The following is a 57,671-nucleotide window of genomic DNA, read 5'->3' on the forward strand; positions in this document are numbered from 1 at the left end:
CGGGCCTTTCGGTGGGAGCCCCTTATACTCTGCTTTCTAAACGGCCTTCTCCGCTCTCTCCTGCTCCGCTCTCTCTTTACTTTCCCCTCAACTCCTGCTAAACTTCAAGCATATTAACAGCCGCTTTCAGGAAATAGTACGGTGTTCCCCCACCAGTAACAGAGAGCGTCACCCTTGCTGCAAGTGACGCCTGGTAGCCCACCAGAATGAATCCCCATCAATAACGGTCGGTGACACACTCCTTACGTGTAAGAGGTTCCGTTTATACGGAACAAGGTAGGTGGTACCACGACTTTGGCCGCCCTATCATGATTGATTTCATGATGGGGCGGTTTTTGTTTGATCAGGATTCTTCCACTAACAACGTACGTCTCCTCTAGTAGCCCGCAATTATTTTTACTTCCATAATCAGCAGTTCGCATACACCCCAAGGAGGATTCAACATATGCAAAATCACAAACAGCACGGCCTCAGCATTCGCACCGTCGTCGCCATCGGTATCGGCGCGGCCATCGTCTTTCTGCTTAAACGGTTTGGGTCCGTTCCAACCGGTATCCCGAACACTAATATCGATACCTCGTACGGCTTCCTGGCATTCTTTGCCAGCCTGTTCGGGCCAGTAGCCGGCTTCATCATTGGCTTCCTCGGCCACATGCTCAACGACCTCACTTACGGCACCCCGTGGTGGACTTGGGTCATTACCACCGGTATTCTGGGTGGCATCATCGGCCTCTTCTGGAAGCGGTTCGACGTCGAGGGTGGTAACTTCGGCACCAAGAAGATTATTAGCTTCAACGTCCTCCAAATTATCGCCAACCTGGGTTGCTGGGTGCTGCTGGCCCCGACCCTCGACATCCTCGTCTACTCCGAGCCTGCGAACAAGGTGTACCTGCAGGGGATTGTTTCCGGCATTAGTAACGCCGTTTCTACCGGGGTGATCGGCACCATTCTGCTGGTTATCTACGCCGCATCACGGACCAAGCGCGGTTCGCTGAAGCAAGAATAAATTGTTGACTGGGAGGTTATCATCAGCGTATCTGGGTGATAGCCTCCTCGTCCGTCGTTCGCACCAATCACTACTTATTGGAAGGTAATCATGCCAGCAATTATATTTGAGCACGTTAATTTTCAGTACGAAAGCCAGGCTGAGCCCACCCTGCACGATATTAACCTCACCATTAATGCGGGTGAAAAAGTGCTTATTGCTGGGCCTTCCGGGTCCGGTAAGTCCACGCTGGGTAACCTCATCAACGGCTCCATCCCCCACTCAATCAAAGGTCAGGTCACCGGCCACATCCGTGTGGGCAAGCTAGACACCCAGGAGGCCAGCCTCTTCGACCTCTCACTGCTGGTCGGGACCGTGCTCCAAGACCCCGACAGCCAGTTTATCGGTCTGACCACGGCCGAAGACATCGCCTTTGGCCTGGAGAACGACCGCGTGGCGCGTCCGGAGATGCACCAGCGAGTTGAACAGTGGGCCACCCGGCTCGGCATCGCCGCACAACTACACCAATCACCCCAAGAACTATCAGGCGGGCAAAAGCAACGCGACGCATGGCGGGTGTGCTCATCGATGACGGCGACATTCTCCTCTTCGATGAACCACTAGCCGCGCTCGACCCAGCGAGTGGTCACCAGTCCATCGCCCTCATCGACGAACTGCACCAGCAACTGCACAACACCGTGATCATTATTGAGCACCGGATTGAGGACGTACTCACCCGGCCAGTTGACCGCGTGATCCTGATGGCCAAAGGCAAGATTGTGGCCGACCTGAAACCGGACGCGCTCCTCCGCAGCAACGAGTTGCAACAAATCGGCCTCCGCGAACCGCTCTACATTGAGGCACTCCGCTACGCTGGCTGCGACCTGAACCACATCGACCACATCGACAACGTGAACGCGTTAAACGCGGAAGTACTCGCGCCGGCTTTGCAAAGCTGGCAGGCCAACGCAACCGTCCCCGTCACCATTCAATCTGGGGAGCCCTTACTGGATGTCCGTCAGCTCAGTTTCTGCTATGAGAACGGGCCGCAGATCTTCCACGACTTTGACCTCACCATCAACCGCGGCGACATGCTGGCCCTCGTCGGCCGCAACGGCGTCGGCAAGTCCACTCTGAGCCAAATTATTACCGGCTTCCTGACCCCCTCGGCGGGTACATTGACCTACCACGACGGGCACACCGATATCGACCTCGCCAAGCTGTCCGTCAAGGAACGCGCCGATAAAATTGGCTACATTATGCAGGACCCCAACCAGATGATTAGCCAGGTGATGATTCGGGACGAAGTAGCGTTAGGCCTACGGTTACGTGGGGTGGACGAAGCCGCCATCAAGCAAAGGGTGGATGACACCCTCAAGATTTGCGGGCTATACCCGTTCCGTAACTGGCCCATCAACGCGTTGAGTTTCGGGCAGCGCAAGCGGGTCACCATTGCTAGTATTCTGGTATTACAACCCGAGTTGCTCATTCTGGACGAGCCCACTGCTGGGCAGGATTGGCGGCACTATACCGACATGATGACCTTTCTGGAACAACTGAACCAACAAGGTATCACCATGATGTTCATCACGCACGACATGCACCTCATGCTGGAGTACGCCAACCGGACGGTGGTCCTCGGTGATCAGGGCGTCATGCTGGACGCAAAGCCCTCAACGGTGCTATCTAACCCGACCGTCGTGAGCGCGGCGGCTTTGGCCCCCACCAGCCTCTACCAACTGGCCGAACGGGTGCACATTGACCCCGATGCGTTCACCCAACACGTCATCGCCACGGAAAGGAAGGTGCGCCGCTGATGAGTATGCAACTATTCGGTTATGCCGAGCAAAATACCTGGATTCACCGACTGAGCGGGGCCACCAAGCTCCTCGCCTTTCTGGGACTATCCATCATCGCAATGGTGTCGTACGACGCGCGCTTTCTGGCCGCTATCACCGTGATGTCGCTCATCCTGTTTAAGCAGGCACGCATTACGTGGCCGCAGATCCGCCTGGTCACCAAGTTCATCCTCTTCTTTTCCGTCCTTAATTTGCTGGCCGTTTACGTATTCAGTCCCGAGTACGGCGTCCAATTGTACGGCACGCGCCACCTCATTTTGGGGAGTGATGGGTACTTCACGCTAACTCAGGAACAGTTATTTTATGAATTAAATTTGATCCTAAAGTACATCGTCACGGTACCCCTAGCCCTCATCTTTTTGATGACCACCAATCCGAGTGAATTTGCGTCCAGTTTGAACAAAGTCGGCCTCTCATACCGGGTCAGCTACTCGGTAGCACTGGCGTTACGATACATTCCGGACATCCAGGGTGAGTACCATCAAATCAGCCTGGCCCAGCAGGCGCGCGGATACGAGCTCTCGCGGAAGGCCAACTTGTGGCAACGACTACGGGGCGCGGGTAAGATTCTGATTCCGCTGGTGTTCGCCAGCCTCGACCGGATTGACACGGTCAGCCGGGCAATGGAACTACGCCGCTTTGGCCGGTACCGCAAACGGACGTGGTACATGGGACGCGATTTCCGCACTAGCGACTGGTTGACGCTGGGCGGGACGGTCCTCATCATCGTCGTCGGTATTGGCTTATTCAGCGTCAACGGCGGGCGGTTTTGGAATCCGTTCCGTTGATAAGAAGCCCGCGTGTGACGTCAACACGCGGGCTGTTTTTGGCGGTTCTGGCCGGTGGGGGTGCCCGTAGGGTACTGCGACTTTGTGGACCGCTCCACGGTGACCGCTGCTAGGGCGAAACCTCCAACCGGCAAAATGCGCCGGTTTCCGGTGAGACTTAGAGCCTGCCTGCCAAATGCGGGCAGACAGTCTCTAAGTTCGTCGCGCTGTACGTCGCCTGCGTCTCCTACAGCGGTGCCCCCTTGCAGCGGTCACCGTTCCGGGTCCAGTCGTCTCCGTACCCCACGGGCACCCCCACCGGCCAGAACCACATTTGCGAACGTATTTACGAATGATTATGGTCAACTGCCTCCCTCATAGCAGCACGACCAATGATCGAATTTAACGATTGTGTTTACTGGATATTTCGTAACCCAAAACACAGACGAATTGATTCAAAGGTTTGTGACCAGACTGACTGCTATTACAGACCAAGAACTGTGAGGGGGGTGTTGTCTTGTCGTGAGATGTGACTGCTACAGTAGCGTAAGGCCGCGTCGGTCGGACCGGTAAGCGGAGGCGTGTGGGGTCGGAATGGCAACCACTGCCGGGGTGTAACGTTCTTACGGCTTTAGCCGTTAGAACGCGACGAATTTCGAGACTGACCGGTGGTTTTCCGGGCAGGCTTGAAATCGCGGCGGAAACACGCCCGCACTTGGCGGGTTGGAGCCTTCGCCCTAGCAGTGGATTACCATGGAGCACCCCACGAAAGCCGCAGCTCACCGGGCCGGCCAACGCCGCCGTTCACCACACTGCTATGGGCTTCAACTGATCAACCAACATTGCATGGTGCAATACTAGCAGGTTGGCGGTCTGATCGTAGTGGATATCATGTTATTTTATGCATTTACAGTTGACAGAGTCCGATGGTGGTTGTAAATTAGCCTTAAATTAAAAGCAAGTTAAAGGTTTTGACCGGACCAGTAACCGTATCCTAATCTCAGCGAGTCGCCGTTTGGTGTAAGGGCGATGTTAGGGAGCGGTGAATCACACCCGGAATATACTGACCGGCTGAGCGGTGCACACCGTTAGCTGATACGCTCGGAGCGTTACCACGGTTGCCTTCACCTGTTCTCGTGCAAACGACGACTAGCGTGTTGGCAACATGAGGTTGACGCTGTGAGGCGTTGACGAACCGGGGTGGGACCGCGAATTGAATCGTCCCCGAGTAAGCATCGATTGTGATGTTTGCTCGGGGGCGATTCTTTTTTTTACGCAGAGAGTTAGCGCTTTAGCGCTTACTCTCTGCTACTCGGAGGCTTCGCGCAGCTAAGCCGAGAGACTGTAGTCCAATACCACACGGAGGTCAGAACGAGAACAGTGAAAGATATCCACTACCTCGCTTTAGCGCTTACTCTCTGCTACTCGGAGGCTTCGCGCGGCTAAGCCGAGAGACTGTAGTCCGATACCACAAGGAGGTCAGAGCGAGGATGGTCACAGATACCATCTTCTCCCACTAACTTTCAGAGGGATCACTCCCAATGCCTCACAGCAACCATCCGCCTCATCCGCTCAAAACCCAACTACTTGCACACACAAACATACAGGAGGAACCACCATGAAAATCATCCAAACTACTATCCCCGCAACCATCGACTACGTCACGAAGCGCAGCGCCAGCGCTGCCAGCAACCCAGAAGTCGACGCGGCCGTCGCCAAGATTATCGCCAACGTCCGCGCAAACGGCGACCAAGCAGTCCGTGACTACGAAAAGCAGTTCGACAACATCGAACTCTCCGACCTCCGCGTACCCCAGTCCGAGCTCGATGATGCCTACGCCGCAGCCGACCCGCAGCTCATCGACGCCCTTGAGTTGGCCAAGCGGAACATCACCAGCTACCACACCAAGGAAAAGCAGTTCGGCTTTGTCGACGCCGAGCAGCCCGGCGTCATGCGTGGTGAGCGAATCACGCCACTTGCCGCGGTCGGCGTCTACGTGCCCGGTGGTACCGCCGCCTACCCGTCCTCCATCCTGATGAACGTGCTACCGGCCAAAATCGCTGGTGTTAAGCGCATCGTCCTGGTCACCCCACCACACCATGATGGCCTCAACTCCGCGGTGCTCACCGCCGCCAAGATTGCCGGCGTCGACGAGGTGTACCAAGTTGGCGGGTCTCAAGCAATTGCCGCGCTGGCTTACGGCACGGAAACCATCCCCCAGGTCGACAAAATTACTGGTCCCGGCAACATCTTTGTCGCCACCGCCAAGAAAATGGTGTTTGGCCAGGTCAGCATAGACATGATTGCGGGCCCATCCGAGATTGGCGTCATCGCGGATGATAACGCAGATCCCGAGAACGTCGCCGCAGATCTACTGTCGCAGGCGGAACACGACCGGCTGTCGCGGCCAATGCTGGTCACCCCCAGCGCCGACTTTGCTCAAGCGGTCTCCGACGCCGTTGACCGCCAGCTCACCACGCTGCCGCGCGCCGAAATTGCCAGCGCGGCCGTGAACAACCAAGGCTTCATCGCCGTGGTTCCCGACATCCCGTCCGCCTTCACCGTGATGAACGCCATTGCCCCCGAACACCTGGAGGTCCAGTTGCCCGACGCCGCACAGTACCTCAGCCTCATCCAAAACGCGGGTTCAGTATTCCTCGCTTCGCCGCCTCGGAGCCAGTCGGCGATTACGTGGCCGGGCCAAACCACATTCTGCCCACCGGCGGCACGTCCCGGTTCTTCTCCGCGCTGGGCGTGGCCGACTTCATGAAGCGCACCCAGTTCATTACGTATTCCAAAGACGCCCTGGCCCGCGAAGCCAAGGCCATCACGACCCTCGCCCGTACGGAGGGTCTCGAGGCCCACGCCCGCGCGGTTGAATCGCGCTTCCGTAACGACCAGTAAGCAACCACCCACAGGAGGGCCGTGCCCATGAGTAAAACTAAAACCGTTTCCTTCATCGCCGTCATGTTGATGATCTTCACCTCCGCCTTTGCGTTCGATAATACCTCCATCGCCTACTACACCATGGGCTTCTCGGGGATTATCTGGTACGTGCTGGCCGCGCTGCTGTTCTTCGTCCCGTCGTCACTGATGTTCGCGGAGTACGGCGCCACGCTCCACAACGACCAGGGTGGCGTGTATAGCTGGCTCAAAGCCGGACTGGGCGCCAAGTGGGCATTCATCGGCGGCTTTGTCTGGCTGGCCTCGTGGGTCATCCTCATCGTGTCCACCGTCTCCAAAATTTGGATCATGCTTGCCACCACGCTCACGGGACGCGATACCACCAACACGTGGTCCATTTTCGGGCTGAACTCCACGGCCACCATCGGCATCATGAGCATCATCTTCTTCCTAGTGGTCACGTTCATCGCAACGCGTGGACTGGGCAAAGTCGCGAAGCTAGCCGGAATCGGTGGCCTGGCCGCCCTGGCGTTAACCGCCGTCTTTGCCATCGTCAGCCTCATCCTCCTAGCCAAAAACGGCTTCCAGTTTGCGGAACCCGTCACTGCACAGAGTATGTTGCACTCACCGCGCTCCGGTTACCAAAGCCCCGCGCAGATGCTGTCGTTCATCATCTTTGCCGTCTACGCCTTTGCCGGCATTGAGGCACTGGGTAGCGTCTCTGACCGGATGCGTAACGCCCGGCGTAACTTCCCGCGCGCCATGGTGGCCGGTGCTGTGGCCATCACTTTGATTTACGCCGTCCTCATCCTGTTGTGGGGCGCGTCCAGCAACTGGCAATCCATGTTCAAGGGCACCAGCGCCAACCTGGGTAACACGACGTACGTACTGATGAGCAACCTCGGCCTGGTCTTCGGCAAGGCGTTCGGCCTGGGCGCAGCCGCTAGTCAGGGACTGAGTTTCTGGTTCGCCCGGCTGTCCGCATTCGCTATGTTGCTGAGCTACTTTGGCTCCTTCTTCGTGATTGTGTACATGCCGATCAAATCGTTCGTGCTGGGCACCCCACGGCGACTGTGGCCCGGCAAGATGGCGTCGCTCAACGCTAACGACATGCCCGCCAACGCCATGTGGTTTCAGGCGATTGTGGTCTGCGTACTGATTGCGCTCACTTCGTTTGGCGGCCGGACGGCGGAGGGATTTTATAACGTCCTCACCCTGATGGACAACATTAGCTCCACGGTGCCGTACTTGTTCCTCGTCACCGCCTTTCCGTTCTTCAAGGGCCGAACGGATCTGGAGCGGCCGTTCGTCATTTTCAAACGACCAACCACCTACTGGCTAGTGACGGCTGCCGTTGACATACTGCTATTGGCCGGAGTGATTTCGACGGTCATCGACAGCCTGAGTAGTGGCGCCTACTGGGACCTGTTCCTCGAAATTGTGGGCCCCATCCTCTTCGGCCTGATTGGCCTCACGCTCTACAAGATCTACACCCGCATCGTCACCCGCGAAACGGCAACCACAACCGACGTCAGCCAGGTTTAACGCAGGGCTGGCAACGGTACACAAAAGGGCACCAACCAAGTGAAGGTTGGTGCCCTCTTTGTGTTGCGGTTAACTAATTTTCAGCCTAGTTCGAAGTCCTACTACTTCATCATCAGTCAAAAAAAATGGTCCAGATATGACAGTTCATGGTGTAGAACCGTCGTCGCATCAATCAGTTTGCATGTAAACAATGACCGGTACAAGCTTTCCAGACCATCAGTGACATTCCCGGTACAGTACAAGACCAATCCCCGCAAATTAAGTAGCTTCATCCGTTCATAAAATTGTCGTGGGTGATCGATCAGTTTCTCAAACATTTCTAGCATTGGCACTGCCTCATCCGCACGTCGCTGCTCACAACAATAGCAGATTGCATTATTGAGTACACGAGTGTAGCTAGAAATGTTATCGGTGTTCAGATAGTTATATTCCTCCCCCTTTTGGAACATCAGTTTAGACAGGGAAACCACATTATCGATTGGTAGCATCATCAGCGTATTACCAAATAAATATAGCTCAAAGGACGTCCAATTCGCGACAGACGAGAGGTAGTGGATCACCGTATTAATCTCCGCTTTTGATAAAGGGATTCCAGTAAGGCTACCAATCAGTGCCTTCATCATAATGCTATACAGCTTGTGGTAAGTCGGCGTTAAGTCTTGATTCGTCTCAATTTCCTGCTGGATTTTCTCAAGGCCACCAATGTCCTCATGTAGATAGCACTGACTAATCCGGTTAGAAATGTTCTTCTTGTAGGCGTTGTTGATGTAGACAAACTCTGACCAGGTAACGTTGATGCGCTCAAGCAACTGATTTAAGTTTTGAACTGAGATGTCGTATTGTCCACGTTCAAATCGGGATAGAAACGACGTTGTCACAATCCCCTTGCCGACCGCGTCAAGCGACAAATGCTTGCTTTTTCTGAGCAGTCTAAAGGTTCCACCGATATTTTCCATTTTAATCAGCCTTTTTTTGTTGTATACGTAAATTTATGTTTTCACGCTAATTTTAACAGTTAATATATGAGCATGGAAAGCAGGTATTTAACTTCATGCTTAACAGTGAAGACTCACACGTAGACGTGAGTTGGTCCAAACATCCTAACTACGCCGCTTGTGGAGGTCCGAATGAGAATAAATAGAAATTTCACCCTGATCTGGTGTAGCTTTCTAATCTCCCAGATTGGTGATTGGATGTTAAAAATTGCGTTACCACTACTCGTATACGCTAAAACACAGTCGGCGGCCCAGATGGCCTCCATATACGGGGTATCATTTCTTCCGTGGTTATTCTTCTCTCTTGTCGGTGGTTTATTGGCGGATCGTGGCAACAAGCAGACCATCCTGGTCGTGGGCAACCTCATTTCATTTGTTGCCGTGTTCATTATGCTCGTGGCCTTTGAAATTCCAGCCACACCACTTTTGTTAATTTACGTGTTGGTATTTATGCAGTCATCTATTGACCCATTAACTCACCCGTCGTTTCAGAGCATTCTACCCAAGGTGGTCCATGACGATAAAATCGTAACCGCTAACACCGATATTCAGCTGATTGACAACACACTAACGCTCATCGGACCATTACTTGGTGGTGCATTAGCAGCTCTACTCAATCCACGAGTCGCGATTATAGTTGATGCGATATCTTTCTTAATCGCCGGAATTTTCGTCATCGCGCTTCGATACAAAGTCCCTACCCACATCCAAGCTACTCAGAATATTCTTCAGGATATACGTGAAGGTTTTGCATACGCGTACTCCGACAAAATAGTGTGGAACGGTGCCGTCCTCTTTTTCTTCACCAACTTTGCCACTAATCTGTTTGAAGCTAATTTTATGTTCTTCATTACTAAGACACTTGGATACTCGTCGTTCCTCGCCGGTATTACGATTGCCATTTCGGGTATTGGAGCGCTTGCCGGTGGCATCGTGGCCCCGATTATCAACCGTCACTATTCTACCGGTAGAATTATCACATCAACCACCGTACTGGCCGGAATTGCGTTGATGCTGATGTTCTTTGCGCATAACTTTATTATGGTTGGCTTGTTATACGCTGTGGCCAACCTTTGCAGCAATATCAACGTCATCACATACTTCTCACTACGGCAGAAAATTGTGCCTGATCGAATTCTGGGACGCGTAGTCAGCGTCACCCGCATGATTTCCTATGTTTCAATCCCACTAGGTGCATTCTTCGGAGGCATCCTAGTTGATAAAGGCGTATCGTTATTCGTCGTCTTTCTGCTGGCCGGGATTATTCGGTTCGTTATCGGTGCATACGGATCAAGCACACCACTGGGCAAATCCGGATCATCGGCGACTGAAAAGACAAAATAAAAGCACCAAAAAAAGAGGCATTACCGTACTGACTCATTACGGTAATGCCCTCTTCGCGTCCCACGCGTCCGGGATGACACGTGCAACATATTCTAGTGGGTCGCTTATATTACCAACTACGGAGCGGAAATGCCCCGAAGGCACCCAACACAAGACCGATAAACGAACCCACAGCAAACCCGACCGGTACGTTGTGGATTAGTCCACCAATCGCTAAACCCAAGACCTGACCTAACCCAATACCTACAAGCAGTGACGTGTCATGATTACGCTTTTCCATAAAACCACCGCCCTTCTTACGCCCAAATAATAACAGGTGTTAACCGAAAATGCAAGCGTTTTCTAAGCGGCAGGTTATGCTTCCCTCTGATGGGGCCGAGCCGCTGTTCCCTGCGATGACTGTAGGACGTAGTTTTTTTCACATTTCAAACGTCATTGTCGCTTAAAATGACGTTTGAAACGTGAGACAAAGCATTCATAAATTCGTGTACAAGTGTGGTTATGGCCGGTGGGGGTGCCATGGGGTGTGGAGACGACTGGACCCGGAACGGTGACCATCTGCCGTTGGTCGTACTGGCGTGGTGGTGGAGGTTGAGCGGCTGGTCCCCGCGACGGCTGCATGCCCGTAGTTCTGTTTGTTTACTTCCGGTTTGGGCTTTAGCCCTTACCGGGAGTTAACTCAAGTGACCGTCGCAGACTGTCGCTTGAGCGACCCCAGAATCAAATTGGCTAGACCGAGTGGTTTTTGCTCGGGCTACGCCAATTCGCGGTAGCCCGGAACGGGCGTGAGCGTGAGGCACGTAGCCGGTCGCGGGGACCGGCCGCTCAACCGGAGCCACCATGCCAGTGCGACCAGCCACCGCAGCGGTCCACAAAGTCGTAGCACCCTACAGCACCGCCACCTTACCCGATCAGCCCCAAATGACGCAAGCCCTGCACAATTCCGCCCCGATTGTAATCCGCGGTAATGTAGTCGGCCACGGCTTTGACCTCCGGCAGCGCGTTACCCATCGCGACACCGTGATCCACAAAGTCGATCATGGTCCGATCATTCGTGCCATCCCCAAACGCAAAGGTGGCACGTGCCGCCCAGCGCCGCTTTGACCGCTTCGATGCCGCGGACCTTGCTGACGTTGCTGGGAATAATATCAATATCAAACTTAAAGTTCCGGTAGAAGCTTAACTCCGGGAAGGCGGCAGAAAGTACCTGATCATCAGTGAGGTTTTCGGTGAGCGCCATCATCATGTGGACCGGCTGGGTCAGGTAGTCCTCGGGCCGAATCGGGGGCGTCGGCTTGTCAATCGCACCGTACCCCGCCACCACGGCCGGACTCATACCCGAAAGCCACTCGCTGTCCGCGTTAAAATAACCGAGCATCACGCCGCGGGCCGTCGCCTGTTGGGTTAACCGGGCGACCACGTCACTCGCCATCGTCTGCGAGAAGACCACGTCACCGGCCAACTCCACGTACTGACCGTTCAACGCAACCAAACTATCAATGCCGCTAGCCGCCATAATGTCGCGAATACCAGCTGCTGGTCGCCCCGTGGCAATCACCGGTTGGTAACTATTAGCCCGGAGCTCGTCTAAGGCCCGCCGCACCGTCGGGTCAATGCCGTGTTGTTCGTTCAGTAAAGTTTTGTCCAGGTCAAAAAAATACTAAGCACGCGTTTTGTGCATCTTGCCGCCTCCAAGTAATTGCGTGCCGCTTTGCCAGCACGATTATGTAATCCGTTACGTTCAGCATGCCCGATTCACAGCCTTGATGCAAGCCCTTTCTTTACCTTTGCCTTCCCGTTTGGTGTAAAATGCGGGCATAGGTAATTTCCTAAATCTACTATATAAGCACTCACTCAATCAAAGGGGGCCTCCCATTGAACATTCTCGTCAACATGCACCTGCATCCCGACCAAATCACCCAGCTAGAGGCACTGCCCGACGTACACCTCATTGACCGTGATGAATTCACACCCGCCATGGGGAGCACAATCGACGTCATCCTAGCCTGGAATCCGACCGCGGCGGCCATCATGAGCGCACCGAACCACGTCCGCTTTATCCAGACGATGTCCGCCGGCGTCGATTACCTGCACTGGCCGACCTTGCGCGCCAAGACGTACTGGTTGCTAACGCCAGCGGCATCCACGGTGAGTCAATTGCGGAATCCGTGCTCGGTTATATCCTCAACTTTACGCGGGCCCTTAACGCCCCCACCAATCGCGATCCCCACAATTTTTGGGCGGCCAGCCAACTGCGGCATCAGATTACCGAACTACCTGGACGTCGTGCCTCATCGTCGGCGCGGGCCACATCGGCACCACCATCAGCCACGTCCTCCAGCAACTGGGCGTCCGGACAACCGGGGTCAACCACGACGGTCACGCCGTCGCCGGCTTTGACCAGATTATTAGTACCGCGACCCTGATGGCACAGGCACCCGCAGCCGATTTCATCATTAACATCCTGCCGCTCACCGACCAAACGCACCACCTGTATAACGACGATTTCTTCCAGCGGCAGCCTGGCCACCCCTACTTTATCAACGTCGGTCGCGGACCGTCCGTGGATACCGCGGCGTTGATTAGGGCGCTGAAGGTAGGCAAAGTGGCCGGTGCCGCTCTCGATGTGTTCGAGGAGGAGCCGCTGCCCGCCAGCTCACCTTTGTGGCAAGCCCCTAACGTGCAGTTAACGCCACACGTATCGGGTACGATCAGCGACGTGGCTACGGGTGTGTTCAAGATTTTCTACCCTAACCTAGTGTCGTTAATGGACCACGGGACGCTCGCGGTGAACGCGGTGGACTTAGCGCGGGGCTATTAACTTTCAAAAAAAATCGGGACGGTCGACACAGCTCTTGGAGTAACCAGAGTTGTGTCAACCGTCCCGTTTGTTATAAATGCTATTCCACCATCGTCAGGGAGTCGCTGTCTTTGACCACCAGGTGGCGGCGACCCGACTGCTCAATCCAGCCCTGCTCGCTAAACTCGGTCAGCTTGCGGCTAATCGTCTCCGGCGTCGTGCCGAGATAGGCCGCCAAATCCTTTTTGGGGAGGGGTAAATCAAAGTCGTTACGCCCCAGACCTGCGCCGGTTTCAACGATGTAGGTGGCCAACCGCTCGGCCACGCTGGCCGTGTTGGCGGCCGTAGCTTGGGCCTCAAGGGCGACAACCCGTTGTCCCAGAGCGTTCAGAACGTTGAGCGCCAATGCCGGCGTTGATTGCAGTAACTTTTGAAAGTCAGTGCGGCTAATCGTGCACGCTTGCGTACCGGTCAAAGCGGTCGCCGTCGTCGTGCGCTCGGTCGGGGTAAACAGCACCGCTTCGCCATCAAAGTCCCCAGGCTGCAGCAAGCGGAGTAGCTGCTCACGCCCACTGGCCGTTGACTGGGTAATTTTGACCTGGCCGTGCGCGATGATAACCAGCGCATCGGCATCGGTGCCGGCGGTGAACAGTTGTTCCCGTTCATCATAGTGGTGGTCCCGCACAAGGCTAGCAATCGCCCGCACCGCATCATGATTCAGTTGTTGAAAAATGGGTACCAGTCGAACACACGACTCAGCTTCATGCAAATCCATCCCTATCACCTCACCCTTATTATACGCGCTTAAAACTCGTCGTCATCATCGTCCTCATCATCGAGGCCGAACCGGGCGGAGTGGCCCAGCAATGACTGGAGGACGCGTACCTGGTGACGATTCCAGCCGAACATGGTCGTCATGGTTGCGGCTAAGGCTGGGCGGCCTTCTTTGTTAGCTAACGCAATTGCTCGGGTGACGAACAGGTTGTCGGTTTCGAAGTCGTTGACCAGCCCGTTAACCATTTCGTCGGCGTCGCGATACTTCTGTGCCCCGTCCTCTTCCAGCATCGTCCATTCGCTATACTCAGACATCAGCGTGGCCGGAATCTCGCCCTCATCCAGCAAGGCAGATGCGATCCGCTCAATCCAGTCGTTGTTCTCACCGTTAATTGCCACAAAGGTGGTGGTTAATTGGCCGGCGGTGGCGCCACGGACGAACCATGCCGCCTGGCGGAGCTTGTTGGTCAGTACCACGTGGTTACTCAGTACGTGGTTAATCATCGCCCCCGCCGTGGGTACGTGGTGATCATGATCTGATTGTGCTTGTTCTGCTGTGAATAATTCTTCTGCTGTCGCCATTTATGCAATCTCCTTAACTTTGCTACTCAACACGGTGTAACCCAACTTGGTGACCACGCCACTCAATTCATCTGCGTTCGTTGCTACTGGGTCAAACTTAGCCTTCAGTTTGGCCGCGTTGAACAACACCTTAACGTCCTGCACGCCATCAACACCGGACACCGCGTGTTCAATCTTCTGCATACATGAAGGGCAGGTCATCCCGTCCAACTTCAAAATTGCCATTGCCATAGTTGCTTTACCTCCTAGAGAGTGGAGCCCGTGCTTAGAACCACAACTTTCGGCGGGTCACCAACTCATTTCCTATACCCTTAATTTACACTGCTAGGCTTAGTTGTAACTTGATGCTCATCAAGTTGCGCGACTTTTTGTGCGCGACTTTGATGTAACAGCCGCAAAGCGTTCGCAATCACCACGAGGATTGACGCCTCGTGGACGAACATGCCGCTTGCCATCTGGACCAACCCTAGCATTAATCCCAACAGCAACAGCACCACGGTACCCACCGCAATCACGATGTTTTCACGGGTCACTGAGCGAGTCGCCCGCGCAAGATGAACGGCCTCTACCAGCGTGCCAAAGTTTGGCCGCACCAGCACCACGTCGGATGTATCCAAAGCTACAGCCGTACCACCACCCATGCCGATACCTACGTCGGCCGTCGCTAGGGCGGGGGCGTCGTTAATGCCGTCACCCACAAAGGCAACCTTGTGGCCCGCCGCTTGGGCCTCCTGCACCGCCGCCAGCTTCTCTGCCGGCAACATTTCCGCACGCACCTCGTCGACTGGCAACTGTGCGGCAATGTGTTCAGCCGCCGCCCGGTTGTCGCCCGTCAACATGACTACGTGTTCAATCCCGTGCTGCTTCAAAGCTGCCAACCCATCGGCCGCATCTGCGCGCACAACGTCATTAACCCCAACTGCTAACCTAATTTCTCCATGAACCGCCAATAACACTACCGAATCACCCGATGCCTGGATTGCGTTGATGCCGTCGGTGACCGTGGCGTCAACGTTCACTCCGTGGTCACCCATCAACTGCATGTTACCCACCAGGTACTGTCCGTCGGCGCTCGCCAAGCCGCGGCCCTTGACCGTCGCCATGACGGGGGCCTCCGGCAGGGTCAGCTGCCGTTCTTTGGCCGACGCCAGAATTGCCCGCGCCAACGGGTGCTGGGAATCCGCCTCAATGGCTGCCAGCAAAGCCAAGTCATCGTCCTCGTTACCAGCGAAGTCCTGCACGTGACTTAACGTCATCTTGCCAGTCGTGATGGTCCCCGTTTTGTCCAACATGATGGTGTCCACACCAGCCAGTGCGTCAGCGGTCGCCCCACCTTTGAACAAGATGCCCTGACTCGCCGCCCGACCAATACCAGCAACGTTTGCCACGGGTGCACCAATCACCAACGCTCCCGGGCAACCCAGCACCAGCATGGTAATCGCCAGCCGCATATCCTGAGTCACCAGGCCCACAATCAAGGCAATCACCAGGACGGCCGGCGTGTAGTACCGGGCAAAGCGGTCGATGAACCGCGCAACCGGCGCCTGCGCATCCTGGGCGTTTTCCACCAGTTCAACAATCTGACCAAAGGTGGTGTCCTCACCCGCAGCGGTTGTGCTAACGGTCAGCGCACCACTGTCCAACATTGAACCAGCGTAGACCTGATCGCCCGAGACTTTGGCCACCGGAGCAGCCTCACCCGTAATCACGGCCTCCACCGTGCGGCCCTCGCCTTCAACCACGGTGCCATCAACCGGCACCTGGTCGCCTGGACGTACGCGAACGTGCATCCCCGCGTCAATTTCGTCGATGTCAACCAACTCGGTCTGCCCATCTTCATCAACGACGGTCGCCTGTTGCGGAGCCATGTCCGTCAGGTCACGCACCGCGGACCGCGTCTTGGCTAGCGTCCGGGCCTCCAATACGTTACCAAAGAGGAAGAGGAAGGTCACGATGGCCGCCTCGTTGGGCTCGCCAATGCCCAGCGCCCCGATACAGGCGATCGTCACCAGCAACTCAATGCTGATGGTGCGCATCCGTAGCGCGCTCCACGCCCGCAACAGGATTGGTGTGGTGCCCAGTACACCCGCAACGTACATCACGGCCAACGCGACCGTTGGAACACCTGCCCAACCCAAAACCCAACTCACTACAATTAACCCACCGAGGATTAAACTAATTTGTCCCGGATGCCGATTTAAATATATTTGCCAACGCATATGCTCGCCCCATTCATTTAATTTCTTGATGATGGTTACAGCATAATGCCGTCAACACGTTTTCACCTTGACGGCCATCAAGGTTAGATATAAATGCTAGTTGTCATATTGTTTGGCCCCAATGACTGCTGGGGACACTGGCTGACCGCCGCTCAACGTGTGCCAGGACAATATGACAATCGGCTATTTAGTGCGTTCATCCGCGGGATTGCGCGGATTATCTATTGCTATCGTATTATTCACGCAGGTATAATTAATATAAGAGACTGACAATTAAATGGATACGCGTGTACTAATCGAAGGGGTGATTATCATGAAAGTTATGATTGCTTTGGAAAACGTGGTAATGGACGGCGTCAAACGTGCGTCCACCGTGCTGGGCAACGCCCTCACCGACCACTTCGACATGTACTATTACTCGCTGGCCGACGCCCCCCGCTACTTTGAGCTGGACGCGCCGCTAATCATTGCGGATCCACCCACCGACCCGCATCGGGCCAACTTTTTCGGCAGCCAGCCCTACACCGTCTTTGCCGACCAAATTGCCGACATGATTGCGACCATTGAGCGGCTTGGAATTGACGTGGTCATTCTGCCGGCCGGGCTCCTGACCAGCTTTGCACCACTAATTAAGGCTAAGATGCCGACCGTGCGGCTGATTGGGTGGATGCACAACAACTACGACACCTACCTGAACGACTATTATGGCTACATGCGCAAAGAGTTCCGGGCGGGGCTGCGCGGGGTCGACACGCTGGTCACGCTCACTGAGTCGGACCTGCATTCGTACAGTGAGTACAACGCACACACGGTGAAAATTTATAACCCCATCACAATTAAGGCCACGGGCCGCACCAACCTCGACAGCCAAACCGTGGCGTTCACCGGCCGGATTGCCATTGAACACAAAGGAATTGACCTACTGTTACAAGCTGCGCGCAACCTCTACCCCGGCTGGCACATCAACCTGGCTGGCTCGGGCGACGACGAAAACATGGCGGTGTTCAACCAGTTAATGGACTTCTGGCACCTGCACGACCGCGTTAACTTCCGTGGGCCACTCAAAGACGCGGGTTTAACCCAGCACTACGAGCAGGCGGCCATCTTTGTATCCACCTCGCGTTGGGAGGGTATGCCGCTGGTGATGGGTGAAGCGATGGCGTTCGGCCTCCCCATCGTGGCGATGGAGAACACGGGTAGCGCCGAGTTTATCGGTAACGACGAGTACGGCATCATCACCCGCCCCGGCGACCCCGACGACTTTATGCACCACCTAAACCGGATGATCGCCAACCGCGAGCTACGCAAATATTACAGCGAACAGTCGTTAAAACGGGCTCAGGATTTCACTTTGGATAAAATCGTGGCCGACTGGTTACCGATTATTGAGTCAGACTAAATTGGGGTTGATTTGTTACCCACCACAAAACGGGACCGAAGTTCTTTGTCAGGCAAAGAATCTCGGTCCCGTATTTACATATGTAGGGCGGTGTCATCCTGGCGATGACGAGTGTTGCCAGGCAAAGCGGTACATACTTTTGCGATAGTTTGTCAATCATAATTGATAAATCTCTGGTAATTCGGTTTTTATCAATTATGTTTGATAAACAGCCAAAATCTGCCAAAAAAATCAATTATGTTTGACAAAAACCTAGTAGATGGGCCTTTACAGTATCTGCTGCAACCCGTAACCGACACCATCTTCATCGTTCGATTTAGTAATCAACCGCCCCACCGCCTTAATGGCTGGCAGCGCGTTGGCCATCACGACTGGCATCCCCACCATCTTCAACATGGGTAGGTCGTTATGCCCATCCCCAAAGGCGGCGGTTTCGGCCGTCTGCAGCTGCTCCGTGGACATAATGTAGTCAATACCGCGTGACTTTTGCGCCTCCGCGTGCGTCACTTCGAGGTAGGCCGTCCCCGACTGCGCGATGCGACGTCGGGTAATTGGAGGCCCCGCACGAAGCTTGCAACCGCTTCATTTCGTCTTGATCAAAGGTAATCATCATTACTTTGAATACCGGTACGGTCGGACTAGTGAGCACGGTGCGCCAATCCGCGATGGTCGGGGTCTGCCCCGTTAAGTTGGCCTCATAACGCAACCCCTTGGTCACCCGGTCCGCATACCAGCGGTCGAGGTCGTAAAAACTGAGGCTCACGTCCGGAAAATCGAGCGAGACCGCCCGCAACAGAGTCGTGACCGCGGTAAAGTCGATGGTTCTCTGGCTGATAACGTCCCAGCCGTGACGGCCTGGTTTGTAAATCAAGCCGCCATTGAACCCGATTTGCGGTGCGTGTAGCCCCAACTTGGCAATTGCCGCCGCCATCTCCATGGGTGCGCGGGCCGACACCAGCGTCATGGGTACCCCACTTTGCTTAATCAGCGCGGCGTTGCTGTTGCTGACGACGCCATCGCTATTGAGTAACGTACCGTCCATGTCTGAAAATACGTGCTTAATTATCCCCACGCTGTCCACCATCCCCGAATATTGTGTAATACCAGCATACACCACTATCGTTAATGTTGTCATAAAGCGCTACCAATTTATTTGCCTTAATACTCAAAGGCGCCTAGAATTATGCTATATTAGATAACAACGATTATATACAGGAAGTGACATCATGTCAGCAATTATCCAACTCAATGAAGTGGCCTACCAACCGGCGGCCACTCCCATTTTGGCGCACGTTAACCTGACCGTACAACCCGCCGACTGGCTCACCATCGTCGGCCCGTCCGGCTCTGGTAAAAGCACGTTGCTCCGACTTATCGCCACGTTAATTTCACCAACGAGCGGGACAATCATGTTCCGGGAACGCAACCAACAAGACTACGACCCGGTCGACTATCGCCGGCAGGTATCCTACTGTTTTCAGCAGGCCCAGTTATTCGGCGACACGGTTCGTGACAACATCAGCTTTCCCTTCACCATTCGCCGCCAAGACTTTGACGAGCAGCTCGCCAACCATTGGCTCGAGCGGTTCCAGTTGCCCACCAGCATGATGGACAAACCCATCAGTGAATTATCCGGTGGCGAAAAGCAACGCGTAGGACTGATTAGAAACGTGCTCTTCACGCCTGCGGTCATGCTCTTGGACGAAGTCACCACTGGGTTAGACACGGAAACCAAAGACATCGTGCACCACGAATTGCTACGCCTCAACCATGACGATGGCGTCACCATGATTGCCGTCACCCATGATGAAACCGAGATTGCAGCGGCCGACCACGTGCTGACCGTTGACCACCACACACTGGAGGTGAAGCCATCATGAACCTCATCGTTACCCCAACCGCGTTGGTCTTGGCCGTCGCTCTCGTCCTCATTGCCCTGGGTGTCAGCCTGAAACAACATCTTGGCCTCGAACGGGACCTGGTCATCGGTGTCGTCCGCGCCGTCATTCAGCTCACCGTGGTCGGTTACGTGCTGACTTACGTAATCAAAATTAACCGCGCCCCGCTTACCATCCTGATGGTCGCCATCATCGTGGTGAACGCCGCGCTGAACGCACGTAAACGTGCCGGCACCCTGCCCCATGCCTTTGCCATTAGCTTGGCCGCCATCGGGGCTGCCACCACCATTACTTTGGTTATCCTGATTGCGACCCACGCCATCAAGTTTATTCCGTCACAGGTGGTTCCGTTTACCGGGATGATTGCCAGCAACGCCATGGTTGCGATTGGGCTCGCCTATCGCAGTATGAACGCTAGCTTCCACGACCTGCGTCAACCTATCCTTGAACGCCTGGCGCTTGGTGCCGACGCCAAGCAGGCGACGGCGGGGCTTGTGCGTCGGGCGGTCAAAACGGGGATGTCGCCAACCGTGGATTCGGCCAAAACCGTCGGCCTGGTTAGCCTGCCCGGCATGATGTCCGGCCTCATCTTTGCCGGCGTCGACCCCAGCAAGGCCATCATGTACCAGATATTGGTTACCTTCATGATGCTAGCCACAACCAGCCTCAGTAGCGTGATTGCCTGTTCACTAGCGTACCGCGGGTTCTTTAATGAGCGGTTGCAACTGCAGTAACGCCATGTCTGCAAAACGGCTGTGCCGAACACCCTTAAAAAGCCGCCTGATGAAAATCAAATGGACCAAGACCCGGAAATTTAATGATTTCCGATTCTTGGTCCATTTTTACGGGTTTTTTTCAAGCCGTAAACGGGTTCGGTAACCCGTTTTTCTCTTTATCCGCAGAAGCCAGCGCCCATTCATGAGCCACTTTGGTTTCAGCGTCCGGTGAGGCGTACATCGCCAACTTATAGTCGATTTCGGCCAAACTGTGGGCAATTTCTTGCTGTTTGGCGATGACTTGTTCCCGGTGGCCGGAAAGTAACGCCCGGCGCGCCTCAGCCGTAGTCGGTCCTGCCATCACCAATTCGATGTATCGACGGATATCCGCAATTTTCATCCCGGTGCTTTTCAAGCATACAATCGTGTGTAATAAAGCCAAATCACCATCGGTAAAAGCACGATAACCCGATGCATCACGGGCCACGAACGGCAATAAACCGGCCTTATCGTAAAAACGTAACGTGGAAATCGTTAAACCGGTTTTTTGAGCCACAGTTTGAATTGAATATGCCATTTAAAATTCCCCCTTGCACTAAAGTATGGTTTAGGGTTTATCCTCACGATAATAACTGAAACGGAGGACATATGCAATGTCAGAATTAACGTTAGTCACCGGTGGCAACGGCTTTTTAGCCTTACACATCATTAAACAACTTTTAGCGAACAATCATCCCGTGCGCGCAACCGTGCGTAATTTGAACAAAACCGACGAAGTCCGCCAAGCATTAGCAACAGCCGGCGTTGCAACGGATCAACTCAGTTTCATCCAAGCTGATCTGCTCAACGACGCGGATTGGCCCAAAGCCATGCAAAACGTCACCCACGTGATGAGCGTTGCTGCCCCAGTCTTTGTGAACGGCGAAACCACTACTGATGAAATGAACCAAACCGCAAAAACCGGCACCTTGCGGATTTTAAAAGCTGCTAAAACAGCAGGCGTCAAGCGGGTGGTGATGACTGCCAATTTTGGCGCGGTTGGGTTTTCTAATCATTCCAGTCGCCCAACTACTGAAGCAGATTGGACTGACCCTAACGAACCTGGCTTATCGGATTACGAACGCTCTAAACTTTTGGCAGAACGTGCTGCCTGGGATTTTGCCCAAAGTGACCACCTTGATTTGGCCACGGTTGCCGCAGGGGCGATGTTGGGCAACCCATTGAATGGTCATGTGTCCGGTAGTTTTGGCTTGGTCAACCAATTGCTCGACGGTTCAAGCAAATTTATCCCTGACATCGAGTTTGTAGTCTCAAATGTCGCCGACGTCGCCGATGCCCACGTCAAGGCATTGTTTACACCCGCTGCTTCTGGTCAACGCTTCTTAGCCACGAACGGGTCGATTAGTTTGCCTCAAATTGCTGACCTTATTCGTAAACAACGCCCCGCACTAGCGGCTAAACTGCCACGGCACATTTTACCGTCTTGGGTGATTCGCATGGCCGCGCCTTTCAATGCCCAGGCCCGCAGCGGAAAATTGTTCTTATCGATCAACCACCATCCATCCACGCAAAATGCTGAACAACGCTTAGCTTGGCAAGCAAAACACAGTGTTGATGAAACAATTTTGGCAACAGTCGATGCTTTGCAGGGATAAGGGTGCCACATCCTGTTGATCCAAACAAAAGGCCAAAACTGGTCCTGCAAAATTGCAGGGGAGTGCGGCGACGCTCCTTCGTTACCTCTGCTTATTAAAACGAGTTGCGCCCCGCAGAAACCGACGTATAAGGGACTCCCACCAAAAGGCCAAGTGCGGGCCAGTCGGATTGCTGGGGAATGCTGCGATGCTCCCCCGTTACCTTTGCTTATTGAAACGAGCTGCGCCCCGCAGAAACCGACGTATAAACAGCTCCGAACAAGAATCCAAGTACGGGATTCTCGTCCGGAGCTGCTTATACTCTGGTTTCTAAACGCGGGGCTCCGCTCTCTCTACTTCACCGGACAAGCCCCCGACGCACAATCACTCTGATCAACCAGCTCCAACCCCTTAGTATCGGTTGGGTGCAACTTTGCAAACGCCGCCTGCACGTCACCCGTAATATTATTCTTCAACTGGAAGTACCGGTCCTTACTAATCGGTTCCTTCGGCGCCTGCTTAAAGCCAGCACCAACATACGGCAACAACGACGTCGACTTCGTTGTATTCCGGTACTGCCGGAACAACGGCGCAATCTGGTCGGCCTCCTCCGGCTGGAACGTTACCGTACAACTAACCGAGTTGTCCGCCCAATACGTCTGCAGGAACGCCTGCGTCGCAAACTGCTCCGCAATCGACACGTTACCCGCTGATGCAAAGTCGGGACTGTCCGCGTGTGCCGCCCGCACTGGGAACTCCACACACACCGTATTCTTAGTGTACACATCAGGTTCAATGTGGTAATCACACGCCGCCAACGCGTCCAACAACGGGTCACTGTCTTGGAACCGAATCCGCTGAATCAGGTAGTTGCTGTAGTGGAAGTGCATCCCCTCGGACACACCCGCCAACTTGGACACCGTGCCCGAAGGCTTCACCGTGGTGTGCTTGACCGAGGTGCTGCAACCCAATTCGTCGGAATACTTCTGGTCAGCCGCCACCACGGCTTTGTATAACCCGTCGAACGCCGCCACGGCGTCTGGCTTGTACACCGGCTGCTTAACCATCTCACCTGACTCATCACGGACATCCTGCCAACCCTGAACAACGCGGTGCCCAAAGCGAGTCAAAATCCAGTCCTGAATGCCAGACATCGACACGCCGATGCGCCGATTCTTGTGGATAACATTGCGGGAAATTTCCCAATCGTAATCGCTGAAGGTCACACGCTTAGCGTAACGGGCCGCCAATTCAAAGGCGCGGTGTAAATCCCAATCCTGCTCCTCGGCAATCACCGGGAAAACTTCAAAGAGGTTACATGGCTCACCATTGGCTAGCGAAATCTCACCACAAGGTTGGTCCCCTCAACCTCCGCGTCAATGCCTTCCTGACGACCGTCCGCCATGCGGCCATAGTTGCGCGACAATTCGAGGTTAACCATCCCCGGTTCGCCATTCTGCGCGATGGCCTGGGCAATCTCCTCGTAGCCAGTAAAGTTACTATCTACCAGCACACTGTTGTTAGACGCCCAACGGTGGTGGTAGAGCTTGTCCTTATCCTGCTTCATCGTGATGAAGTCATGGTCGTCCGCTCCACCCAAAGCAATCTCGGCCGACCGGCGCACGTTACCAGCCACCACCGTTTTGCCGATCAAGTTGCCCATATCAGTACAATCAACCGGGGTGAGGTTCTGCCCCACGCGGGCGTTAATGACATCATTAATGTCAATCATCATCTCGACGAGTGGTGCTGGCCCGGAGGCGGTCCCGCCAAAGCCGTGGATTTTGGCCCCACGCGGACGAATATTAGAAACATCAATCACCACTTCATGGTTGCCCGACGGATTAGCGGACAGGAAGTGACTGTCAATCATGGCCGCGTTGGCAACCACCCAGCCCTCGCGCGTGTCGGGCACCTGGTAGTAGACCTTCCCGTTCATGTCGTTGGCAGCGAGCCACGCAGCTTTGTCCACCGCGCCGGCCTCAAGCGATTCGTCATAGGCACCACTTTGCTTGTCAATGACCACGGTTAAATCAACCGCCTGGTCAACGGCTGGCATCTGGTCGACGTTCTTTTTGGCCACGGAAAAGCCGACCCCGCCGCCCTTCATTAATTGGTCGAATAGGAATGAAAACGGCATTGATGGTACTGGCTGACTGTTGTCCACGTACCACGGCTGAATGTGACTTTGCCCGTATGGTTGTGGCCGCACGGCGACAAACCAGCAGTTATTCAACGCGTCACCATTACGCTTTTGGTAATCCGTACCCGAAATCCACAAGTTCCGCCCACTCGGCGTGGCGGCCAAACCGTACACCAACCGGAATAGGTCCTGGGCCTCCTCCGTTAGCTCGGCGTAGACGGCAGGATCCACGTTGTCGGTGTGGAGCCGTGGGTCCAAATTTATGTTCCCCTCAACCACACGCCGCACGGTTTCGTCCCACTCCTCCGCACGATTCTGCTCGGGCAACCACCGCGCGTAGGTGCGCTTGTACGTCACCCAACCCAATGGTCCCCAATGCGGGGTCACCTCATTCTTAACCTGTTCCACAAAGTCGTCGGTCAATCCGACGCGAATAGAAGTTGCTACATCCATATTGTCGTTCCCCCTATATGTAGTTTTGCTATACTGATTAATATACTACATATTGTGCGTAATGGGACTATTGACTTTTGGCGTAACCATTATTTTCCTAACTGAGATAACAGCGTTGAACAACTCTACAAGCTCCGTAATATCTATTTGGCTAGCGTTGCCCACCGTTAAATTGCGTGTTTAACGACATAGAAATGCAGCGAAAAAAAATTTAACACTATTGGACTCCCGAACAAATTCTGATATTTACAACCATATCTAGGCGATGCACTTGCTTATAATCCACCGCACTACCTAATTTATTTCCTCAGAACTAATTTTTCGTAAGTATTTCATCCAATTAGCTTGCATTCCACCTACTAGAAGGTAGTAGTATAGACGTATAATCAATTCCGGTTTTAACAAAGGAGCAACATGCAAAAACAATTTCATTTCGACGATGAACTAGTGGTTAACCGTCTTGGTTATGGCACCATGCAGCTACCAGGCAAAGGAGTGTGGGGCCCCGCAGCGGATCCGCAACGGGCCAGCCAAGTAATTACCACCGCCATTGACCACGGTGTCAACTTTATTGACACGGCCGACTCATACGGTCCGTTATACGCCAACCTTTACCTCCGCGAGGCGCTGCGTCAGCGGCCGGACGCCAAAGTCATGGTGGCAACAAAAGTCGGCTTCACGCGCCAAGGACCGGTCAGTGGACCGAACTAGGTGACCCGGCGTACTTGCGCCAACAGGTCGAACTCAACCTGTTCACTTTGGGCCTGGACCACATCGACCTCATGCAGCTACACCGAATTGACAGTCGCTACAGCATTGCCGATCAGGTGGGCGTCCTCGCCGATATGCAAAAGGAAGGCAAGATTAAGCACATTGGTCTGAGTCAAGTGTCAGTTGGCCAGCTCAAGACCGCCCAGGCAGTGGCCCCAATCGTGTCCGTCCAGAACCGGTACAACCTGATCGACCGTGCGGATGAGGACGTACTGAACTACGCCGACGAACACCACATTGCCTTTATCCCGTGGTTCCCGTTAGCTACCGGCAGGCTCACTGCTGGCGACACTCTGTCCACCATCGCGGCCAAGTACCAGGCCAGCCCGGCGCAGATTGCCTTGGCATGGTTATTACAACGGTCCGACGTAATCCTGCCAATTCCGGGTACCAGCAACCCCGACCACGCCGTGCAGAACATCGCGGCCGCCGACATCACGTTGAGCGATGGCGACCGGGAGCTGCTTGACCACCTGGCGGACTAAATACAGCGTCGCCTCACCTAACACACACACTGATATCAATTTTGTGTGTTTGTTGGGTGAAGTAACTGAATTACTACTACTTCTACACCAACAAAAAATCCAGCACACGGCGTCACCACACTATGTGGTCACACCGTACGCTGGATTTTTGATCACTATGATTATGCGTGACGCTGGAACCATTCCATGATGGCTTCCATACGCTCAATGCGCAGGTTCGGTAATCCTGAACGGGATAGTTCATGGTTACTCTTCGGGAACCGGACAAACTCCGTCTCCACGCCTTTGAGTTTCAGCGCGTTGTAGAACTGCTCGCCCTGCTCAATTGGGCAACGACGGTCCTCCTCACCGTGCAAAATGAGGATGGGCGACTGCGCCTGGTCAACATATTTCAACGGGCTAAACTGCCACCAGCGGTCAGCGTTTTCTAGGCCGCTTTCCCACTGGTCGTCTAGATTGATGGGCAGGAAGTCCCACCCAATGTCACTCGTGCCAAACATGCTGACCCAATTCGAAATTGACCGGCACGTTGCCACAGCGCGGAACCGCGCTGTATGCGTCTCAATCCAGTTGGACATAAAGCCGCCGTACGATCCGCCAGTCGCGTACACGTGGGTATCGTCAATATCGGTGTCCAAATGTTCGGCCTCATCGACGGCTGCATCAGGTCCTCGTAGTCATTATTCCCGTAATCGGCCAAAACGTCATGCGCAAAGGCATTGCCATACGTCGCACCACCACGCGGATTCAGGTAATGACGCCATACCCAGCGTTCGCCAGCACCTGCAACTCGTGGTAGAAGGTCTCACCGTATGCCGCGTGCGGGCCGCCATGGATGTACAGCACCGCGGGGTGGGCCGTGCCTTTGACCACGCCCACCGGCCGGTAGTACCACCCCTGAAGCGTACGGCCATTCCGCTCAAAGCTAAAGTCGTCGGGTGCCACCGTGGTGTGCTCCTGCGACCAAGTCGTGTTCGGGTCGTACAGTAGTGTGCTGTCGGCCGACTCGACCTCCTTGAAGTACAGCTGGCTGGGAGTGGTAATCGTACTTTGCGTGTAGTATACGCCCTGACCATCGTCAGTGAAGGCAAAGTCGGTCACGTGCTGGCGACCACCTACCACGACGCGACTATGTCCGTCTAAATCAGTGGTATGTAGTTCAACACAGCCACGCCTCGATGCCACGTAACTGATTTGGTCATCCCCAGTCCAGGCCGCAACCCGACCGCTGAGGTTCTGCTGAGTGTCAGCGGCGAGGGCGGCACCAATCTCGACGTCTTCATCATCAAATAGGCGCCAGACTGCGCCACTTTGGCAGTCCACAACGAATAACGTGTTCGACAACCAGCCAGTATCTTCATTCGGGTTACCGGCCAGCAACAGCTTTTGACCATCGTGACTAAAGGCCACCGACAAATGAGCCATACTCCATCCCCGTTTCAACGCGCACGGGTGTTGACTCACCCGGTGTCAGCAACGAGACCACGTCGGCAGGACGTTGTGGCGCGTCGGTGGCGACGTTATGGTCAATCGCCAACTGTCCCTGGGGACTGACGGCGGCCACAGTGTACTCGGTGTCGTCCTGATAAAGCAGTTCATGGTCGGCCTGGGCCCACCCCTGTTTATATAGAAGGAAACGGCGGCGCTCGTCCAGCAACCAGGGGCCGTTATCCTGATAGTGCAGGCGGGTCACGCGGGTGGCGTGGAGCCAGTCCCTTGGCTGTTGGGGATGTTGGGACGTGACCTGCACGAACCACCCCTCACCATCTGGCTGCCAATGAAATCCCGTGACACCGTCGGCAAACCAGGTCCGCTGGGTAGCCGCACCGCCAGTAAACGCTTGGGTAAAGACTTGCTGGTGCCCGGCCTGGTCGTGGCTCAAAAACGCCAGGGTACTACCGTCTGGCCCCAAAGCCGCGGCGGTGTCGTGCTGCTGATCGTGGCCCAAACTAACCCGCTCCCCGGTCGCCCGGTTTTGGAAAAAGAGCCGACTACGATAATCATTATGTTCTTGATCAATCCAGTTCTCGTTAAACACCACGCCAGCCGCCGTTGGTACTGACCGCGATAACGTTTTGATGTTGTATAAATCAGTTGTGCGTACGCGCAAAATGGTCACCCCTTCGTATTGACACTTGATAGTGTTTGTAATGCCATTTTAATGCTTTTCACATGTTAATGCGAATTTTTCTACCACAGCGTTTGGGTCGAAGGATCGTTGGTCCCAAACACGTGGGCAGGGTTTGGGATGGAGGCGTCGTGGATTACGACAGTAGTGATTGTCGGCCGCGTTGGTCGGGTTGGCGAGTTACGCTCCGCGGTAATCCACTGCTAGGGCGAAACCTCCAACTCGCCAAGTGCATGCGAGTTTCCGGTGCGATTCTGAGCCTGCCCGGAAGCCCGCCGGTCAGTCTCAGAATTCGTCGCGTTCTAATGGCTAAAGCCATAAGAACGTTACACCCCGGCAGTGGTTACCGCTCCGACCCACACGCCTCCACTCACCAACCCGATCGACGCGGCCTCACGCTACTGCACTGACCACGTCTCCGGACACGACGCCTCCACGCCAGCCCCCACCCGCGGTGCCCGATAGTTCGATGACGTCAAACACCACCGTTGAAATCCTGCCAGGGTCAGTCCATGACAAATGCGTACTCAGTAAAATTGCATCAGATACAGATTTGAATATTGCCGTTAATTAGACGCCTATTGGTAAATAATTGCCGGATATTCCCAGCGGCCGCTACTGTAAGGCTTTATTTAGTCAGCACCAAACACTGTCCGTAATGCTGCGTGCGTGTCAGTTAATTGAATCATTCATAAATCCGCTCGCAAGTGTGGTTCTAGCCGGTGGGGTCTGCAGAATGCGAGGACGTCTGGACCGAGAACGGTCACCATCTACCGTTGGTCGTACTGGCGTGGTGGCGGAGGTTGAGCGGCTGCTCCCCGCGACGGCTGCAGGCCCGGAGTTCTGTCGGAGTTACTGCCAGTTGGAGCGCAGCGACTACTGGCAGTTACGACTTACAGAATCAAATTGGCTAGACCGAGTGGTTTTCTCGGGCTACGGCAATTCGCGGTAGCCCGGCACGGGCGTGAGGCGCGTAGCCGGTCGCGGGGACCAGCCGCTCAACCGGAGCCACCACGCCAGTACGACCAGCCAATAGCAGCGGTCACCGTGGAGTGGTCCACCAAGTCGTAGCACGCCACGGCACCCCCGCCGACCAGACACTCGGACACAGCAACACCCACGTAGCCAATCGCGACTTCGTGGGTGTTGCAATTAATTAGGAATCGTTGTTGATTCGTTCTGTGATATACCCAAAGCAACGAGTAGGCCGTCATGGACAACAATCCACGTGATGTCGCTTCTACCTAGACCGCGAACGGTAGCGTTACGTTGGCTTATGCTTGCTGGCCGAAATTTGCCACGCCCCGCATGAACCGCACCATAAAGTACGTCCCACGCTGGTAGTCCCTGACCCGCATGCTTTCGTTAGGCGCATGCGCCCCCGAACCGAAGTACCCACAGCCGACCGCAACAATGGGTGCGTGGATCACCGCGTCCATCTGGCTTCTGGGCCGCTGCCAGCGCTGTTCGGAATCACCCGCACTTTGCCTTCACCGTAGACCGCTTCAGCCACCCGTTCGGCCTCCTTGAAAAATGGTGAATCAATGTCGGACCGGAACGCCTCCTCAGCTAGGTTAAAGTGCATCTCCACATCCTCAAAGCCGTTTTGATCCAGTTGGTGCCGAATCATTTTGTATACCGTGGCTGCGTCCTGCCCCGGTACAATCCGACAGTCAATCTTGGCCTTTGCGTACCGCGGAATGACGGTCTTCACCCCGCTACCGTTATAGCCCGCCTCAATACCGTTAATCGTGATGGTTGGTGCAGTGACGCTGGCCGTCTTGGGGTCGTCGGTCGTGAACGGCGTGCGCATCCCCGTACGCTCACGAATACCATCCGCATCAAAGTCCATCTTGGTAATCGCGTCCCGTGCAGACTGGCTGATGGGTTCAATATTATCGTAATACCCGTCAACTTTGATGTGCCCATCCGCAGTGCGAATTGAGTTCAATGCCTGCACCATCCGCCACGCCGCGTTGTCCACGTACGCCGCCATCGAGGAGTGCATATCCACGTCGGCCGTCTGAACACTCATATCAAAGGCGCTACAGCCCTTCACACCACCAGTAATGGTAAAGTGGCCCTGCTCGTTGATACTACCGCCTTCCCAGACGCATACGTCGCAAGCCATATCGGCCTGGTGGGCCTGCACGTAATCATTAAAGTGAATGGACCCAATTTCCTCCTCGCCCTCGACCACAAACTTAATGTGGCAAGGATAGCCGCCATGATCGTACATGTATTGCATCGCGGTGATGCGGGACATCAGTTCACCTTTGTCGTCACCGATTCCGCGAGCCCGAATCGTACCGTCATCCTCAAAGGTTGGTTCGAATGGCTCCGTGCGCCACTCTTCAATCGGTTCTGGCGGCTGCACGTCATAGTGGTTGTAGAACATGATGGTGCTGTCGCTGGCACCCTCGAATTCAGCAAAGACGACCGGGTTACCGCCCTGGTCACTCCACGCTTCCACGCGTGTAGCCCCAATGGATGCAAACTTGTCCTTGATCCAAGCAACGGTTTCGTTAATACCTTTGCCCTGCGCCGAAATGCTCGGAATCTTCACGTACGGCGCTACCTCCGGAAAATAGTCCATTGCAAACTGCTCAACGGCCGCCTGCTCTTCGGGACTGTTAATTGCTACTTTGGTTTCTGTCTTAGTTTCTGTCATGTGTATATCCTCCTTGAATGTTTAATCCTACTTGTTTGCAAGGTAGACACCGCGCCAGCCTGGGGTGCCGCCGGCGGGGTTGTCCACATAATTCTTAATCTTAGTGTTACGAAGGTACGTTGTTGAAAGCTGGTACAGAGGAATTACACCCTGATCCTTCATCAGAATTTGCTCTGCATCAATCATTTTGTTCCACCGTGTACTGTCATCGGCCGTAGTTTCGGCAGTATTCATATCGTTATCGTACGTAGCGTTGCTCCAATCACCAAAGTTGTAACTGTTACCCGTCTTAAACATGTCGAGGAACGATGCCGGGTCTGCATCCGGACTCCAACCTGAAACGATGATGTCAAAATTACCGCTTTGTAGGTACTTAACTCGGGTCGCCTTTGGTACTTTCTTAATGGTCAGCTTGAGACCCTTGAGGTTCTTCGTCCATGTATTTTGTAGGTACTGAACGATACTGTCGTGCGTATCATCATCATCGGAGGTCACGGTTAGATCAAGACTAGTTGCGCCAATTTGTTTCATACCCTTATCCCAGTAGTCTTGCGCGAGTTTCTTATCGTAACTGACACCACTGTCAGCAGTATTCTTGTTGTATGCTGCCTGGGCAAAATCCTTGCCCTTATAACTACTAATTCCTTGAGTCACAACCCCAAGTGGCACCGTGGAGCCATCGTTGAGCACGTTGTTAACAAATTCCTTCCGGTTAATCGCTAATGATAGGGCCTTGCGAATATACACATTGTTAAATGCCTTCTTGGCCATATCTGAACTAGGAGATTTCTGGTTGACCTGGACAAAGTAGTTTGCTCCACTCTTAACCTGTTTGAAATCCTTGTTATTCTTTTCGTTTTGTACTTGGTTGCCGATTAGCGTCGTTTGGTCAAGTTGACCAGATTCAAACATGTTGAGACCAGTGGTTGCCTCTTTAACCACCTGGTACGTAACATCGTCAATGTGTATGTTGCCCTTGTTCCAGTATTTATTGTTCTTAGCCAGCGTCCAAGAATCTCCTGACCCATTCCACTTTTTCACTGTGTATGGGCCTGAGTAGCCAACTTTAGTTGAATCAGTTCCATACTTGTCCCCGTATTTTTCAACCATTTTTTTTCTCAACTGGCATAAATTCTGCATTTCCCAGCATCTGTTCAAATGTTGCCATTGGGTGATCCATCTTGACCACTAGTTTGTAGTTACCATCTGCCGTGACACCCAGCGTAGAAACATCCTTCTTGCTGGAGGTGATTGCGTCCGCATTCACAATCCCCGAAAAACGGTAGGCGTTCTCCGCTGCTGTCTTAGGATTAACTTCTCGTTGCCACGAGTATACGAATGTCTTGGCCGTGATAGGCGTGCCATCAGCCCAGTACGCGTCCTTCCTAATATTGAAAGTGTAGGTTTTGCCGTCAGCGGACTTGGTCCAACTTTTCGCAATTCCGGGCTCCACCTTATTATTTTGACCGATGGTGATGAGCCCCTCTTCAGTATTGTTAATTACCTCGCCACTAGTAGTTTCGATACAATGGGCTGGATCCAAAGTCTGTAAGTCACTCGCGATAGCCACGCTAATTTTGGATGTAGTTGATGCGGACGTCTTTGAACTACATGCCGCCGTCATCAATGCCACCGAACCCACTGCGACCGCCACGCTGACCACCTTCTTCACGTGATCAAAACGGTGCCTGCTAATACTGGATGTATGCATAATATTAACCCTCATTTCGTTATACCAGACTAAAATCGACGTTCGCCGTGCTGATAAACTTGCTTATCGTCCTGGCGAATTGCGTTGATATCCGCGATGGGATTCTCATTGATTACAATAAAGTCAGCAAACTTACCCGGCTCCATCGTCCCGTAATCGGCATCGACCCCAATCAACTCAGCTGCATTCTTCGTTGCAGCATACAAGGTATCCTGCGGAGAAACCCCGATTTTGTTTACCATCAGGTCCAACTCATTCCAATAGCCCTCTTTAAAATCATTAAACGGTGTACCCGCATCCGTGCCCGTTGCCATGGGTACCCCTTTACGGACAGCCATGCGCATGTTGTCATAGAACGCCTGGCTAAACTCAGTGGCCTTGCGCGTCATATGTTCAGGAATCTTACCGGGACCCTTCACCACTATTGCCTCAACCGCATTGAGCGTTGGTACCAAGTACACATGATGTTCAACCATGAACCCAGCTTCGCTTTCATCGATATAAATACCGTGTTCAATTGAGTCAATTCCCGCTTCCAACGCTACCCGGATACCTTCTGTACCCTGAGCATGTGCGGCTACTTTGCGTCGACGAGCATGTGCCTCACGGATTGCCACCCCAATTTCTTCCGGGGTAAAAGCAACGTCTCTGGGATCATCCCCTTTGGACATCACGCCACCGGTCGCCATCACCTTGATACAGTCCGCACCATTTTTAAAGGCCTGCCTAGTAGCCTTCCGCATCTCATCAGGCGAATCAACGAGGTACGAATCGCCATCCTTATGGTCAGCACCATCTCCATGGCCGCCCGTGATGCTCATTGCACGCCCTGCCGCCACAATACCAGGAGTAGGAAAGCCGTAACGGTCGTGATTATTACGAATCTTGATGTCTACATCGTAACTAGTACCCAGATTACGTACATAAGTAATACCAGCTTGAATTGCATCACGTAGATTTTTGATGGCCATCATGGTCGTTGTGGCCTCATTGTCTGGACCATCGGTGGTGTGAAATGCATCCGCCCCGACATGTACATGGCAGTTAATCATTCCCGGCATCACGTATTGTCCGTGAAAATCAACCTCATGGTCCGCCGGTGCCGGCGATCCCGTTCCTGATGCAACCACGCGACCAGTCATATCGTCGACACTGAACCACGAGTTCGGCGTAAACCCATCATGCGCACCATCAAAGAAATTAGCGTTGGTGTAATTCGTTGTTGTCATGTTATTTATCTCCCTCTACGTTCGTTTGCCTGATGCCAAAATTCAGGTTAAAAACCGCCATCACCCCGTTTTCAGTACAAAAAAAATGACGCCCGCCCATTAATCCACTAATGGGTGACCGCCATTCTCCGCGATTAGGCAGAAAATGGCACCAAAATTGTTATTGGAATACGCCCAGACGGCGCAGAACACACGACTAGCATTTCTGCTAGCAACGCCTACCTACCGCAACAACAACGCTGCGTTAGTCGTGTTCAACAACAATTTTGGTGCCACAAAGTTAATTTTAAGCATAAAAAATACCCCCGCCGGCAATATGTTTTGCCGGGTACTTGCGTGTAGCCACAACTCTCAGTGGTCTACGGTGACGTGACTCATCCGGCGATCAAAAGACCGCCCATAGGTGAATTACAACGCACGCAAGCACAACAACGCGGAGGCAACCTGGTTGTTCTTTACTTCGTTAATTCGTGATACTACTGTGACTGACATCTGACATTGAGTCATGATCATTGCCCCTTTCGCTGTGGAAGATTTGGTCCTCTTGATGAGGATGGAATTATCATACGGCTTATAAAATTAGAAGTCAACCGTTATTTCACATTTTGTTATCAAAATACTCATACAAGCCATTAATTATCCCATCAAACCTTTGCCCCGCGCGGTTTAAGGACGGCATTAATCTTGATTATCCCAATCCAACGGTATGTCTTCGCCCAATGCCACCTGTCGCGTACCCCGTAAACGGTCCATAGGGTGTGCCAGCCAATGTTGGGCAAAGGTGGTATCCATAATCCAGTCACGGATGTGTTGCTCGTCCACCATTAGCGGCATCCGGTCGTGCACCGCCCCGACATCTTGGTTGGGGTTAGTGGTCAGGATGACCCCGCGTGGCCCATCCGGGTAGTCCCGAATAATACCCGCCAAAAAAAATTACTTGCTGATCAGAACGATCAAAACTAAACCGTTCGTGGCTGGGATTCCATTCGTAGAAAGCATCGCTCGGGAACACGCAGCGATGCGCCAAAAAGGCGTCCCGAAACATCGGCTTATCCAGCACCGTTTCTGCACGTGCGTTAATGACAGGCCGGCTGCCAGCAAAGCCCGGGAAGCCCCACTTAACGGCGCCCAAGGTCATCCGGTCACCTTTGCGAGTTACCACCGCCATGTTATCCCCTGGGGCCACCTCGCCAGTCTGCACGTTGATCCCTTGCTCGGCCAGTTGCCGGGCGAGCGTCTGGAGTCGCGGCGATCCCTTTACGTTGAATGAATAACGTCCACACATAATTCCACCTCTTGGTAGTTTTAGAAGGCAGTTCCCTGCCATTCCCAACCGGCACCGTGATAACTGACGACCAGTTGGCCTTCGTCGTGCTGGTCAGCCACCTGAAACAACAGCTGCACCGTCCGTGTTTGGTCAGCGGGCACCACCTGCTGGGACGACAAAGTGGTCAGTTGCGGCATGGCCGCACCACTGTTGTACATCTGAAAATCAGCCAGGTTAATACGCAACTGCTGGGTCCCACGATTGCGCAACGTTACGGTCACCTGCTCCACCTTTGTACCATCTGAGTTACGGCTGGTGGGTGCTCCAACCTTCACCGTCAAATCGTGGGCAAACTTAAGGCTCTGTCCATACTGCACGTCACGACCTACGGCTAACTGATCGTCAGAGGCCGTTGTTTTGCCAGGCTTACGTTGTTCTACCGGCCGTGGTGCGAGCCGACTCGCCGTACGCGCAGCAGTAATCGTGTTATGTAGCATCACACCGGCCCCCGCCCAACTACCGAGGGCGATGAGTACACCAATTCCCAGTAAGGTTAATGGTCGCAATAACGACGCCTGCCGCAACTGGGCGTGCGCGGTCATAAAGGCTGCACCCACAGTGAGTGCAGTCCCGCCCAACCCCAAAATGATAATCATCCACAACCCAGACATATCGACTACCTCCGACAATAATAATTCCGTTATACAATGCCCAGACGTGCTGGTCAATAAATATATCGATTTACTCACCGAAGACTCACGGCCGCTCCTCCACGCAGCCCAACGTAAAGAGGGCATCGCAGCTACGCAAGCCGTGATGTCCTCTATTTATGCCTTGTTGCCAAACGGCGAGCAAAGCATCAATGATTTAAATAATCCCCTGTGCCATCATTGCGTCAGCCACTTTGCTGAAACCGGCGATGTTGCGCCGGCAATGTAGTCGTGGCCCAGGTCGTACTCGTCCGCAGCATCAGCCGAAGCCTTGAAGATGTGCTCCATGATGCCCTTGAGACGACCATCCACTTCGTCAAAGCTCCAGGACAAGCGTTCGCTGTTCTGGCTCATTTCCAAAGCGGAGACGGCCACACCACCCGCGTTAGCGGCCTTGGCTGGCCCCACTAGCAAACCGGCCGCCTGTTACGCCGCCGTGGCTTCTGGCGTGGAAGGCATGTTGCACCCTCCGCCACGCTTTGGCGCCGTTCTTAATCAGGCGTGCAGCCTGGTCACCACTAATTTCGTTCTGGGTTGCACATGGTAGGGCAATGTCGTAGTCGACATCAAAGTCCCAAACGGAGCCCTCATGGTACTCGGCCGTCGATACGCGGTCAGCGTACTCCTTGATCCGGCCGCGTTCAACTTCCTTAATCTGCTTAACTACCTGGTAGTCGATCCCGTTTTCATCGTACACAAAGCCGTTGGAATCCGAGACGGTCAGGACCGTTGCGCCCAGCTCGGTTGCCTTCTGCGTAGCGTACGTAGCCACGTTACCGGCACCAGAAATCTTCACGCGCTTACCAGCGAGCTGTTCACCGTTAGCTTGCAACATGGCGTCCGTGTAGTACAACAGGCCAAAGCCGGTTGCTTCCGGACGGGCCAGGCTACCACCGTAGCTCAGACCCTTACCGGTCAGAATGCCCGCCTGGTACCCATTGAGGCGGCGATACTGGCCGAACATGTAGCCAATCTCGCGGCCACCAACGCCGATATCGCCGGCCGGCACGTCCACGTCGGGACCAATATACTTCTGTAACTCGGTCATAAAGCTCTGCGTGAAGCGCATGACCTCAGCGTCCGACTTACCTTTGGGATCAAAGTCCGCCCCACCCTTGGCACCACCGATTGGCAAAGTGGTCAGGCTATTCTTCAACACCTGTTCAAAGCCGAGGAACTTCACGATGGACAGGTTCACGGTTGGGTGCAACCGCAACCCACCTTTGTAGGGTCCAATCGCACCGTTAAACTGGACGCGGAACCCCCGGTTAACCCGGACGTGCCCGGCATCATCCACCCACGGTACGCGGAACTGGACCACACGTTCTGGTTCAACCATCCGGCCAATCAAGTTGGCATCCACGTACTCGGGATGCTTTTCCAATACTGGGGTGATGGTCTTCAGAAAATTATCGACTGCCTCAATAAATTCAGGTTGGTGCGGGTCGCGTTGCACTAATTCGGCGCGGACCTGCTCCAAATATGTTGTCGCTGCTGTCATAAGGGGGTACCATCCTTTCGTTCAAACCTAAACTTTGAATTAGATACTCTCTCATTTTATCATAGGGACTAACGTTTACAATGCAACCTCTTCAAAAAGTCGACAAAAAGTTACACCGTGTCTTTCCCGCAACGACAACGTTCAAACAGCTTACCTAAAATTTGTAATTCCACGCCGGCGTTTCGGTCGACTTGTAAATCTTCTTAATTAGCTTAGCAATTGACTTCGTCTGGTAGGCCTTAACAATCTGCTTGTACGCCTTCTTATTCTTTTCCTTCTTGTTAGCCACGATGATGTTAATCCACGGCTTGCTCTTCTTGGTGATTGGTTCACGGTAAATGGCCTTTTCTGGATTCAGCTTGGCGTCAACGGCCACTCCGGAGTTGATGACGGAAGCCGCTACGTCGGGCAGGCTCTTCGGTAACTGGGCGGCGTCAATGGCTTCGACCTTGATTCCCTTAGGACTAGACTTAATGTCCTGAGTTGTTGGCAAATCCTTATTGTCCAACTTAATTAACCCGGCTGCTTCCAACAACTGAAGTGCACGCCCCTCGTTGGTCGGATCGTTCGGTACGGACACGGTGTCGCCCTTCTTCAACTGCTTAAGCCCCTTAATTTTCTGGGAGTAAACGGCCAACGGCGCCAGGACGGTCTTCCCAATTGCCACCAAGTTACCGTGGTGCGTCTTGTTCCAGTTATCCAGGAAGTATTGGTGCTGGAACGCGTTCAGGTCAATGTCGCCATCCTGCAAAGCAGAGTTAGGTTTGTTATAGTCGCTGAACTCAACCACCTTAATTTTGATGTGGTCCTTCTGCACCTTCTTATCGACTGCGTCCCAAATACGTTTGTCGGCACCAACAATCCCCACTTTGACCGTGGTGGTTTTCGTCGTCTTGGCGGACGCGTGGTTACTGCCCCAGGCGGCGAGCGTTAAGGCCAAAGCCGCGGTAAAACCGACACTAATAACTTTCTTCAATCCAGACTGCATAAACAATTCCTCCTCATTTGACGGACAACGCGATAGTAAATAAAAAAAACGCCCACTCCTAACGGTGAAGTTAGAAGTGAGCGGGCCCACGGTACCATTCTAATGCGACCACAATAGTGATCCTCTGCAACGGACAAACATCCGTGTGCACTGTAAAGGGTGCCGACCATCATCGCCTCACATTACTGCTCAGTGTGCCGCTATCATCAAGCCATATTCACGACTACCAGTTGCCCCGTTCGCACCAACCCGGTTCTCTGCTCAACTGAATCGCCGTTACTCACTTAATCGCGTTTGTAACTTTAAGTTGTCTTCATGATACCACACCGGTTTTTAATGTCAACCATTGCTTTTTAATTTTAGCGTGCTATTTTGGAAGTACATTAACCAACCTGAAAGGATGGTGGCACACTTGGACGAAGCAACCACTTTGCTACAACAGCTCATTCAACTGAACACCGACACCGCCAACGGCCACGAGAGCACCGTTGCTGATGTCTTGGAACAATTATTTACGGACGCGGGCATTGCGACCAAACGTATCCCCTTTGCCGAGGGCCGCGACAACCTAGTCGCGAATTCGGCGAGGGCAGCCCCGTGTTCGCGTTCGGCGGCCACGAGGACGTCGTCAACCCCGGGGACCTCAGCAAGTGGCAGTACCCGCCGTTCAGCGCCACCATTGATGGCGACCGTCTCTACGGCCGCGGTGCCAGCGACATGAAGTCCGGCCTCGTGGCGATGGCCCTCGCGTTCATCCACCTGAAACAAAGCGGCTTCCCGCACCACGTCCGGTTTATCGCCACCGTGGGTGAAGAATATGGCGCCCCCGGTTCACGTCAATTGACGGAACTCGGCTATGCTGACGACCTCGATGCGCTGGTGCTGGGCGAACCCACCGGTAACGTCATCGAGTTCGGCCATGCTGGTTCGTACAACTATGAAATCACCAGCCAGGGCCAGGCAGTCCATAGCTCGATTCCAGATCAGGGCATCAACGCCACAACCAAGCTAGTCGACTTTGCGGTGGCCGAACGCACCGCCTTTGATGACGCTCCCGTTGACCCCGTTTTAGGCCCACTCGTCCACAGCGTGACCATCCTGCAGGCCGGCGACCAGGTCAACACGATTCCTGGTAGCGCGCGGCTCGCGGGCAACATTCGCCCCACCAAAGCGTTCACGAACGAGCAGGTAACGGCGCGGTTGCAGGAAGTGGTCCAGGCGATTAGTGACAAGGGGCCCGGCACGCTGGAGTTCCACCTGACGCACAGTTTTTACCCGGTCGTAACGGCCAAAGACGGGCGGCTGGTCACCACCGCCAATGCGGGCATCGCTGCGGCTTCGGGGCAGCCGGTGCCACTCGCTACGTTTAGCGGGGCCACCGATGCTTCGGAATTCACCAAGAGTAGCAACCAGTTCGAGACCATCATCTTTGGCCCCGGCAATGAGGACGGCAACGTGAGCCACCAAGTCAACGAGTACGTCAGTTTGACGCGGTTCCACCAAGCCATCAATGAGTACGAACAAATCGCGCGGCATTACTTCGCGTAAACAATTGAACGGCGGCGAGACTTCTGGAGGTCTCACCGCCGTTCTTTTGTGTGGGTAGTGCTGGTAAAGTGGTGGTGGGGTTGCGGCTTTGGTGGTTTCCGGCAGCGTCGGTCGGGTTGGTGAGCTACGGCTTACGTGGGGTACTCCATGGTAACCACTGCTAGGGCGAAACCTCCAACTCACCAAGACCAGGTGAGTTTCCGGTGCGATTCTGAGCCTGCCCGGAAACCCGCCCGGTCAGTCTCAGAATTCGTCGCGTTCTAACGGCTAAAGCCGTAAGAACGTTACACCCTGGCAGTGGTTACCATTCCGACCCCACACGCCTACGCTCACCAACCCGACCGACGCGGCCTCACGCCACTATAGTGGCAACTTCATCTCCGGGCACGATGCCTCCACCCCACCACCACTTTACTGGCACCCGTTAGTTCGAGCCGAATTGGTAACATTTCATTGTGGAGTCAGACTATACTATCTCAGTAACTGCAATCCTTCATCAAGTTAACGACTTTACCCCTAAAACATACCGTTACCGTTCTGGGACTGGTCAGGCACCACCTGTAATACGTCAAAATGCTCAACAATTTTGCCGTCATCATCCAGGCGGAAAATATCCATGCCGGCGTAATCGTGATCACCCGGCCATACTTGTTCACAGTGTAGAACCACATAATTGCTCTCAGCAATCACCTTGTGGAAAGTCACGTGCTTGCCAGGATACTCGCGCGCCATCCGCTCAAAATACTCAATAAAAGCTTCTTTACCATCGGCAACTCCCGGATTGTGCTGAATATAAGTGGCCCCAGCATATTGCCCAATCACTTCACGGGGATTGGACTGGTTAAACATAAGGTCGTAAAACGCGGTCACGTTGGCTTTGTTACGTTCAAGGTTTGACATCGGTAACTCCTCTTAACAGACTATTTTAATTGTTCAAACTTGCTGTTACTTTAACATTAACACGTCAAGTGATTCTGTCAATCTGTTGATTTATTATCAAAATAGTTACTTCCGTGCTTACTATCGATAGTACAAGCCAATAATAATTTCACGACTCGTTTAACCAATTAATTGATTGGGCGAACCACCATTGTAGGTTGGGGTGCAGAACGTGGCGGAGGTGGGGACCGGGTTGGTCGTGACGGCTGCCGGCACTTGTTCTGTAGGAGCGAAGCCGACGTACAGAATCAAACCTTTGAAATCGAGTGATTTTCCTCGAGTTCAAAGGTTCGCGGTAGTCCGGAACGGACGTGAGCGTGAGGCTAGTAGCCGGTCACGACCAACCCGGTCCCCACCGGAGCAACGTTCTGCACTCCAACCGGGGGCGACCACAAAAAAAAGGGGGGGGTTCAAGCCCCCTCCAAAATACCGTTACTTGACGTCAGCAAGGTTGCCCCCGTTGGTTTTGATGACCTGCTGGTACCAGTAGAACGAATCCTTCCGTGACCGCGCAAAGCTACCTTTGCCTCATCGTCCACATCCACGTAGATAAAGCCGTAACGTTTGGACATCTGTCCAGTGCTGGCAGCAACAAGGTCGATGCAGCCCCACGGCGTGTACCCCATCAGGTTGACGCCGTCCAACCGTACCGCGTCAATCATGGCCTGCACGTGCTGGCGCAGGTAGTCCACACGGTACGGGTCGTGCACGCTGCCGTCATCCTCAACGTGGTCCACAGCGCCCAGGCCATTTTCCACAATGAACAACGGTTTGTGGTACCGGTCAGTCAGCCAATCCAGCGCAAACCGTAGTCCTAATGGATCAACCGTCCATCCCCACTCGGTCTTCGGTAGGTACGGGTTCTCCGCCAGCTGCTTGCCGTCCGGTTTAAACGCGTACCCACTTTGCTCGTCGTACTGCACCGCGTTGGAAGCATAGTAGCTAAAGCCGATGTAGTCAACCGTGCCTTCGCGCAAAGCCTGGAAGTCTTCCTCCGTCGCATCCGGCCGGAAGTCCTCCCGCTCCAGATACTTAACCAGCCATTCAGGGTACTCGCCGTTCACCTGCACATCGGTCCACCAGTTCCGCAAATCGTTAACCTTGTGGGCAAAGAGGACGTCTTCCGGCTTAGCGAGATGGCGTAGAACGGCGTAAAGTTAATCATATTGCCAATTTCAAAGTCAGGATTAATGGCGTGCCCAATTTTAACCGCCAACGCGCTGGCCACTAGTTCGTAATGCGACGCCTGAAACATGTCCGCCTCACGGTCCTTAGCCGGTGTCCCCTCTGGATAGACCAAACCGGAATTAGTCGCCATCAAAAAAATCGTTGAGGTAGTCCGACTGGTTATCAATCTCGTTAAACGTCATCCAGTATTTCACGCTGTCACGGTACCGCTCAAAACAGGTGCGGGCAAACCGAACGAAGAAGTCAATCACCTTGCGACTCCGCCAGCCGCCGTACTCGTGCACCAGGTGCAGTGGCATCTCAAAGTGGGACAGGGTAATTACCGGTTCAATCCCATAACGGTGGCATTCAGCGAAGAGGTCGTCGTAAAACTTCAGTCCCGCCTCGTTCGGCTCGGCATCATCACCATTGGGGAAGATTCGTGTCCAGGCAATCGACGTGCGGAAACACTTGAAGCCCATCTCGGCAAATAGCTTCACGTCTTCTTTGTAGTGGTGGTAAAAGTCAATGGCATTATGGTTCGGGTAGTACTTCCCCGCTTCCACGTCCTGAGTAATTTCCCGTGGAGTGGTGGCCGAACCCACGGTCATCACGTCCGCAATGCTGGGCCCCTTACCGTCGGCGTCCCAACCACCTTCGAGTTGGTGTGCAGCTACCGCGCCGCCCCACAAAAAATTCTTTGGTAATCCTGACGAACTCGTTGTCATTAAAATATCCCCCTTGAACGTATTGATATTTTCAACATTAATCAGCCGGCGTTGTTAGCGCTACCAGCCACAGCTTTATGGTACAACACGGTACGCCAACCGCTCGTTTTTTTTCGATGTAGCATGTTCCGTTTATCCGCAAAAAAAATGCCACCGCACCCAATCTCTCGGCGCGGTGGCACAGTGTTGATAGGCCAATTAACGCCCGCAAACATACTCATGCAGTTAGTCGCCCAAATCGGCGCCATTCGTGGCAATGAGGTGCTGGTACCAGGCAAAGGAGTCCTTCTTGTACCGCTGGTCGCTCCCCTGACCACTATCGTCGCGGTCAACGTAAATGAGGCCGTACCGTTTAGCCATTTCGCCGGTGCTGGCAGAAACTAGGTCGATGGGACTCCACATGGTATAGCCAATGACGTCCACCCCGTCTTCCACTACGGCCAACTCCATCTGGCGAATATGATCACGTAGGTAACTAATCCGGTAGTCGTCGTGGACCTGCCCGTCAGCTTCCAGCTTGTCGTACGCGCCAATCCCGTTCTCCACAATCATGGTTGGCTTGTGCCACCGGTCCTGAATCCAGTTCAGAATCCAGCGCATCCCCTGGGGGTCAATCTGCCAACCCCACTGCGACTTCTCAACGTACGGGTTGTCGACCAAGTCGTTGTGCTCATCGTACTCAACTTTGCCGTCTGCGCGCTCCTGCACCGTGAATGAAAAGTAGTAGGACATCCCTAAAAAGTCCGCCGCGCCAGCCTTCAACGTGGCGAGGTCCTCATCCGACAACGGAATGTCGTAACCCTTACGCTCGAAGTACTTCAACAGCCAACGGGGGTATTCGCCCTCCATCTGCACGTCACCGTAATAGTAGCGGTACTGGAGTGCACGTTCGGCCAGCATCTGGTCACCTGGCTTAGCGGTCAACGCGTAGATAGGCACCATGGCGAGCATCGCCCCCACCTGCAGCTGCGGATCCACCTTGTGTGCCGCCAGCACGGCCTTGGCGCTCGCAACCATCTCGTTGTGCGCGGCCTGGAACATGGCTTCCTCCCAGTTCACGCTGTCGTCGAGCTGGAGCCCGGAATCCTGGTAGAGGTGGTGAGCATTCCGCCAATCGGACTGGTTGTCAATTTCGTTAAACGTCATCCAGTAACGGACCTTGCCGTCAAAATGTTCAAAACAGGTCTGGGCAAAGTGTTCAAAGAAGTCGATGAGTTTGCGGTTACGCCACCCACCATACTTTTTGACCAGGTTGTACGGCATTTCAAAATGGGACAACGTGACCACGGGTTCAATCCCGTTTGCTAGTAACTGGTCGAACAAATCATCATAGTAGCGCAGCCCCGCTGCGTTCGGCTCGTCTTCATCCCCGTTCGGGAAAATACGGGTCCAGGCAATTGATGTCCGGAACGCCTTGAGTCCTAATTCGGCAAACAACTTGATGTCTTGCGGGTAAGTTTTGTAGAAATCAATTCCCCAATGGTTGGGATAAACTTTGTCATCCTGTACGGTGTCCGTGACCACGCGCTGGGGCTGTTCCCGGCTGGCCGCAGCCATCACGTCGGCAATAGATACACCTTTCCCGTCCGCCTGCCAGTTACCTTCCACCTGATGGGCCGCCACGGCACCACCCCAGAGAAAGTCATCTGGCATCTTTAAAGCTTTACTCATAAATTTATGCACCCTTTCTTCCCTTACCAGAAAAAAAGGCAAGACAAACAAGCAACCTGTTTGTCTTGCCTTCAATTTTCGTTCATACCACCGGTACTAGTCGGCGACGTCCTGACCGTCGAGCTTCTTGTATAAGTCGACAATCTCACCCGCCAAGTCGCGGAAGGTGATGGCGTTCATCAGGTGGTCTTGGGAGTGCACCGTCAGCAGCGTAACGTGTGCGTGTTTCCCGTTGGCCTCGTCCGTCAACATACCAGTCTGAGAGTTGTGCGCCTCGGAGAGGAACCCATCGGCCTCTTTGAGCTTAGCATCCGCCCCATCAAAATCACCGTGCTTAGCAGCGTCGATGGCTTCAAAAGCGGAGCTCTTGGCGTTACCGCCATTCACAATCAAGCCCATAATGGCTTCGAGGTTCTGGTCCTCTTCTACAGGTGCATCAGTATTTGTTTCTGCCATGTGCAATGTCCTTTCGTTACGGGCGCCTACTTGGCCGCCTCGTCAATGGTCTTCAAAGCAGTCTTGAGGACGTTCTCGCCGTTCATCAGACCGTAGTCCTGCATGTTGATAACTTCAACTGGGAAGTCATATTCAGAGTCCAACTTCTTCTGCAGGTAACGTACCTGAGGGCCGAGCATCATGACGTCAGGGTTGCCGTCCTGGAGCTTGTTCTTAATGTCGGAAGAAGCCGTTGCGGCGATGTTCACCGTGATGTCATCCTTTTCGGCGGCCTTCTGCATCTTGCTTACCAGGAGGCTAGTTGACATACCAGCGTTGCAGACCAACAAAATATTCTTTTCAGCCATAATAATTTCTCCTTATTTAGCGTACCGTATTCCACAATAGTTACTCACCACGATTGCTGTAAGCCTTTTTAGCAACCGCTTTCAGCTCCACGTCCATAATATAATACATGGGTACAAATTTTGCAAGTGCTTACAAATATTTTTTTTGCCAATATTTGCTGAGTTCAGCAACCAAATTATCGCCGCCAACCGCTTCATGGCGGGCTTTACGTGCATTATCATCAGCTAAATAAAAATATTTGGCACTGTTCGGCGTATTTTTTTTAGGGGGCTAATGGTGCTATTATAGGGGTACAAATATCGTTAAAGTGTGGCGTAACTGTACTTGCAGGCTTAATTGCTAGCGGTGCACAAAGCGGAGGACGGTTTTTATGTATCACGAAATTGCCGAAGACATTATTCGTTCCATTCATGAGGGCCTATTTACGGATAAATTACCCACCGAGGCGGAGTTGATGACCACGTATGATGTGAGTCGTAACACAATTCGGCGAGCCATTGATGTGGTCTACCAACGCGGTCTCCTGCGCCGGATTCAGGGTTCGGGTTACTACGTGAACAAGATGCCGCAACCGTCCAAAACGGTCATCAACTTGGTTGCGGGAGCCGGGGCCTCACTACATAATTCGGACAACCACCTCACGTCGCGCGTGGTCACCTTTGACAAAATCAAAGCCGATCCGGAGCTCGTGCAGCCCATGAAGCTGAAGCCGAACAGCGAGTTGTACCGGGTAGTACGGCTACGTTACCTCAACCAGCAACTGTATTGCTTGGAGGAAGCCTACTACTCCACGACGGCGGTGCCGTACCTGCCGGTGGAAGCGGTGAACGGCTCCATCTTTGATTTCATCTCTGAGAACTACGACGTGCACGTCACGGCGAGCGAGGAGTACGTCAGTTTGGCGCCGCTGGCACACGACCAGGCGACGGTGATGGGCCAACAACCCGGCAAAGAGGTGTTGGCACTCGACCAGACCAATTTCTACGGCAACGGGGTGGCGTTCAACTTCTCCACCACCTACTTTGTCTACCCGGGGTTGCGGTTCTATTCATACTCGTTTCCGGTCAGTCACTCGTAGACAGGCAATAAAATATTCAAAGGCTAATATGATTACAAAAACGTAGTAAGGATATTCCAACAATCAGGAATATCCTTACTACCGTTTTTGACAGCATTATGGTAAGGCTGAACAATTGGTGGAAGTAATTGTTCACACTCTACGACCGTCATAGGGAAAACTAATGTAGTGCCCTTAATAACTTTGTTTAATCACCCGAATACCACCAGTTGCCCGGGAAATCGCTCTGTAGGCTTGCACCGCGGCCGGGACGAAGGCGGTTAGGTCTGTGTGTGTGGCGGCTGCCGGCCCTTGTTCTGTTGGAATTACTGCTAGTTGGTGCGTCAGCGCCTACTAGCAGTTATGACTTACAGAATCAAATTGGCTAGACCGAGCGGGTTTCTCGGGCTACGGCAATTCGCGGTAGCCCGGCACGGGCGTGAGCGTGAGGCTAGTAGCCGGTCACAAGCTTAACCGCCGCAGTGCAAGCCGGCGGCTACACTAGTGCGTTTGGCTGGAGATGTTGAGTTCGACGTCGGCGACGACGCTGCTGGTTTCATAAGGAAAGTGTTCCTCGGAGACCTCGAATGGCTCCCCCTCCTCGGTGTAACTCACCTGGTTGATGACCAAAACGGGGTCGTTCAGTTCGCACCCCATCGCCTCGACGTCGTCCTGCGTGGCCTTGATGGCGTGAATCCGCCGGTGTGAGCCCGCGATGTGCACGTGCGCCTCATCGGCTAGGTGTTTGTATACGGAGCCCTCCAAAATTTCGCGCGTAATCGTAGTAATCTTGGTGGGCATAATTGTGTGCTCGTACGCATAAACTAACCCGTCGACGTACCGTACCCGCCGAATTACGTACACGGGCTCGTCGGGGCCAATGATCAGACTATTTTGTTCGGCCTCGGTGGGCAGGCGTGCGTCCAACGACAATACTTTGCTCGTCACTTTCCGTCCCGCGTAGGTCAAAGTGGTCCCCACTGGCCGATCCACTGATGACTCCATATCGTGCTTGTCCTCAGTGTTAAAGTCCTTACGTAAAAACGTTCCGGCCCCACGCTTGGTGTACACAACCCCCTCCACAATCAGCAACTGGATTGCTTTGCGGACGGTCATTCTGGTGGTGTTAAATTCCTGCGCCAGCGTTTCCTGATCGGGTAATAAATCACCGGGTTGGTACTCACCACCCGTAAACTTTTTGCGTAATTGTTGCGAAATATCCTGGTATTTATACATGGACACGCCTCCCGAGAAAACCATTGTCTGCCTACATTTTACGCCCTTTTACCTTCAGTTGCGATAGCCTAATTTGATTATTTGTATATACTTTTCAAATAAAAAGCTTTACGAATCGCCTAAACCGTGGCATAATGAAACCGGATTCAAGGATCCATTATACCTGAAGGAGGCAAAAAGTATGTCCCAACCATTACCGAGCGGGTTTCTTTGGGGAAATTCCACTTCCAGTATGCAAACTGAGGGCGGATGGAATGAGGGCGGTAAGGGTAAGTCCGTCTATGATGACCGTCCGGCAACCGACCAAAGCAGCGATTGGCATGTTGCCATTGACGATTATCACCGTTACGACGAGGACTTAGACCTCATGGCCCAACAGGGGATGAACTGCTACCGGTTCCAAATTTCTTGGAGTCGGGTTTGTCCCACCGGTGACGGCGAGTTTAACGAGGAGGGCATTCGTTTTTACGATGAACTGATCAATAAACTAATTGCCCGGAATATCACCCCAATGATTTGTCTGTACCACTTTGATATGCCCCTCGCCCTGGCCGAAAAGTACAACGGCTTCAGCGACCGGCACGTGGTGGACGCGTTCATTCGCTACGGACAGACCATGGTCGACCGCTTTGCAGACCGCGTGCCATACTGGATCACATTCAACGAGCAAAACCTGTACTCGATGAACGAAGCATTCAGGATTGCCGGGTATCTGCAGGGCCCAGAGACCGACGAGGAGCTGTTCCAGATTAGTCACCACGTGATGGTGGCCCACGCCGCCGTTGCTAACTATCTGCACGCCCACAGTAACGCCAAAATTGGTGGCATGCTAGCCTACTCCGAGGTGTACCCTGCCTCCTCGAATCCACGCGACGTTCTCTATGCCCGTCGGATTGACGAGTTTCTGAACCGTAACCTGCTTGACGTTTTCGTCAACGGGCATTATTCCACAGAGTGGCTCACCTTTGTCCGCAATCAGCGGATTGATTTGGACTTTACGGATGACGACCAGGCGACGTTTGATCAACTCCACAGTGACTTCATCGCCTTCAGTTACTACCGTTCAGTGCAAATTAACAGCAGTATGGTGCCAATCAATACCATCCCCAACCACTATCTCGACTTCGGCGCCCAGCCAGTGCCCGGGTTGCAGGCAAACGAGTGGGGCTGGAACGTCGACCCGTTAGGCTTCCGCGATATTTTAACCAAGGTTTACAACCAGTACCACGTCCCCATGTTTCCGATTGAAAACGGGATTGGTATCCGGGAAGTGTACCAGGGTCACGAAATCCAGGATGATTACCGGATTGATTACCACCGTCAACACATTCAGGCACTCAAAGACGCGGTCTTCACCGACGGCGTGGAGGTGCTGGGCTACTTGGGATGGGGATTAATCGATATTCCGAGCTCTTCGGGTAACATGGATAAACGTTACGGCATGATCTACGTCAACCGGACGAACCATGACCTACGCGACATGCGCCGCATTCCGAAGAAGTCGTATTGGTGGTTCCAAAAGGTCATCGCTTCTAACGGTGCCCAGCTAGATTAACGCGTTACGCGAACGTAATCACTTCTATCAACAAGTTTTGATTCACCACGCGTATCGTGACACGAGCGTTATCATCAGCTGCTGGTGAGGCGCAAAGTCACCCCGACTTTGCCCTCCATCCACAGCGCAAACATATACCAACGCTCACCCCGGGTTGCCCCGCCAACAGGAGGCAACCGTAGAATGACAACCACAAAGGCGTCGTAGTCACCGTTCAGTCAAACGTCGATACGACGCCTTTTGTGTTGCAATATTAAGTGCAGATTGTATAATCTTAACCAAATAGTTATCACTTTTTAATTCAAATTGCCCATGAAGGAAGTCACTGCTCATGGATAAAGACCGTTCCCAAATCTTCAAGATTATTACTGCATCAGTGTTGGGCACCGCCGGCAGTACCTTGTTGGCCTTCAGTGTTTCCCTATACCTGCTAGCCCGGTTCGGCGTCGGCCAATTTGTTTTGTCGCAGGCGCTGAGTGCTTCGACCGCAATCATCACCCTCACAATCGGGGGCTTCCTGGTCGACCGCGTGGACAAGAAATTGCTCATGCAACTACTACAGTTGCTCTCGGTGGGCGCGCTGATCATCGGTTGGATTTGGTCCACCAGTATTATCGCCCTATACATCATGATTTTTCTCTTACGCGCTGCTGACGGCATTTTTAGCAACAACAATATCGCGGCGGCAATCGGTCAGGTCGAGGGCGATCACATTGGCCCGCTCCGTGGTTACGAGCAAACTGGGACTTCTATCGTTGCTGTTGTCACCCCGATGCTGGCAGCCGTCATTTATCCCCTCACCAGTATTCGCGGTGTAATTGGTCTTGAAATAGTGTGTGAATTGCTCGTGTTGGTAGTCATGAGCACGGTCGACTTCCACCGCTATCACGTAGAATCAGCCGTTGATGATGAACAAAGTACTAGCTTTGGTGATAGCTTCCGTTCGGGTTGGCAATACATATTTAACCGTAGGGTGCTCAGAATCATTCTGCTGTCGGGGCTGATGGTGAACCTAGCGGGCGGTATTGGCGAAGGAATCACAGCGCCCTTTCTGCTCAAGACTTTGCACATGTCTACGGGCACGTACGGCGTGGCCGAAGGTATGATGTCGGTGGGGACAATTCTGGGCGGGCTAGTGGCCGTCCGCCTGATGCGCGCCGAGCAAAATATGATCAAGAGCTTGTTTCTTTGGATAGTCGTCGATGGCGTTGCGCTCATAGCGTGGAGTCTGACGGCCTTTATTTCCTGGTTACCAGTCGCCTGGATATTAGCCATTGTTTTTGGGGCAACAACGGGTTTGGCGCTAAGTGCGCTTAACATCCCGTTGGTTAGTTGGTTATCGGCAACGGTTGAACCGGGGATGCAAGGGCGAGTTTTTAGCACCTTTATCGGGGTGGCGCAGTTAGTGATGGCGGCTGGTGGTTTTATCGCGACGGCTGCGGTGCACGTATTACCTCTGTGGCTGCTACTAGCAATTGATGGCGCCATCGGGGTGGCCGTATACGCGGTCGGGCAACTGCTAGGTGTCGCAAATACTCCGGAAGCAAAGGTGGTGCCGCAACAACAAAATGGCTAGATTTTTGAATACAGGCTGAGGCTGTAACAACAGGGTATACCCTGCTGCAGTTTTTTTTAACAAGCTCGATCCCCAAGGTGAACAAAATGTACTGAAAAAACTTTTTAGTAGCCGGGTGAAGCGCTAATCATCCAATCCATACTCAATGTTGGTCGCACTTGCGTGGTGGTGGAGGTCGAGCGGCTGGCGGAGGTGACAGCTGTATGCCCGAAGTTCCGTTATAAGCGGAGCGCATTACGGAATCAAAAAATTGAAATCGCGGTTTTCGAGTTCAATTTTCGCGGTAGCCCGGAACGGGCGAGAGCGTAAGGCTCACAGCCCCGGCCGCCTCCGCCAGCCGCTCGACCGGAGCCATCACGCAAGTGCGACCAGCCACGCACTAAAAAGCCCCCTGCCGGCTGGTACACCGTCGGGGGCTCCATGATCAAATCGTTTCAACGTCTAGAGGAGTTAGACGTAGCAGCACTAAATTATGCTTCCTTAGCAGCCTGCGCCTTTTCCTGCGCAACCTGCTTGGCAACAACACCATCGTTAATCTTAACGAATGGCAGGTACAGCAGCACACCCACAATGAAGACCACAATCTGGATTACCGGCGCACGCCAGTCACCACCAGTTGCCAGGAATGAGTTCAGGAACATTGGTGTCGTCCATGGTACTTGGACAACCATTGGGCTCATCCAACCGAGAACCGTTGCCAACCAAGCAACAAAGATGCCTAGGGATGGCAGAACGATAAATGGAATAATCAGCGAAACGTTGTACACGATTGGGTAACCAAAGATAACGGGTTCGTTAATATTGAACACACCTGGAAGCAAAGCCAGCTTGGCAACATTCCGTGAAGCCGCGTTGCGACTCACGATGAAGGTTGCAACCAGCAGGCAAAGCGTACCACCAGAACCACCCAACAGAGCGAAGGACTGAACCAGTGACAGGTTGATGATGTTAGGAATTGCGTGACCCGCGCTGTAAGCAGCAGTGTTCTGAACGATGTTGATGATCAACAGTGGTTCCAGAATCGTACTGTAAATAACGGAGAAGTGAATACCGAACAACCATAGCAAGTTAGCCAACGTGTAAATAATCAGCGTACCAACAATACCAGTACCAACGTGACGTAGTGGTTCCTGGATGAAGGTCGTAATCAAACTGATGACGTTCATGCTGGTCGTGTCGTACAGTACAGCCGAAATCAGGGCAAAGAACGACAGAACCAGGATGACGGGAATCAGAACGTTGAATGAATCGCCAACTGCAGGTGGTACCTGGTCGCCCAAGTTAACCTTGAGGGCCTTGATGCTAGAAACCTTGATAAACAGTTCCGTAGCCAGCAGACCCATGATAACACCGGCAAACATACCACCAGTACCGAGTTCAGTGAATGGCAGTACACCACTAATGTTGGATGCCTTCTTGGCACCGTCAGCAATAATCTGCACGGTGTTCGGCATCATTGCTACCAAAGTAGCCAGTGACACCATCGCCGCGGCCAGCGGGTTGCTGAAGTTACGGTTCTTTGCCAGGAAGTAACCAATCATGGTGGCAATCAGTAAACTGGAAATATTCAGGGTCGCGTTGGACAACATCGTGCCCCAGTACTGAACCTTCAGTAACGTAGCACCCTTAAACATCCAGGTGAACACAGTGTTGTTAATCAGGGTTGCCAAACCTGCCAAAATATACAGTGGCATGATGGTGGCAAAGGCGTCACGCAGCGAACGCAAGTGAATTTCGTTCCCAATCGCTACGGCGACTTTGATGAAGCCCTGACCGAATTTAGTATCTTCTAGAGCCATGTGTATAACATCTCCTATTCTTCAACTCCCGCAGTTGGTGGTCCAACCAGCACCCCTCCCCAATTGGGATGCCAGTCAACAATGATCGAATAATTTCTATACGTAACTTAAAACGACCACCAGCTGCTCAACTTAAATATCAACGTAGAGCCATGTCTGACTAAACGGACCTCCTCACGCGCAAGTGTTGCAAACGCTTTCGACTTCTATCAACATCTAAAGTATACACCGTGCCGATAACAATTCAATACTTTTTATTCTAATGTATATACAAATTCGCTTACAATACCAAGGTCTCAACGTTGTAAACGCCGTCATCAAGCGCTTTAAGTGCCGATTTTAGAGCGATAAAAAAAACATGCTTTTTTTCGCACACTTTGAACATATCGGACTATACCGTTGGTGACGCTTTGTTGAGCACGCCTGTTGGTATCCGGACTAGCATGATGACGCCCTCGCATAATAGCCTATACCAAAGCAAAGACCCGTGGATCAACACCCACGGGTCTTTGCTTTGCTTATCTATGCGTGGCTGAACACGTCAGCAGTTGCGTTCGCGTTCGCCGGCAACCGGCGCATGTCTAATTCGTAGTGCTCCCGTAAACCACCCAAGCGGCGTAGGTGCTCCACGTGTTCAATCCGGTAACGACCGCCCTGAGCACTGCCAACAACTTTGCCTGGTTGGTACGTCTCGCTCGCCATGACGTGACGACGCCCACCCTGGAAGAACCAGAGATCAATCACAAAGCGTGGACGCTGTTCATCCATCGGACGTAGCGGCTTGAGCGATACTTTGTCGTTCTGATAGGCCAAAATAAGAATTGGTCCGACAATAATCGCAATCCCCACTATGTTAATAAAAATAGTACTCACAACCATCCCTCCGTTTCGTGGTAGCGCTAACATAACCACATTGTGGCAAATAATTGGACAGTTGTAAATACTTTTATTGGATAGTGTATAGTTTTATTGAATTTTGCCAGCGAGCACAGCGTGTAGCATCTTGCCCACGCCATCGTCGTCGTGGTCCACCGTCTGGAGCGCGCCACCGCTTTGATTTTAGGAATGGCATTCGCCATCGCCACGCCGTAGCCCACATCACGAATCATCTCGAGGTCATTTTCATAATCCCCAAAGCACATGAAGTTAGCCATACTTCGACCAGTCGTGGTCGCAATGGTGTGCAGCGCACTGGCTTTCGTCGTGTGTGGTGCATTGGCTTCATAGAAGAACCGGTTTGACCGCGATAAGTGAATTGGTAACGCGGCAATCTTTTTCATAGCTAAAGCGAAGCTAAAACCATTCCCAAAGATACCGTTAAACGTGAACTTATAGAACTGGACGTGATCCACGGTTAACATTCGCACCAAGTCATCCTCACGCGTAATTTTGATGGTCTCGCCGTTATGCCAATTGCCCCGCACTCGGCCCATAATACCTGGTGTATAACTAACCGCATGGTGCTCGGCAAAGAACACGATGCGCGCCAGGTAGTGTTTGGCCACGTGAAATGCAGCCAGTACGACCGCATTATCCAGGGGCCGTCGCATAATCGGCTGATCGTCCTTGTCGTAAACAATGCCACCATTCAGGCATACTTTGTAACCCGGCACCCGCAAGTCATGACTGAACAGTTGACTAACGGTAGGCAGTGAGCGCCCAGAGCAAATGGCAAAGTCGCGCCCACTTTGCACCCAGTCGCGCACCGCCTGGCGGTTGTAATCCGATATGCGGCTTTGATTATTGAAAAAAGTGCCGTCCAAATCCGTACCAGCTAATACAATCATCCATTTTCTCCCAAAACAGTTTTGTGTACTTCACTTAGTGCGTCGCCACACGTTGAGCTAACAACAACGCGCCCGTAATGCCGGCGTCATCACCTAAACCGGCGTGCACCAAGTACTCATTCAACGGTGGTGTTTCGACGTACCCGTTCATTTGCACCGCAAAGGACGCTTGGATCAATGGGTACAGCTGTGCCTGGTTGGACACGCCGCCACCAAAAATGATGCGTTCTGGTGCAAAGCTCAGCGTGTAATCCACGGCCGCCTGCGCGAGGTAGTACGCCTCAATATCCCATACGGCATCGGTCTTACTCAAAGTTGCGGCGGGTACGCCGACGCGGGCCTCAATGGCAGGGCCCGCAGCCATCCCTTCCAGGCAGTAATCGTGGTATGGGCACACGCCTTTGAAACCAGGCACATCATCCGCAGACGGGCGCACCGCGATGTGGCCCACTTCGGGATGCGAGTACGCCGTATAGACCTTGCCGTCATGGATAATCCCGCCGCCAATACCAGTGCCCACGGTTAGGTAAACCACATTGTGCAATCCCTGGGCGGCCCCGCGGTGCAGTTCACCGTACGCCGCCACGTTCACGTCAGTAGTCCAGTAAATTGGGCAATCCAGTGCCGTCTTGAGCGCACCCAAAAAAATCAAAGTGGGACCAGCCGGGCTTCGGAGTTTGCTTCACGAAACCATAGTCCGCAGACTCCGGATTGATACCAATTGGACCAAAGGCACCGACGCCTAAGCCCGATAACTGGTACTGCTGGAAAAACTGCACGATTTGTGGCACGCACTTCTGGGGGTCGTCAGTGGGTATCCGTACCCGGTCCTGTACCACCAGCTGCTCATCCGCCACCGCACACACAAACTTAGTTCCACCAGCCTCAATTGCACCAAACATCACACTACCTACCTTCTCGGGTTGTCCCGTTAGTTGTATATACTTATTCACAGATAGTGTACGTTGATTACCAAGTAGTTGTCAACGCTTACAACTAATGGTTCGAGACTTTAGGCGTGCGCACTGGCACGCTGAATCGCATCCAAAGCACTTTGCAACAGGCGCGGGCCCGCCAAAGTAGCGTAGTCATGCGTATCCATTACCGCAACCGGTACGTCTAGTTTGGCCCGCAGTTGTGTGGCTAAATAGCTGACCTGCGGCGCCACCATGATCACGGCCGGAGTCACCGTCGCTAATTCGGCATTGACGTCGGCTGAACCGATTGCCACAACCTGGGCATCGACCCCCGCATCTGAAGCAGCGTCCGTCATCCGTGATACTAGTAGGCTGGTCGACATCCCCGCACTACATACTAGCAAAATTAACTTTTGTACCATTATCTATCCCCCTTTAAGGGTTATTCAAGGAAGCGTTTACAACGTTCAACAATAAATATAGTCCGTTACCAGGTGTTTTGCAATCGACCCGATAACGCAGTGTGATTAACTCTTCAATCGTCAAGCGATCATGTCATGGTTTACGTTAAACATGCGCACCGGTGGCGGTTCTGGCCGGTGGGGGTGCCGTGGTGTACTACGCCTTTGTGGACCGCTCCACGGTGACCGCTGCAGTGGCTAGCCGTACTGGTGTGGTGGTTCCGGGTGGCGGTTCTGATCGGCGCGGGTGCTGTGGGGCACTACGCCTTTGTGGACCGCTCCACGGTGACCGCTGCTAGGGCGAAACCTCCAACCGCAAAGCCCGCGGTTTCCGGTGCGACTTAGAGCCTGCCTGCCAAGTACGGGCAGTCAGTCTCTAAGTTCGTCGCGCTGTACATCGCTACGCTCTTACAGCGGCAAGCCCCTAACAGCGGTCACCGTTCCGGGTCCAGTCGTCTCAGCACCCCACGGCACCCCCGCCGGCCAGAACCACATTTGCGCACGAATTTATGAATGACTTGCTCTGCCCCAACCGTCAGCACCGCGCCAGTTCAGCAGCGGTAGATAGTCCCCGGTACGATTACAAGGTAGCTTACACGCCAAAACTCAGATAGCAGAGCGTGCCCAGAGGGAATTTCATCCCATAGCTGTGAGAACAATGAAGACTGTCCAGTCACTTGTGCTGCTGGATAAAAATATTAGTTCAGTTGCAAAACTCTTAGATTGGGTACCACGAACTATCGGGAACCCGTGGGTGGGCTTTGGGACGGAGGCGTCGTGTCCGGAGACGTGGTTGCTGCGACCCCGGAGCGCCGTAGGAACGGAGTGACGTACGGCGGCAGATAATTGAGATTGAGCGATTTTCTCAAGCTCAATTATCCGTGGGAGGCCGGCACGGCCGGAGCGTGCGGGTGTAGCAATCACGGCGTAGGGCACGTAAGCCGCAGTCCCAAAGGCCACCCACGTGTTCGGAACCACCCTGCTGTTACCATTGAGCGACTCCGTGAAAACAGTGCACCTACCATTGTTCATAACCGTGCACTGTGGTACTCTATGCGCAAACTACATTATTAAAGAAGGAAATCTGCTTATGACCAAACCCATTATTGCAATGACCGCAGATGCACTCGCGGATACCAATCCCCGGATGCCTGACGACTACCCCACCTTTGCACCGCACGACATCAAGGAGGCCGTTTTCAAAGCCGGTGGCGTGCCCACCATCCTCCCGTTTCCGGACAACCCCGAACTGGCGGAGGACGCGGCAGCCGACATGGTGCCGCTCTTTGACGGCTTAATTCTGCCTGGCGGCCCGGACGTTGACCCCACATTATTCGGCGAGGAGCCCATGTGGAATCTGGGAGATACCTACTACCCCAAAGACTACTTTGAGCTGGCACTCATCAAGGCCGCGCTGGCAGCCGGCAAGCCGATCTTCGGCATCTGCCGGGGCATCCAGATTCTGAACGTTGCCCTGGGCGGCGACGTTTACCAAGACACGCACACGCAGAATCCTGACAGCTACATTCGCCATCCCCAGGTTGCACCACCGCACTACCCCACCCACCACGTGGATATCACCGCAGGTTCCCGACTGTCCGCGCTCCTGGGTGACCGGGCCTTCGTGAACTCCCGGCACCACCAGGCGGTCCGCAAAGTCGGTGCGGGACTGACCGTCACCGCTACAGCTCCAGACGGTATCATCGAGGGGCTAGAGTCCACTGACAACGACCTCATTCTGGCCGTGCAGTGGCACCCCGAAAATATGTGGCAGCACCACCCCGAACAATTCGGATTCTTTAGCGACATTGTTGCGCGCGCCCAGGCCCACAAAGCCGATTAACGTTAATTTCCCAAATGACCACTTTTCATCGTGCAGAATTCTCGATGAAGGGTGGCTTTTTTTTGTGTGCAACCAGCAACTCGCCCAACGGACGCTCAATTTCTA

At 53.5% G+C, this 57,671-nt stretch carries 40 protein-coding genes and 10 pseudogenes; 17 read left to right on the plus strand and 33 right to left on the minus strand.

Annotation, left to right across the window (positions count from 1 at the left end):
* Positions 1 to 445: 445 nt before the first annotated feature.
* From JCM12539_RS04155 to yjeM, 5 genes and pseudogenes are all read left to right on the plus strand, one after another.
* Positions 446 to 1,006, plus strand: a complete 561-nt coding sequence (locus tag JCM12539_RS04155) for an ECF-type riboflavin transporter substrate-binding protein (protein ID WP_054649487.1) — start codon at positions 446 to 448, stop codon at positions 1,004 to 1,006.
* 90 nt (positions 1,007 to 1,096) lie between these two features.
* Positions 1,097 to 2,802 (plus strand): annotated as a pseudogene (locus tag JCM12539_RS04160) (ABC transporter ATP-binding protein).
* 5 nt (positions 2,803 to 2,807) lie between these two features.
* A complete protein-coding gene (locus JCM12539_RS04165; RefSeq protein WP_054649588.1) occupies positions 2,808 to 3,632 on the plus strand; it encodes an energy-coupling factor transporter transmembrane component T family protein in 825 nt (274 codons plus the stop codon).
* Between the two features lie 1,597 nt (positions 3,633 to 5,229).
* Positions 5,230 to 6,515: pseudogene (hisD, locus tag JCM12539_RS04170) on the plus strand (histidinol dehydrogenase).
* Positions 6,516 to 6,542: 27 nt separating this feature from the next.
* A complete protein-coding gene (gene yjeM, locus JCM12539_RS04175) occupies positions 6,543 to 8,060 on the plus strand; it encodes a glutamate/gamma-aminobutyrate family transporter YjeM (protein ID WP_054649489.1) in 1,518 nt (505 codons plus the stop codon).
* A gap of 116 nt (positions 8,061 to 8,176) precedes the next feature.
* Here the strand turns inward: yjeM and JCM12539_RS04180 are convergent, their stop codons facing one another.
* A complete protein-coding gene (locus JCM12539_RS04180; protein WP_054649491.1) occupies positions 8,177 to 9,016 on the minus strand; it encodes a helix-turn-helix domain-containing protein in 840 nt (279 codons plus the stop codon).
* A gap of 171 nt (positions 9,017 to 9,187) precedes the next feature.
* On the opposite strand from JCM12539_RS04180, the gene JCM12539_RS04185 reads away from it, so the two are divergent.
* Positions 9,188 to 10,399 carry an MFS transporter gene (locus JCM12539_RS04185; RefSeq protein ID WP_054649493.1) on the plus strand — a complete coding sequence of 404 codons (1,212 nt, stop codon included), beginning with the start codon at positions 9,188 to 9,190 and terminating at the stop codon, positions 10,397 to 10,399.
* A gap of 109 nt (positions 10,400 to 10,508) precedes the next feature.
* On the opposite strand, the gene JCM12539_RS13510 is transcribed toward JCM12539_RS04185, so the two are convergent.
* Entirely contained in the window at positions 10,509 to 10,679 is a 171-nt protein-coding gene (locus tag JCM12539_RS13510; protein WP_169798390.1) for a hypothetical protein, read from the minus strand.
* 623 nt (positions 10,680 to 11,302) lie between these two features.
* Positions 11,303 to 12,002, minus strand: a pseudogene (locus JCM12539_RS04190) (HAD hydrolase family protein).
* A 633-nt stretch (positions 12,003 to 12,635) separates the two neighbouring features.
* Between JCM12539_RS04190 and JCM12539_RS13915 the strand changes: the two are divergent.
* Complete coding sequence (locus JCM12539_RS13915; RefSeq protein ID WP_225350237.1) at positions 12,636 to 13,220, plus strand: NAD(P)-dependent oxidoreductase; 585 nt, start codon at positions 12,636 to 12,638, stop codon at positions 13,218 to 13,220.
* A 79-nt stretch (positions 13,221 to 13,299) separates the two neighbouring features.
* Here the strand turns inward: JCM12539_RS13915 and JCM12539_RS04200 are convergent, their stop codons facing one another.
* The 4 genes from JCM12539_RS04200 to JCM12539_RS04215 form a co-directional block, all read right to left on the minus strand.
* The gene (locus tag JCM12539_RS04200; RefSeq protein ID WP_054649496.1) at positions 13,300 to 13,974 is read right to left on the minus strand and encodes a Crp/Fnr family transcriptional regulator; all 675 of its coding nucleotides are present in this window, start codon (positions 13,972 to 13,974) and stop codon (positions 13,300 to 13,302) included.
* Between the two features lie 29 nt (positions 13,975 to 14,003).
* Positions 14,004 to 14,555 (minus strand): ferritin-like domain-containing protein, encoded by a 552-nt coding sequence (locus tag JCM12539_RS04205; RefSeq protein WP_054649498.1) that lies wholly within the window; start codon positions 14,553 to 14,555, stop codon positions 14,004 to 14,006.
* The gene (locus JCM12539_RS04210; RefSeq protein ID WP_054649500.1) at positions 14,556 to 14,786 is read right to left on the minus strand and encodes a heavy-metal-associated domain-containing protein; all 231 of its coding nucleotides are present in this window, start codon (positions 14,784 to 14,786) and stop codon (positions 14,556 to 14,558) included.
* 80 nt (positions 14,787 to 14,866) lie between these two features.
* Positions 14,867 to 16,774, minus strand: coding sequence for a heavy metal translocating P-type ATPase (locus tag JCM12539_RS04215; protein WP_054649502.1), 1,908 nt, complete (start codon positions 16,772 to 16,774; stop codon positions 14,867 to 14,869).
* 313 nt (positions 16,775 to 17,087) lie between these two features.
* On the opposite strand from JCM12539_RS04215, the gene JCM12539_RS04220 reads away from it, so the two are divergent.
* Entirely contained in the window at positions 17,088 to 18,173 is a 1,086-nt protein-coding gene (locus JCM12539_RS04220; RefSeq protein WP_054649590.1) for a glycosyltransferase, read from the plus strand.
* Positions 18,174 to 18,440: 267 nt separating this feature from the next.
* On the opposite strand, the pseudogene JCM12539_RS04225 reads toward JCM12539_RS04220, so the two are convergent.
* Positions 18,441 to 19,257, minus strand: a pseudogene (locus JCM12539_RS04225) (Cof-type HAD-IIB family hydrolase).
* Between the two features lie 142 nt (positions 19,258 to 19,399).
* Between JCM12539_RS04225 and JCM12539_RS04230 the strand changes: the two are divergent.
* Entirely contained in the window at positions 19,400 to 20,053 is a 654-nt protein-coding gene (locus JCM12539_RS04230) for an ABC transporter ATP-binding protein (RefSeq protein WP_054649504.1), read from the plus strand.
* Positions 20,050 to 20,805 (plus strand): ABC transporter permease, encoded by a 756-nt coding sequence (locus JCM12539_RS04235; RefSeq protein WP_054649506.1) that lies wholly within the window; start codon positions 20,050 to 20,052, stop codon positions 20,803 to 20,805. The genes JCM12539_RS04230 and JCM12539_RS04235 overlap by 4 nt, the downstream gene beginning before the upstream one ends.
* A gap of 121 nt (positions 20,806 to 20,926) precedes the next feature.
* On the opposite strand, the gene JCM12539_RS04240 is transcribed toward JCM12539_RS04235, so the two are convergent.
* Positions 20,927 to 21,364, minus strand: coding sequence for a MerR family transcriptional regulator (locus JCM12539_RS04240; protein ID WP_054649508.1), 438 nt, complete (start codon positions 21,362 to 21,364; stop codon positions 20,927 to 20,929).
* A 76-nt stretch (positions 21,365 to 21,440) separates the two neighbouring features.
* Between JCM12539_RS04240 and JCM12539_RS04245 the strand changes: the two genes are divergently transcribed.
* The gene (locus JCM12539_RS04245; RefSeq protein ID WP_054649510.1) at positions 21,441 to 22,442 is read left to right on the plus strand and encodes an NAD-dependent epimerase/dehydratase family protein; all 1,002 of its coding nucleotides are present in this window, start codon (positions 21,441 to 21,443) and stop codon (positions 22,440 to 22,442) included.
* Between the two features lie 332 nt (positions 22,443 to 22,774).
* Here the strand turns inward: JCM12539_RS04245 and nrdJ are convergent.
* A pseudogene (nrdJ, locus tag JCM12539_RS04250) lies at positions 22,775 to 25,017 on the minus strand (ribonucleoside-triphosphate reductase, adenosylcobalamin-dependent).
* A 414-nt stretch (positions 25,018 to 25,431) separates the two neighbouring features.
* On the opposite strand from nrdJ, the pseudogene JCM12539_RS04255 reads away from it, so the two are divergent.
* Positions 25,432 to 26,273: pseudogene (locus tag JCM12539_RS04255) on the plus strand (aldo/keto reductase).
* 161 nt (positions 26,274 to 26,434) lie between these two features.
* On the opposite strand, the gene JCM12539_RS04260 reads toward JCM12539_RS04255, so the two are convergent.
* The 12 genes and pseudogenes from JCM12539_RS04260 to JCM12539_RS04315 form a co-directional block, all read right to left on the minus strand.
* Positions 26,435 to 26,911 carry an alpha/beta hydrolase family protein gene (locus JCM12539_RS04260; protein ID WP_054649512.1) on the minus strand — a complete coding sequence of 159 codons (477 nt, stop codon included), beginning with the start codon at positions 26,909 to 26,911 and terminating at the stop codon, positions 26,435 to 26,437.
* 109 nt (positions 26,912 to 27,020) lie between these two features.
* Positions 27,021 to 27,698, minus strand: a complete 678-nt coding sequence (locus JCM12539_RS04265; protein ID WP_156302058.1) for a S9 family peptidase — start codon at positions 27,696 to 27,698, stop codon at positions 27,021 to 27,023.
* Positions 27,673 to 28,383: a TolB family protein gene (locus JCM12539_RS04270; protein ID WP_054649516.1), complete on the minus strand. Its 711-nt coding sequence runs from the start codon at positions 28,381 to 28,383 to the stop codon at positions 27,673 to 27,675. Before JCM12539_RS04270 ends, JCM12539_RS04265 begins: the two co-directional genes overlap by 26 nt.
* Before the next feature lie 1,444 nt (positions 28,384 to 29,827).
* Complete coding sequence (locus JCM12539_RS04280) at positions 29,828 to 31,072, minus strand: M20/M25/M40 family metallo-hydrolase (RefSeq protein WP_225350238.1); 1,245 nt, start codon at positions 31,070 to 31,072, stop codon at positions 29,828 to 29,830.
* A gap of 27 nt (positions 31,073 to 31,099) precedes the next feature.
* Positions 31,100 to 32,212: a peptide ABC transporter substrate-binding protein gene (locus JCM12539_RS04285; protein ID WP_082405337.1), complete on the minus strand. Its 1,113-nt coding sequence runs from the start codon at positions 32,210 to 32,212 to the stop codon at positions 31,100 to 31,102.
* Complete coding sequence (locus JCM12539_RS14575; RefSeq protein WP_054649522.1) at positions 32,175 to 32,783, minus strand: ABC transporter substrate-binding protein; 609 nt, start codon at positions 32,781 to 32,783, stop codon at positions 32,175 to 32,177. Before JCM12539_RS14575 ends, JCM12539_RS04285 begins: the two co-directional genes overlap by 38 nt.
* A gap of 29 nt (positions 32,784 to 32,812) precedes the next feature.
* Positions 32,813 to 34,012 carry a metal-dependent hydrolase family protein gene (locus JCM12539_RS04295; RefSeq protein WP_054649524.1) on the minus strand — a complete coding sequence of 400 codons (1,200 nt, stop codon included), beginning with the start codon at positions 34,010 to 34,012 and terminating at the stop codon, positions 32,813 to 32,815.
* 678 nt (positions 34,013 to 34,690) lie between these two features.
* Positions 34,691 to 34,939 (minus strand): SOS response-associated peptidase family protein, encoded by a 249-nt coding sequence (locus tag JCM12539_RS14580; RefSeq protein ID WP_263849743.1) that lies wholly within the window; start codon positions 34,937 to 34,939, stop codon positions 34,691 to 34,693.
* A complete protein-coding gene (locus JCM12539_RS04300; RefSeq protein WP_054649526.1) occupies positions 34,881 to 35,297 on the minus strand; it encodes an SOS response-associated peptidase family protein in 417 nt (138 codons plus the stop codon). The genes JCM12539_RS14580 and JCM12539_RS04300 overlap by 59 nt, the downstream gene beginning before the upstream one ends.
* Before the next feature lie 20 nt (positions 35,298 to 35,317).
* On the minus strand, positions 35,318 to 35,950 hold the full coding sequence (locus JCM12539_RS04305; RefSeq protein ID WP_054649528.1) for a hypothetical protein: 633 nt from the start codon (positions 35,948 to 35,950) through the stop codon (positions 35,318 to 35,320).
* Between the two features lie 196 nt (positions 35,951 to 36,146).
* Positions 36,147 to 37,490, minus strand: a pseudogene (gene gdhA / locus JCM12539_RS04310) (NADP-specific glutamate dehydrogenase).
* Positions 37,491 to 37,644: 154 nt separating this feature from the next.
* Positions 37,645 to 38,478 (minus strand): MetQ/NlpA family ABC transporter substrate-binding protein, encoded by an 834-nt coding sequence (locus JCM12539_RS04315; RefSeq protein ID WP_054649529.1) that lies wholly within the window; start codon positions 38,476 to 38,478, stop codon positions 37,645 to 37,647.
* A gap of 400 nt (positions 38,479 to 38,878) precedes the next feature.
* Between JCM12539_RS04315 and JCM12539_RS04320 the strand changes: the two are divergent.
* Positions 38,879 to 40,026: pseudogene (locus tag JCM12539_RS04320) on the plus strand (ArgE/DapE family deacylase).
* 516 nt (positions 40,027 to 40,542) lie between these two features.
* On the opposite strand, the gene JCM12539_RS04325 reads toward JCM12539_RS04320, so the two are convergent.
* The 5 genes and pseudogenes from JCM12539_RS04325 to JCM12539_RS04350 all read right to left on the minus strand — a co-directional run bounded on the left by JCM12539_RS04325 (position 40,543) and on the right by JCM12539_RS04350 (position 45,334).
* The gene (locus JCM12539_RS04325) at positions 40,543 to 40,926 is read right to left on the minus strand and encodes a nuclear transport factor 2 family protein (protein WP_054649531.1); all 384 of its coding nucleotides are present in this window, start codon (positions 40,924 to 40,926) and stop codon (positions 40,543 to 40,545) included.
* Positions 40,927 to 41,397: 471 nt separating this feature from the next.
* Positions 41,398 to 42,860 (minus strand): annotated as a pseudogene (locus JCM12539_RS04330) (6-phospho-beta-glucosidase).
* 225 nt (positions 42,861 to 43,085) lie between these two features.
* Positions 43,086 to 44,531: a 6-phospho-beta-glucosidase gene (locus tag JCM12539_RS04340; RefSeq protein ID WP_054649535.1), complete on the minus strand. Its 1,446-nt coding sequence runs from the start codon at positions 44,529 to 44,531 to the stop codon at positions 43,086 to 43,088.
* Positions 44,532 to 44,627: 96 nt separating this feature from the next.
* Complete coding sequence (locus JCM12539_RS04345; protein ID WP_054649536.1) at positions 44,628 to 44,987, minus strand: PTS lactose/cellobiose transporter subunit IIA; 360 nt, start codon at positions 44,985 to 44,987, stop codon at positions 44,628 to 44,630.
* Between the two features lie 26 nt (positions 44,988 to 45,013).
* Positions 45,014 to 45,334, minus strand: a complete 321-nt coding sequence (locus JCM12539_RS04350; protein WP_054649538.1) for a PTS sugar transporter subunit IIB — start codon at positions 45,332 to 45,334, stop codon at positions 45,014 to 45,016.
* Between the two features lie 371 nt (positions 45,335 to 45,705).
* Here JCM12539_RS04350 and JCM12539_RS04355 point away from each other — a divergent pair, with 371 nt between their 5' ends.
* Positions 45,706 to 46,413, plus strand: coding sequence for a GntR family transcriptional regulator (locus JCM12539_RS04355; RefSeq protein WP_054649540.1), 708 nt, complete (start codon positions 45,706 to 45,708; stop codon positions 46,411 to 46,413).
* A gap of 480 nt (positions 46,414 to 46,893) precedes the next feature.
* Here the strand turns inward: JCM12539_RS04355 and JCM12539_RS04360 are convergent, their stop codons facing one another.
* Complete coding sequence (locus JCM12539_RS04360) at positions 46,894 to 47,628, minus strand: GntR family transcriptional regulator (RefSeq protein ID WP_054649542.1); 735 nt, start codon at positions 47,626 to 47,628, stop codon at positions 46,894 to 46,896.
* A 181-nt stretch (positions 47,629 to 47,809) separates the two neighbouring features.
* Between JCM12539_RS04360 and JCM12539_RS04365 the strand changes: the two genes are divergently transcribed.
* A complete protein-coding gene (locus JCM12539_RS04365) occupies positions 47,810 to 49,183 on the plus strand; it encodes a glycoside hydrolase family 1 protein (protein ID WP_054649544.1) in 1,374 nt (457 codons plus the stop codon).
* A gap of 331 nt (positions 49,184 to 49,514) precedes the next feature.
* Positions 49,515 to 50,759, plus strand: coding sequence for an MFS transporter (locus JCM12539_RS04370; RefSeq protein WP_054649546.1), 1,245 nt, complete (start codon positions 49,515 to 49,517; stop codon positions 50,757 to 50,759).
* A gap of 470 nt (positions 50,760 to 51,229) precedes the next feature.
* Here the strand turns inward: JCM12539_RS04370 and JCM12539_RS04375 are convergent, their stop codons facing one another.
* The 5 genes and pseudogenes from JCM12539_RS04375 to JCM12539_RS04395 all read right to left on the minus strand — a co-directional run bounded on the left by JCM12539_RS04375 (position 51,230) and on the right by JCM12539_RS04395 (position 55,684).
* Positions 51,230 to 52,558 carry a PTS sugar transporter subunit IIC gene (locus JCM12539_RS04375; protein WP_054649548.1) on the minus strand — a complete coding sequence of 443 codons (1,329 nt, stop codon included), beginning with the start codon at positions 52,556 to 52,558 and terminating at the stop codon, positions 51,230 to 51,232.
* A gap of 522 nt (positions 52,559 to 53,080) precedes the next feature.
* Positions 53,081 to 53,431 carry a hypothetical protein gene (locus JCM12539_RS04380; RefSeq protein ID WP_054649550.1) on the minus strand — a complete coding sequence of 117 codons (351 nt, stop codon included), beginning with the start codon at positions 53,429 to 53,431 and terminating at the stop codon, positions 53,081 to 53,083.
* A gap of 26 nt (positions 53,432 to 53,457) precedes the next feature.
* Complete coding sequence (locus JCM12539_RS04385) at positions 53,458 to 54,345, minus strand: HAD-IIB family hydrolase (protein WP_054649552.1); 888 nt, start codon at positions 54,343 to 54,345, stop codon at positions 53,458 to 53,460.
* A gap of 34 nt (positions 54,346 to 54,379) precedes the next feature.
* A pseudogene (locus tag JCM12539_RS04390) lies at positions 54,380 to 55,247 on the minus strand (ROK family protein).
* A 110-nt stretch (positions 55,248 to 55,357) separates the two neighbouring features.
* Positions 55,358 to 55,684, minus strand: coding sequence for a PTS sugar transporter subunit IIB (locus JCM12539_RS04395; protein WP_054649554.1), 327 nt, complete (start codon positions 55,682 to 55,684; stop codon positions 55,358 to 55,360).
* A gap of 1,129 nt (positions 55,685 to 56,813) precedes the next feature.
* Between JCM12539_RS04395 and JCM12539_RS04400 the strand changes: the two genes are divergently transcribed.
* A complete protein-coding gene (locus JCM12539_RS04400) occupies positions 56,814 to 57,566 on the plus strand; it encodes a gamma-glutamyl-gamma-aminobutyrate hydrolase family protein (protein WP_054649556.1) in 753 nt (250 codons plus the stop codon).
* Positions 57,567 to 57,671 lie beyond the last annotated feature (105 nt).

The sequence above is a fragment of the Lacticaseibacillus pantheris DSM 15945 = JCM 12539 = NBRC 106106 genome (assembly GCF_001311175.1).
GTDB classification, from domain to species: Bacteria; Bacillota; Bacilli; order Lactobacillales; family Lactobacillaceae; genus Lacticaseibacillus; species Lacticaseibacillus pantheris.

What these genes read in the sequence shown, in the direction of transcription:
- JCM12539_RS04345 (WP_054649536.1), bottom strand. Translation starts at nt 44,987, where the DNA reads ATGGCAGAAACAAATACTGATGCACCTGTAGAAGAGGACCAGAACCTC.
- JCM12539_RS14575 (WP_054649522.1), bottom strand. Translation starts at nt 32,783, where the DNA reads ATGCATACATCCAGTATTAGCAGGCACCGTTTTGATCACGTGAAGAAG.
- JCM12539_RS04180 (WP_054649491.1), bottom strand. Translation starts at nt 9,016, where the DNA reads ATGGAAAATATCGGTGGAACCTTTAGACTGCTCAGAAAAAGCAAGCAT.
- JCM12539_RS04315 (WP_054649529.1), bottom strand. Translation starts at nt 38,478, where the DNA reads ATGCAGTCTGGATTGAAGAAAGTTATTAGTGTCGGTTTTACCGCGGCT.
- JCM12539_RS04285 (WP_082405337.1), bottom strand. Translation starts at nt 32,212, where the DNA reads ATGCAGAATTTATGCCAGTTGAGAAAAAAAATGGTTGAAAAATACGGG.
- JCM12539_RS04200 (WP_054649496.1), bottom strand. Translation starts at nt 13,974, where the DNA reads ATGGATTTGCATGAAGCTGAGTCGTGTGTTCGACTGGTACCCATTTTT.
- yjeM (WP_054649489.1), top strand. Translation starts at nt 6,543, where the DNA reads ATGAGTAAAACTAAAACCGTTTCCTTCATCGCCGTCATGTTGATGATC.
- JCM12539_RS04230 (WP_054649504.1), top strand. Translation starts at nt 19,400, where the DNA reads ATGTCAGCAATTATCCAACTCAATGAAGTGGCCTACCAACCGGCGGCC.
- JCM12539_RS04325 (WP_054649531.1), bottom strand. Translation starts at nt 40,926, where the DNA reads ATGTCAAACCTTGAACGTAACAAAGCCAACGTGACCGCGTTTTACGAC.
- JCM12539_RS04205 (WP_054649498.1), bottom strand. Translation starts at nt 14,555, where the DNA reads ATGGCGACAGCAGAAGAATTATTCACAGCAGAACAAGCACAATCAGAT.
- JCM12539_RS04360 (WP_054649542.1), bottom strand. Translation starts at nt 47,628, where the DNA reads ATGTATAAATACCAGGATATTTCGCAACAATTACGCAAAAAGTTTACG.
- JCM12539_RS04155 (WP_054649487.1), top strand. Translation starts at nt 446, where the DNA reads ATGCAAAATCACAAACAGCACGGCCTCAGCATTCGCACCGTCGTCGCC.
- JCM12539_RS13510 (WP_169798390.1), bottom strand. Translation starts at nt 10,679, where the DNA reads ATGGAAAAGCGTAATCATGACACGTCACTGCTTGTAGGTATTGGGTTA.
- JCM12539_RS04295 (WP_054649524.1), bottom strand. Translation starts at nt 34,012, where the DNA reads ATGACAACAACGAATTACACCAACGCTAATTTCTTTGATGGTGCGCAT.
- JCM12539_RS04280 (WP_225350238.1), bottom strand. Translation starts at nt 31,072, where the DNA reads ATGACAGAAACTAAGACAGAAACCAAAGTAGCAATTAACAGTCCCGAA.
- JCM12539_RS04385 (WP_054649552.1), bottom strand. Translation starts at nt 54,345, where the DNA reads ATGATTGTATTAGCTGGTACGGATTTGGACGGCACTTTTTTCAATAAT.
- JCM12539_RS04185 (WP_054649493.1), top strand. Translation starts at nt 9,188, where the DNA reads ATGAGAATAAATAGAAATTTCACCCTGATCTGGTGTAGCTTTCTAATC.
- JCM12539_RS04395 (WP_054649554.1), bottom strand. Translation starts at nt 55,684, where the DNA reads ATGGTACAAAAGTTAATTTTGCTAGTATGTAGTGCGGGGATGTCGACC.
- JCM12539_RS04365 (WP_054649544.1), top strand. Translation starts at nt 47,810, where the DNA reads ATGTCCCAACCATTACCGAGCGGGTTTCTTTGGGGAAATTCCACTTCC.
- JCM12539_RS04220 (WP_054649590.1), top strand. Translation starts at nt 17,088, where the DNA reads ATGAAAGTTATGATTGCTTTGGAAAACGTGGTAATGGACGGCGTCAAA.
- JCM12539_RS04165 (WP_054649588.1), top strand. Translation starts at nt 2,808, where the DNA reads ATGCAACTATTCGGTTATGCCGAGCAAAATACCTGGATTCACCGACTG.
- JCM12539_RS04300 (WP_054649526.1), bottom strand. Translation starts at nt 35,297, where the DNA reads ATGTGTGGACGTTATTCATTCAACGTAAAGGGATCGCCGCGACTCCAG.
- JCM12539_RS04355 (WP_054649540.1), top strand. Translation starts at nt 45,706, where the DNA reads ATGTATCACGAAATTGCCGAAGACATTATTCGTTCCATTCATGAGGGC.
- JCM12539_RS04215 (WP_054649502.1), bottom strand. Translation starts at nt 16,774, where the DNA reads ATGCGTTGGCAAATATATTTAAATCGGCATCCGGGACAAATTAGTTTA.
- JCM12539_RS04235 (WP_054649506.1), top strand. Translation starts at nt 20,050, where the DNA reads ATGAACCTCATCGTTACCCCAACCGCGTTGGTCTTGGCCGTCGCTCTC.
- JCM12539_RS04245 (WP_054649510.1), top strand. Translation starts at nt 21,441, where the DNA reads ATGTCAGAATTAACGTTAGTCACCGGTGGCAACGGCTTTTTAGCCTTA.
- JCM12539_RS04240 (WP_054649508.1), bottom strand. Translation starts at nt 21,364, where the DNA reads ATGGCATATTCAATTCAAACTGTGGCTCAAAAAACCGGTTTAACGATT.
- JCM12539_RS04350 (WP_054649538.1), bottom strand. Translation starts at nt 45,334, where the DNA reads ATGGCTGAAAAGAATATTTTGTTGGTCTGCAACGCTGGTATGTCAACT.
- JCM12539_RS04265 (WP_156302058.1), bottom strand. Translation starts at nt 27,698, where the DNA reads ATGGCTCATTTGTCGGTGGCCTTTAGTCACGATGGTCAAAAGCTGTTG.
- JCM12539_RS04370 (WP_054649546.1), top strand. Translation starts at nt 49,515, where the DNA reads ATGGATAAAGACCGTTCCCAAATCTTCAAGATTATTACTGCATCAGTG.
- JCM12539_RS04375 (WP_054649548.1), bottom strand. Translation starts at nt 52,558, where the DNA reads ATGGCTCTAGAAGATACTAAATTCGGTCAGGGCTTCATCAAAGTCGCC.
- JCM12539_RS04305 (WP_054649528.1), bottom strand. Translation starts at nt 35,950, where the DNA reads ATGTCTGGGTTGTGGATGATTATCATTTTGGGGTTGGGCGGGACTGCA.
- JCM12539_RS04340 (WP_054649535.1), bottom strand. Translation starts at nt 44,531, where the DNA reads ATGAGTAAAGCTTTAAAGATGCCAGATGACTTTCTCTGGGGTGGTGCC.
- JCM12539_RS04400 (WP_054649556.1), top strand. Translation starts at nt 56,814, where the DNA reads ATGACCAAACCCATTATTGCAATGACCGCAGATGCACTCGCGGATACC.
- JCM12539_RS04210 (WP_054649500.1), bottom strand. Translation starts at nt 14,786, where the DNA reads ATGGCAATGGCAATTTTGAAGTTGGACGGGATGACCTGCCCTTCATGT.